Raw genomic sequence first — 54,792 nt, 5'->3', positions numbered from 1 at the left:
GCAGGACAATGAGGGGCAGCACGCATGCAGGCGATTGGCGAACGGCCTTAGCAGTTGGCGCCTTCTGACAATCGGTTCAGCATCGAACTACAATTTGCAGGCGTTGGCGCCGCCCCTCATCCGCCTGCCGGCACCTTCTCCCCGTATAGTGACGGGGAGAAGGGAGCGAACTTCGATCAGTCTTCGTTGGCCTTGACGTGGACGCCGAGCGTCTTGGTCAGGTCGGCCGGGTTGGACATGGCGCCGGCCATGATCAGCGCGAACGGCACCGCTGCCGGCGGCTCGGCCGAAATCTCGAGGCTCTTCGGATCGTCGAGGTACTTGCTCACCGCGGCCGTCACTTCGGCGGTCAGTTCGGGATTGTTGAGCTGCGCCATGCCGAACGGCACGATCGCCTTGGCCTGGTTGGCGATGTCCTTGCCCGACATGCCCTGCTGCTTGCCGACATATTCAAGCACCTTGCCGGTCAGCGAATCGTCGTCGAAGCGGATCGAGGCGCTGTTGAAGGAAAGCTGCTGCAAAAGGCCGAGCAGGGCCATGCCTTGCGCCGAATTGTCGGCGCCTTCGGGCTGCGCCGCCATCTTCTTCTGCATCTCCTGCAGCGACTTGACGAAGTCGACCGTGTAGCCGCCGAGGCCGAAGGTCATGCCGAGCGTGCCGGCATTCTCGACCGAGATATCGTATTTCGACAGGTCCATCTTGCCGTCGCTCGGCTGCCAGGTGCCGCCGATCTCGATATTGCCCGTTATGTTCTGGTAGCCGAGGGCCTCGATGGCTTCCTTAGATTTCGCATCGTCGACCAGGGTCAGGTCGGCGTTGAACTTTTCCGTCGTGGCGGAAAACTCCATCGCCTTGCCGTCGGCCGGCGGCGTGATCTGGACAGCAAGCCCATCCACCGAGAAGGCGGTCTTGTCGGCAACCTTGACCGTCAGGTTTTCGAGTTCGGCTGACTTGTAGATCATCATCGAGCCGAGCGGGCCTGTAGCGCCCTCAGCCGGGATGTTGGCGTCGTGGATGACGAAGGGGGTGAGGTTGAGCGTGACGCCGTCCTTGCTGTGCTCGAAGGCCGAAGTCGTGATGGTCGCGACATCGAAGCCGCCATTGGCTTCGGTCACGCCTTCGAGCTTGACGTCGCCGATCGGCAGCGCCTCCTTTTCGGCCGCCGGTTTGACCGACACGCCCTGCAGCACCATGCTGGAATTGTCGCCGGTAACGCCGGTCCAGGTGATATCGACGCCCTGGACGGCAAGTGCGGCCTTCAGTCGGTCGGCAACCGCCGTGTCTTGCGCAAAGGCGGCATTCAGCGGCAGCGTCAGCAAAAAGGTCGAAAAAGCAAGTTTCTTGAGTGTCGAACGTTGGATTGTCATCGCGAGTTCCCTGAGAGAGTCCTGAAAAAGTGTTTTCTCAATTCTACGCCATCACCATTCCGTGACGAACTGGACGGGAAAAAGGCGCTTTCCCGCAGAGTTGTCGAAAATCACGGCGAAAGGCAAATCGGAGCGGGAGCCTTCGCCCGATGCGGTGAATATGTCATGAAGGTCGGGCTCCCCTGCGTACCGTCTCCTGCCTTAGAGAGGGCGTGTAACAGATTGATGTTGGTTGGCAACAGCACTGCTACCGTTGCTGTTGCACAGGGACGGCAAGGGGGAACATGAAGTCCGTCACATCCATTGTCGGACCTTGAGCCGCCCTCGTAAGCTCAAAGGCTGCAAAGTGCGGATTTCCGCAGCCCCGCCTTGCCGCGAATCACCCGCTCGGCTAGTCCAGCCGCATGGGAAAAAGGATTTTGCCGCCTGAAAATGGCGGCGGTGACCACATCGAACCGGTCGATCTGAAGAAGGCGCTGGAAGAGCGCTATCTCGCCTATGCGCTCTCGACCATCATGCACCGGGCGCTGCCTGACGTGCGCGACGGGCTGAAGCCTGTGCACCGCCGCATCATGCATGCGATGCGGCTGCTCAGGCTCAACCCCGACCAGGGCTTTGCCAAATGCGCCCGCATCGTCGGCGACGTGATGGGCAAGTTCCATCCGCATGGCGACCAGTCGATCTACGACGCGCTGGTGCGCCTGGCGCAGGATTTCTCCATGCGCTATCCCCTCGTCGACGGGCAGGGCAATTTCGGCAATATCGACGGCGATAACGCCGCCGCCATGCGCTATACCGAGGCGCGCATGACCGAGGTGGCGAGCGATTTGCTTGCCGGCATCACCGAGGACGCCGTCGATTTCCGGCCAACCTACAATGAGGAGGACGAGGAGCCCGTAGTGCTTCCCGGCGCCTTCCCGAATCTGCTCGCCAACGGTTCCTCCGGCATTGCGGTCGGCATGGCCACGTCCATCCCGCCGCACAATGCCGCCGAGCTTTGCAACGCAGCGCTGCAGTTGATCGAGCAGCCGGACGCGCCGGTGACAAAGCTGATGGAGTTCGTCCAGGGGCCGGATTTTCCGACCGGCGGCATCATCGTCGACAGCCGCGCTTCCATCCTGGAGGCCTATGAGACCGGCCGCGGCGGTTTTCGCGTGCGCGCCAAATGGGGCCAGGAGGATCAGGGTAGGGGCACCTGGAGCATCGTCGTCACCGAAATCCCTTACGGCATCCAGAAGGCCAGGCTGATCGAGAAGATCGCCGAGCTGTTGATCGCGCGCAAATTGCCGCTGCTCGAGGATGTCAGAGACGAAAGCGCCGAGGACGTCCGCATTGTGCTCGTACCGAAGAGCCGTTCGGTCGATCCCGGCATTCTGATGGAATCGCTGTTCAAGCTGACCGAACTTGAAAGCCGGTTTCCCCTCAACATGAACGTTTTGTCGCGCGGCAAGGTGCCTAACGTCCTGTCGCTGAAGGGCGTGCTGAAGGAGTGGCTCGACCATCGGCGCGATGTGCTGATCCGCCGCTCGAAGCATCGGCTTGGCGAGATCGAGAAGCGGCTGGAAATCCTTGCCGGCTACCTGATCGCCTATCTCAACATCGACGAGGTCATCAGGATCATCCGCGAGGAGGATGAGCCCAAGCAGGTGATGATGGCCCGTTGGTCGCTCACCGACACCCAGGCCGAAGCCATCCTCAACATGCGGCTGCGGGCCCTGCGCAAGCTGGAAGAGTTCGAGATCCGCAAGGAGTTCGACGGTCTCACCACCGAGAAGAAGCAGATCGAGGCATTGCTCGCATCCGACGCCAAGCAATGGTCGACGATCAAATGGGAAGTGACGCAGGTTCGCGACAAGTTCGGCCCCGAGACCGAACTCGGCAAGCGCCGCACCCAGTTCGCCGACGCGCCGGAGCATGATCTGACCGACATTGCGCACGCCATGATCGAGCGCGAGCCGGTCACCGTGGTGGTCTCGGAAAAGGGCTGGCTGCGGGCGATGAAAGGCCATCTGGCCGACCATTCCACGCTCACCTTCAAGGAAGGCGACAGCCTCAAGCTCGCCTTCCATGCCCAGACCACCGACAAGATCCTGGTCTTCACCACCGGCGGAAAATTCTACACCATCGGCGCCGACCGGCTGCCGGGCGGCCGCGGCCATGGCGAACCGATCCGCATCATCGTCGACATGGACAACGACCAGGACATCGTCACCGCCTTCGTCCACGACCCGAAGCGCAAGCTGCTGCTCGTCTCCTACGATGCCAATGGTTTCGTCGTGCCGGAGGAGGAGGTCGTCGCCAACACCCGAAAGGGCAAGCAGGTGATGAACGTCAAGGCGCCCGACGAGGCCAAGGCCTGCGTCCCGGTGTCAGGCGATCATCTCGCAATTGTCGGCGAGAACCGCAAGATGCTGGTGTTTGCGCTCTCCGAAATTCCCGAGATGGGCCGCGGCAAGGGCGTTCGCCTGCAGAAATACAAGGATGGCGGTCTGCTCGACCTGAAACCCTTCACGCTGGCGAGCGGCCTGTCCTGGCAGGATTCCGCCGACCGCACCTTCGTCAGGTCGCGCGAGGAACTGGCGGAATGGATCGGCGCGAGAGCGTCGGCCGGACGGATGGTGCCGAAGGGGTTTCCGCGGACGGGGAAATTTGGTTGAAGCTGCTGATCTCCCCCCAAGTGGGGGAGATGGCCGGCAGGCCAGAGGGGGGCGCTGTCCCGCCAGCGCATCAAATGGTCATGGCTCGCCACTCGGTCGCAACTCTTGGGTCTTCAATGTCGGGTGCCAGGCTGGCGATCCTTCGCGCCCCCCTCTGTCCTGCCGGACATCTCCCCCACAAGGGGGAGATTGGCAGCTTCACCAACCATTTGGACTATCGTCACTATTGCGGCACTATAACAGTGCATAAACGCTGTGTAGGCCGGGGAGAATTGACCGTTTGAAGGAAGCGAAGATCCAGAAGCCGGAACGTCAGCAGCGCCTGTTCGGCCTGTCGACACCGTTGCGATCCGCCGTCATTCCGCCGCTGTCGGCGGCGCGCTGGCTGTTGGTGCTGATCGTTGCTGCCGGCGTCTATTTCTTCCACGGCTTCCTGTTTCCCGTGCTGGCAGCCCTCGTCATCGCTTTTGCCAGCTGGCCACTCTACCGCCGGCTGCTTGCCGGTGTCGGCGGCAACCGCACCGTCGCCGCGACGCTCGCCATCCTGTTCATCCTTGCCTTCCTGGTGGTGCCGATAGCGCTCGCCGGCACCTACGCCATCAACGAGGTCCGCGAATGGGTGGGCTGGGCGATCGAGACCAACAGGCACGGCGCGGTCACACCGCACTGGATCACCTCGCTGCCTGTCGTCGGCGAGTGGCTGAACGAACAGTGGATCGACAATTTCGGCCATCCCGGCGGCATCGGCGAGCTGATCCAGCTGGTCAGCGGCGCCAATATCGGCAGCATCTATCGCGGCGTGCTGGCTGCCGGCGGCAGCGCCTTCGGCCTGTTGCTGACGCTGCTGTTCATGATGATCGCGCTGTTCTTCGCCTACCGCGACGGCGAACACTTTGCCAGCCAGATCGACCGGCTCGGCGAACGCATCCTGCCGACACGCTGGGAGCGGATTTCGCGCGTGGTTCCGGCGACCATTTCCTCGACCGTTACCGGAATGACCGTGATCGCCATCGGCGAGGGGCTGGTGCTGGGCATCGCCTACTGGCTGGCCGGGGTGCCCTCGCCGGTGACGCTCGGCGCGCTCACCGGCGTGATGGCGCTGATCCCCGGTGGCGCGCCGCTGTCGTTTACGCTGGTATCGATCTACCTCGCCGCCAGCGGCTCGCCGATGGCGGGTCTGGCGCTGTTCATCTGGGGCGCGGTGGAACTGTTCATCGTCGACAAGACCTTGCGCCCGAAGCTGGTCGGCGGACCGATCAAATTGCCCTTCCTGCCCACCTTTTTCGGCCTGATCGGCGGCGTCAAGACGATGGGCTTTCTCGGCCTGTTCATCGGCCCCGTGCTGATGGCGCTGCTGGTGGCGATATGGCGCGAATGGCTGCGCGAGGTGGAACTGGCCGAAGACACCGTTCCCGACGCGGCGGCCGAGCTCGAAGGCGGGCCGCCGCAGATCGAGATTGTCGCCGGCCCGGCGAAGAAAAGTCAGGCTGGGTAAGCGACGGCGAGCGCTGCCCGGCGCTTGCGCCCTTCATGCAACTGCCACAGGGAATGGGCAACCAGCGTGACGATCAGGATCACGCCGCCGATCAAGCTGTTGCGCGACGGCGTCTCGGCAAAGATCATCCATATCCAGACCGGCGCCAGAACCGTTTCCAGGAGATAGAACATCGCCACTTCCGGGCCTGAAATGTATTTCGGCCCGTTGGCGAGGCAGAAGAAGGCGAACGGCATGATGACGGCGCCGTTGAAAACGATCCACCATGGCGCCTCCACCTGAAAACCGGTCTTGGAGACCATGAGCGCCGCCAGCCCGAACGGCAGCAGGACGCCGGTCAGCGCGGTGAATCCCATATCCCTGCCGCTGGCGCGTGAAACGGTGATGGCGCAGGCAATCGCCAAGGCCGAACACAGCGCCATCACATCGCCGAACAGATTTCCCGTGCCGACGGAATCGCCGACGATGATCGCGATGCCGACGATCATCAGCGCCATTGCCGCAAGCGTCAGCGGCTGCGGTCGCTCCTTCAGGAACAGCCACGACAGCAGCGCCGAGAACATGGTGGAGAAGGCCAGGATGAAAACCAGATTGGCGGTCGAGGTGTTGTAGACGGCGGTGATGAAGGCGATTGCGCCGAGCCCGTAGAGTGTGGCGACCACGAGCCCCGACCAGCCGGGTATCAGCTGCGGAGCATTCTTGCTGAACGAGCGCCAGATGGCCCATACGATCAGCCCCGCCACGAAGGTGCAGCCGGTGCGCAGCAAAAGGATCGTCCAGGCTTCGCCATGGGCGAGCCGGATCAGGGGAATGTCGATGGTCAGCGCCAGCCCGCCAAGCGCGGTGAGCAGAAGTCCTTTGGTGTGGGCATTGTGAGAGGACATGCAACGGCTTTCGCGATGATTTGAGCAGATGCCGGTCGGCGCAATCGCCCCGCCAACGGTCGGAAAGACCAGCATCGTCTCGGCTGAAAATGTTTAGATCAGGATCTGGTAAGAAGAAAAATCAGCGCGTGACCGCTTCGTGGGCGTAGCGTTCCCAGCCCTTCGGGCCGAGATGCTCCTGCGGCATGAAGCGCATTTTATAGTTCATCTTGCGCGAGCCGTTGACCCAGTAGCCGAGATAGACATGGGGCAAGCCCATGGCCCGGGCGCGGGCGATATGGTCGAGGATCATGAAGGTGCCGAGCGAACGGTCCTCGAACTCGGGATTGAAGTAGGAATAGACCATCGACAGGCCATCGGCCATCTTGTCGGTCAGCGCCACGGCGATCAGCTCGCCCTGGCCCTTGCCGGTGATGAATGTGTCGGGGCCGCGGCGCCGGTATTCGATCACCTTGGTGTCGACATGGGTATCCTCGACCATCATGGCGTAGTCGAGCACCGTCATGTCGGACATGCCGCCGCGGCGATGGCGAGCGTCGAGATAGCCGCGAAACAGCGAATACTGCTCGGTCGACGGCTGCGCGTCGTGCATGGCGCCGATCAGATCGGAATTGCGCTGGATCACCCGCTTCATGTTGCGGCTGGCGGTGAACTCCTGCGCCAGGATACGCACCGAGACGCAGGCGCGGCAGGTCTCGCAGGCGGGACGGTAAGCGATGTTCTGCGAGCGCCGGAAACCGCCTTGCGTCAACAGATCGTTCATCTCCGGCGCCTTGTCGCCGACCAGATGCGTGAACACCTTGCGTTCGAACTGGCCCTCGAGATACGGGCACGGCGATGGCGCGGTCAGGAAGAACTGCGGCGACTGGGTCGGATGGTGCGTCATCGAACCTTGGGAACACTCCTGCGAATCGCTCTACCTTTGGCTTGGCTGGCGAAAAATTCAACAGGATTGTGAAGGCGGGGTTGAACGGACCCCTTCACATTTGCGCACAAATGCCTGTTGGCGTCGGTTGGACGCCGGTTCAACGGTCGCTGCGGCTGACGACGGTGCCAAGCAGCAGGTCGTGCAGTGTGCGCTTGCGATCGGAAAACAGCGTCACCAGGAGGACGAGCGGCGTCAGGATGACCGTGCTCGCCCAGAACAGCACCGAATGGACAACGGCGGTGAGGCCGTCGATACGGCTGCCGTCGAGACGATCGAGCCGAATGCCCATCATCTTCATGCCTGATGTGGCCTGGTTGCGACCGCCCAGCGTGTTCCAGATGTAGAGAATGGCGACCGCCGGCACGAGGATGGAATACAGCGCCCAGCCAAGACCGAATGTCAAAAGGCCAAGCACGGCCACCAGGATCGCGAACGGAATGGTGAGCAGCGCCACGATGCAATAGTCGATGATGAAGGCCAGGATGCGCCGCGTGCGCACACCGTCATAGGCCCTGACGTCGTCGAGCCTGCTGGTGATGATTTCGCCGTCAAGTACGCGCGCGTTCATGTCATGTCCTCGTAACAGGCGCCACGCTAGGGTGCGCCGCCACTGAAATGGTGAAGACCGCGGGCGGAATCAAGATCGGTTCGTCCATCGGTCCGGGTCGGCAGTGTGGCGCGGTTGAGCCGATTGAATTTGGTGGACGGATGGCGTTAGCTTGCTGCGGCGCAACAAGACGCCGAGGGGACGGGGTTACATGGATTACGACATGCTGGTCATCGGCAGCGGCCCTTCCGGGCGCCGCGCCGCGGTGCAATCGGCAAAGCTCGGCAAATCGGTGCTGGTGGTCGACAGGGGCCGGCGCCTCGGCGGCGTCTCGGTGCACACCGGCACCATCCCGTCGAAGACGCTGCGCGAGACGGTGCTGAACCTGTCCGGCTGGCGCGAGCGGGGCTTTTACGGCCGCGGCTACCGGGTCAAGCAGGACATCTCCATCGCCGACCTGGTCGAGCGGCTGCACAAGACGCTCGACCACGAGGTCGAGGTGCTGCAGCACCAGTTTATGCGCAACGCCGTCAAAAGCGTCCGCGCCATGGCGAAATTCGTCGGCCCAAACAAGGTCAGCCTGACGGCAGACAATGGCGACTACTCGGAGGTTGGTTTCACCAATGCGCTGATCGCGGTCGGCACCAGGCCGCACCGGCCGCGCGACGTGCCTTTCGACAAGATCCGCGTCTTCGACAGCGATGAGATGCTGGAACTCGACCATCTGCCGCGCACGCTGACGGTGATCGGCGCCGGCGTCATCGGCGTTGAATATGCGACGATCTTTTCGGCGCTCGACGTGCCGGTGACGCTGGTGGAGCCGCGCAACACCATCCTCGATTTCGTCGACCGCGAGATCGTCGACGACTTCATCCACCAGATGCGCGACCGCGGCATGACCATTCGCCTCGGCAGTACGGTCAAGGAAATCGTCTCAAAACCCGACTATGCCGAAGTGACGCTCGCCGATGGCCGCACCATCCGCTCCGAGATCGTGCTTTACGCCGCCGGCCGCAGCGGCAATCTCGGCAGCCTCGGCCTCGACGTGGTCGGCATCGAGGCCGATTCCCGGGGCCGCATCAAGGTCGATCCGCAGACCTTCCAGACCAGTGCGCCCAACATCTATGCCACCGGCGACGTCATCGGTTTCCCCAGCCTTGCCTCGACATCGATGGAGCAAGGCAGGGTGGCCGCCTGCCACGCCTTCGGCGTGCAACTGCCACCGCCGCCGGAAACCTTCCCCTATGGCATCTACGCCGTGCCGGAAATCTCCACCGTTGGTCAGTCGGAGGAGCAGGTGCGCGAGAGCGGCGCTGCTTATGAAGTCGGTCTGGCGCGGTTCCGCGAAACCTCGCGCGGCCACATCATGGGCGTCAACTCCGGCTTTCTGAAGCTGCTGTTCTCGGTCGAAACGCGCCGCCTGCTCGGCGCCCACATCGTCGGCGAAGGCGCCACCGAACTGATCCATATCGGCCAGGCGGTGATCAACCTCGGCGGCACGGTTGATTTCTTCGTCAACAACACCTTCAACTATCCGACGCTGGCCGAAGCCTACAAGATCGCCGGGCTCGATGCTTGGAACCGGATGGGACAGGGCTAGGCGACGAGCATCTGCTCAGCTGTTCCGCCGGGCGCCGATGCGGTCTACCAAGGTCTCCTAGCCTGCCTGGCGTGCGGCCAATGCTGGTCCCGCAAGCCACTGCCGGACGATGGCGGCATCCGGGTCGCCGATTTCGTGACCTGAAGGCACGATGCGCGCATCGACCTCGGCGCCATGTTTGTTGAGCAGCGTCACCAGTGGCGGCGCAAACGGCCCGTAGGTCTCATCGGCGGCACCGGCGACAATCAGGACGCGCGTTCCGGTCAGATTGGTTGCCGGCGCATCGTCAAGCACGGGCATTGCTCTCAGCAACGCCGCTTTTCGGACGAGGCCGGAGTTGAGCAGCATCAGGCTGGAAACCAGATTGGCGCCGTTGGAATAGCCGAGGAAAGTCGCCCGGGCGAGGTCGAGCCCGTGGCGCTTTGCGGCCTCGCTTGCGAAGGCGGCAAAGTACGATGTTTCGGCACGGATGCTCGCCTGTTCGAAACTGGTCGGCGTGATCCGCTCGAACCAGCGGAAGCCGTCTTCTTGGCGGATGCGGCCACGCACCGCGACCAGCGTGGCGTTAGGGGCGATCTGCCTCGCAGTCGGGACCATCGTCGTTTCGTCGACACCCGATCCGTGCAGTAAAAACAGGCTCTCGCCGCCGGCATTCTCCGGCTTGAGGAGGCGGTAGGGAAAGGCCAGATCCTGGTGCAGAAAGGCGTTCTCGTCGCTATATCGATGCACGCTCATATCTCGTTGTTTTCACGGAGACATTGGTCCTTTGCCAGCTTCAAAACGGAATATTTTCACGCTCCGCCAAATGTGATTGCAACAGGCTCATTTCAGACCGTTTCTGCGCCGATATGCTCCCTGCGGGAGGAATCGAAGCGGTGTGCGCCGATGGTCGCATCCCGGCATGAACAACGCGAGCACCCTTGCTCTCCTTTGAGGCCTTTTGTCGATGACCCTGCCAGTTCCGCCCGATCGCGCCCCGCGTATCGCCGATCGCGACACGCGCATTGACGTGTTCCGTGCGCTCGCACTCCTGACCATCTATATCGACCACGTGCCGGGCACCGTCTTCGAAACGCTGACCTACAAGAATTTCGGATTCTCGGACGCGGCGGAAGCCTTCGTGCTGATTTCCGGCATGTCGGTCGCACTCGCCTATGGCAACAAGTTCCAGCCGGGCGGCCGGCTGCTGGCGATGTTGAAGATGTGGCGCCGGGCCGGCGTGCTTTACAGTGCCCACATCGTCACCACCATGGTTGTGATGGCGTTGTTCTGCGCCGCGGCGGTGTACGGCCGGCGGCCGGAACTGCTCAAGCTGATCAACATCGAGCCGCTGATGAAGAACACGCCGGAGGTCATGATCGGCATTGTCACGCTCGGCCACCAGCTTGGCTACAACAACATTTTGCCGGTCTATGCGGCGCTGCTGTTGATGGCGCCGCTTTTCCTGCTCTTCGTCAGCTACCGGCCGCTCCCGGCGCTGGTCTTTTCCGGCGCGCTGTGGCTTGCCGCCGGCCTCTGGCAGATCGCGCCGCCGAACTATCCCGAGCCCGGCTTCTGGTTCCTCAACCCGCTGTCCTGGCAATTCCTGTTCAACATCGGCCTTGCCGGCATGCTGCATGTCAGGCGCGGCGGCACAATTCCCGTCAATCGTTGGCTGGTGGGCGCCGCGGCGGCCTATGTCGCGGCAGCGGCGGTCTGGGTGCACAGCCCGCTCTGGGGCGAGATAACGTGGTTTAACCTGCCCGTGGTGATCGGCGGCTTCGACAAGACGTTCCTGTCGCTGCCGCGGCTCCTGCACATATTGGCGGTGAGCTATCTGATCGTCGCCCTGCCGGCTTTCTCGAACCTGTTCCGTCTCAGCCCGGATCATCCGCTAGCGCTGCTCGGCAAGCGCTCCTTGCCGGTGTTCCTCGCCGGCACGCTGATCGCCATGGCGGCGCAGGTGATGAAGCTGATCAATCCGGGCGGCTTTGCATATGACGCCTTGCTGATTTCGGCCGGCATCGCCATGCAATTCGTGCTCGCCTTCTATCTTGAGTGGCTGTCCGGCATCGGCTCGAGCAAAAAGCCGGTTCGCAAAGAAGCGCCAGCCGTTCACCAGACCTTCGGCATGCCCGCGATGCCAAGGCTAAGCCGATGATCCCACATCAGCCGCCTGGCTAGCAGGCGAGGGGCCGGACGACCCCCGCACCACGAGATCGACCGGCAGCAATTGCCGGTGCTGCGAGCCGTCATTTTCGAGGATCGCCTTGACGGCCAGGCGTCCCATCTCGGCGATCGGCTGGGCGACGGTGGTTAGTGGCGGCTCGGAGTCGGCGCCTTCCGGCACGCCGTCGAAGCCGACGATGGACACATCGCCCGGCACGGCAATGTTACGCTCGCGCAGCCAGTCGAGCGCATGCAGCGCAATCTTGTCCGACATGGCCAGGATTGCCGTCGGCGTCTGCGGCAGCGCGAAAATATGATCGAGGCCGGCCCGCACGCTCGCCTCGTCATTGAGGGTTTCGTAGATTGGCACTTGCGAGACGTCGATGCCGAAGCGGGAGAGCTCGCCGAAATAGCCACGCAGACGGTCGCGTGTGCCCGAGTAGAGGGATGTCGTCTCGACTTGCTCCTGCGTGACGGGACCAAAGCCAGCGTCGGCAGATTCCAGGGCGAGTACGGCAAAGCTGCGATGGCCGAACTCGGCCAGATGGCGCGCCGCCAGACCCGCGCCGGCGACGTTGTCGACGCCGATCGCAGCGACCGCCTCATTTTCCGAATCGAGATCAAGCGCCACGAAAGGCAGTTTGCGTTCGCGCGCCAGTTCGACCAGCCGCGACCCACCCTCGATGCAGAACACGATGAAGCCGTCGACCAGGGCGCTCTGGATGTTCCAGGCGAGCTGCTCGCTGTTGGCGGCCGAGACCAGCGAAATTCCGGCGCCGGTGGCGTCGCAGGCCTGCGAAATGCTGGCCATCATGACGCGGGCAAAGGGATCGTCGAAGAAATAGGACAATGGTTCTGCCGTTGCCACGCCGATGGCGTTGACCTTGCCGGCGCGCAGCAGCCGGCCCTTGGGATCCGGGCCGGCATAGCCCATCGCTTCCGCCGCCGCCTTGACCCGCTCGCGGACCTCTTCGCGCACGATTTCCGGGCGAGCGAACACGTTGGACGCGGTACCGTGCGAGACCCCGGCCGCCTTGGCGATGTCGGCAAGCCGCACTGGTCTCGTCTTGCCGGAGGTCAATGCCGTCATTTTCGTCTCCTGAACCGGAGCCTGTTTAGCACTTTCGTTGGATCGGTTCAAATTTTCCCTTGATCGGACGGCGGAGAGGGTCTATATTTGAATCGATCCAAGGGATTCATCAAGTACAACTTGGATCGATTCAAGAGGACGGTGCCATGCATCCCGTGAATTATCTGTTCGAAGACATCTACGGCAATGATTGGGGCATAGTCTCCGACGCCGCCACCCGCAGGCGCCGCGACAAGGTCGGGCCGTGGAGGCGTGACCTGCAATACCTTGTGAAACGCAAGCGCAGCTGATCGGCCAGACATTTTCGTGCCAGCTGATTGGATCGATTCAAGTTCTTGAAGAGGAACGACCATGCATCCCGTGAAGCATCTGTTCGAAGACATTTATCGCAATTACTGGGGTATCTCGCCTGCCACGGAGCAGCCGCAACGGCGGCGGCCGACCAAGCCTGCCAAGCGCAACCGCGACCTGCTGCCGGAAAGCCGGCAGGATTAAATCTGCGATATTTGGTGGGGCAGGGTTCTTGCCCCGTCAGGACCGTTGCCGCACGAGCGCCGAGGCCGCGATCACCAGCCAGCCCGCGATGAGCAAGGTGCCGCCGATCGGCGCCGACATCGGGAACAGCCGCGATCCCACGAAATCCCGTGCCAGCAGATCGCCGCAGAACAGAACAAGCCCGACGAGCAGCACCAGGCTGCCGATCCGCAAGATCCGGCTTGCGCCGGCGAGGCCGACGGCCAAAAACACCGGCGCATGCATGATCAGGAAGGATGCCGCCGTGCCGACGAAGGCGCCGCCGAGATGCGCTGATGCCGCCGACAGCGCCACGCCCGCCGCGCCGGCGAGGCCGCCGGCGAAAACGAGGATGCGCGCGCTGTTTGCTGGTGCTGACTCGGCTATGCTCATGTCTCGGGCTCCGTGATTGACGATAGGCGGCGCGACCTGTCTGTCAGGATTTTTCCGATATCGCCAGCATGTCGCGCGTGCGGCGCGCCTGGGCCAGCCAATTATACGCGGCACCGCCCGCCATCAGCACCGACGTGCCGAGAAACACCGCGCGCATGCCGAAATGGCCGCCGACGAAGCCGCCCAGCAGCGGCCCCGCGACCTGGCCGACATATTGCGCCGAGATTGCCAGGCCCAGCACATTGCCGCCGACCCCATCGGGAACATTGTGGCGGATGACGCTGGTGATGCAGGGCAACAGCCCGCCCAGCACCAGACCCATAAGGAACCGCAGCCCGACCAACTGCCAGCTCTCGGTGACGAAGGCCTGCGGTATCAACAGCAGCGCCGAAACGGCCAGCGATGCGACGATGACGTTCCAGTGGCCGATGCGGTCGGCGAGCTTACCCAGCCGTGACGCCGACAGGATGGCGCCCAGCGCCGCCGCCGACATGACGACACCGGAGACCAGCGTCACCCGGCTTGCGTCCGCGACCAGTTGCTGGACGTAGACGGTGATGATCGGCTCGATCGACATGTTGGCGAAGGTGAACAGCATGCCGGTTGCCAGCATCGCCACGACAGGGCGTTTGTCGGGGATCTGCGCCCAACCGCCCTTTGGTTTCTCCTTGGGTTGTGCCTGCATTGGCGGGCGAGGCATCTCCTTGATCAGGAACGTCGTCGCCAGCGCCGCCAGGAAAATGACGCCGCCCGCGATGAGGAAGGTGGCGCGAATACCGATCAATGGCGGCAGCGCGCCGCCAAGCAACGGGCCGACCAGGGAGCCTGCGGTGATGCCGGCCGACAGCACGCCGAGCGCCCAGCCGGAGCGCTTCTTCGGCGTCTGCATGGCGACAAGGATCGTCGAGCCTGAGGAATAACCGCCGGCAAAGCCGATCAGCAGGCGCAAAAGCACCAATTGCCAGACGGTCTGCACCATGCCGGTCAGCGACATGCAGATCGCCATGCCGAAACTGGCGCGCACCAGCATCACCTTGCGGCCGTAGCGGTCGCCGAGCCGCCCCCACAGCGGTGCGACAAGGGCGGCGGCAAGGAAGGTGGCGCCGAAGGCGATGCCGGACCATTGCACGATCGCCGCGTGGCCCACGGCGCCCAGCTGTTCGACATAGAGCGGCAGGAACGGCAGCAACAGCGTCATCGCCACAAGCGTGCTGAACGATCCGGCAAAGCACACGAGCAGGTTGCGCCGCCAATGAATGTTGTAGGTGGAAGGCGCTTCGGCGGCCTGCGCTGCACTGTCCTGCGGCATGTCCTATCCTGTCCGCTTGCTGCGGATACCATTTTGGGATACCAACTTGGTACCTCATGGACGCAAAGCCCGGCTGCTGTCAATCAGGCGCTCTCAATGTGATCGGCAAGACCAACGGGCAAGGCCGATCGCCAGCAATGGAAGCAACTATGTCGCAGATGCAGATCGTCGAAAAAGCGCTTCGCGAGATGATCCTTGGCCTTGAGGTCGGTCCTGGCGAGCGGCTGACGGAGCGCTGGATCGAGAGCCGCTTCGGCGCCTCGCGCACGCCGGTCAGGGCAGCCCTGCTGCGGCTGGAGACGGAAGGGCTGATCTGCCGCGACGGGCGCGGCTGGACCGTGTCGCCGATCAACCTTGCCGAACTGGAACAGATCGCGGTGTACCGCGAAGCGGTCGAGGTCGCGGCGGTCAGGCTGACTTCGGCGCTGGCCGACAGGAGCGCAGCCGATGTCATCGAGGCGATGCTGGACTCCTGCGACACTGCCACGCCGCGCGAGGAATGGCACCGCGTCGGCATGGATTTCCATATCGAACTGGCGCGGCTCTCCGGCAACGAGTTCCTGTTTCGGGCCGTGCGCGATGCCATGACGCGGCTGTCGCGGGCGCGCTGGCTGGAGGTGCGCGACGAGGCGGCCCTTGGCCGCGCCTGGAGCGAGCATCACGCCATTCTGGCAGCGGTGCGGGCCGGCGATGCCGATGCGGCGGCGGCGCGACTTTCCGCCCATATAGCCGGCAGCCGCGCCCGCCTGGTGACGTCGTTGCACAATGACCGGCGCGGCCTACGCGCCAGGGGTTTTGCCGTCGTCGCCGCTTGATACTGGTCACGAAAACGAAAGAACGCCGTCGCGATCCGCTTTCGGCCTCGCTTCGCGGACGCCGATGGCGTAAGAGGCGGCCATGGAAAACAACCGATTTGAAACACCCGTGACCGTTAAGTCGGGCACGGAGGGAAGCACTCAGCTCTTGCGTACGGTGCGCGAGGCTTCCGATTACCTGCTCAACAGCTGGCCCGGCAAGCGCAGCCCCAAGCACCGCGAAGCGCTGCAGGCCTGCCATGACGCGCTGGCCGGCGACAAGCCGGCGATGATTGCAAGACGCGCCTTCATCGCCGCCGCGCGCGAGGTGAACGTCTTCGTCAGCGACAAGGCCCCGGCCTGATCACATCGGCCTGATCACACCGGCATTTTGCCAGGATCCGGCCCGTTTCGCGGGCCGGTGATCCTGTCTTGCCTATTTTTCTGTCTCGGTGTCGGTTTTGGAACTTGCCTCGTTCTCAGGCTCGGCGCGCTCCTTGGCCGCGACCTTGGCGGCGAGCTTCTCCGCCTTCTTGGCGGCCTTCTGCCGGTCGCGCTCTTTGCGTTCCTGACCGTAATTCGGTGGTCGAGCCATATCGTTTCCTTTCGCTGTGCCTGATCCTGCCTAGAAGCATTGGCCGGCAAACACAACAGCGCCGCGAGGGCAGATGCCAGCGGTTCTGGACTTGCGTGATGGCGAACACAATGGTTTAGAAAAGGCTGCGGGACAGTTGCTGGAGCCGCCGCCGACCGATTTCGAATCAAAACGACCGATGGCCACGCTTCAAAGAAACGCACAGAAGCTGATCTACTATGCGCGCAACGCCATGCGCGACATCGCGCCGCCGGTTCTTTTCCGGCGCCGGCTCGGCCGGCTGCTCGATCAGGCCAGGCTTTCCGACGCATCGGTCCGCCAGCGGCTCAATTACTACAACACGCTGCGGGAGCCTTTTAGCCCCAGCCCCGAGGCCGTGCCGGTCAGCCGGCTGCCGTCGGACCGCAGCATGTACTATTACGATCTGAAGGAGTTCACCCGTTATTTCGACCCAGATCTGCGCATCGACCTGGAATTCGGCGACGTCATCGAAGTGCCGAAGATGCCGTCGATCGTCAAGGACCGGCCGATAGCGGGCGACAACGGCAACGGCGTCCTGTTCAAGCTGAACAAGTTCCGTCATTTCTACATGCCGGCCGACGATGTCGCCTTCGCCGACAAGCATCCGCTCGTCGTTTGGCGCGGCGAACTCAACAATCCGATCCGCACCTTGTTGCTGGATGCAGCCCGCAATCTGCCGTTCTGCGATGTCGGCACGCCGAGGGCGACAGCACTTGCGGAATACCGCAAGCCCTATCTCAGCATCGATCAGCAGCGCCGCTACCGCTACATCATCTCGCTCGAAGGCAATGATGTCGCGACCAATCTGAAATGGATCATGAGCTCGAACTCGCTCTGCCTGATGCCGCCGCCGACTTACGAGACCTGGTTCGCCGAGGGGCAACTCGAGCCCGATGTCCATTATGTGCCGCTGGCGCCCGACTTCAGCGATCTGGCCGAGCGGGTGCATCATCTCGAGCAGCATCCGGCCGAGGCCCAGCGCATCGTTGCGGCGGCCAACGCCTATTGCCGCAAATTCGCCGACGAGCGGGCCGAGCAGGCGATCTGCCTGCTCGTGCTCTACAAATATTTCGTGCTCAGCGGCCAGATCGAGCCCGATCCGCAGGTCTGGCGGTTTATCGCGGGCTAGCCGCTTCCGGCGCCCTTAAGTCAGATAACGCTGCGGTCCATAACCAGATCGGCCGGGCCGAAGCGGTCCTTCGCCGTAAACTGCTGGTGCCAGTAGGGATAGAGCACCGGCGGCCGGCTGACGGCATCGAGGCGCTGGCGTTCATCAAAGGACAGCGTCAGGCTTGCCGCGGCGAGATTGTCTTTCAACTGGGCCTCGTTGCGTGCGCCAATCACCAGCGAACTGACGGCCGGCCGGCCAAGCAGCCAGGCCAGCGCCACCTGGGCCGCCGAGACGCCGCGAGTGGCGCCGATGTCGACCAGCACGTCGACGATCCGCCACAGCCGGTCCTCGTCGCGGATCGGTGGTTCCGACCAGCCGCCGATCTGGCGCGCCGTCGGACTGTCGCGGCGGTATTTTCCCGACATCAGGCCGCCGGCGAGCGGGCTCCACACCAGCACGCCAAGGCCCTGGTCGACCGAGATCGGCAAGAGCTCATACTCGGCCTCGCGTGCTTCCAGCGTGTAGTGGATCTGCTGGGTGACGAAGCGCGGCTGGTGCTGGCTGTCGCTGATGCCGAGCGCCTTCATGACCTGCCAGCCGGAATAGTTGGAGCAGCCGACATAGCGGATCTTGCCCTGGGCAACCAGCGTGTCGAGCGCGGCGATGGTTTCCTCGAGCGGCGTCGCGCCATCCCATTCGTGCAGGAAATAGATGTCGATGACATCTGTCCTGAGGCGCTTCAGGCTCTTCTCGCATTCGCGGATCAGATGATGGCGCGACAGGCCCTCGTCATTGGGGCCCTTGCCGATCCGCATGCGCGCCTTGGAGGCGATCAGCACGTCGTTCTTGCGCTTGCCGCCGAGCGCCTCGCCGATGATCTCTTCCGACAATCCGTTCGAATAGACATTGGCGGTGTCGATGAGATTGATGCCGGCATCGATGCAAGTGTCGATGATGCGCGAGGCCTCCGCGAGATCGGAATTGCCGACGGCAGCGAACGGCCCGCTGCCGCCGAAGGTCATGGTTCCCAAGGTCAGCGTCGAAACTTTCAAGCCGGAACGGCCAAGCGTGCGGTATTCCATGTCAGATCCTCGTAGTTTTGGTGGGGAGGTGGTTTTAGCAGGAAAGGGCGGGGAAGCCCGAACGGGTCCGCCATTTGTAGGACAATTTGAGCGGCTTGTCGCCATGCCACGGCGATGGATCAGCCATGCCTCGCCGATTTGCAGCGATGATCGGCTGGCTGGCGGGTTGCAATAAAACCGTCATTGCCGGCCTATATCAAGTCGGCTCAGGGTTTCATGTCAGCCGGCAAGCGGAGCAGTGGAAATGACCGAGTTGAAGCAGAATTCTCCGGCCAGGGATTGGCTGGAAGCCGAACTCGCCGACATGCTCGACGAGGACTATGAGCTTGAAATGTCGGAGCCGGCGCTGTCGCTGGAGATCTCCAAGATCTACAAGAACGCGCATCCGCCGTCGATCGACCGCATGCAGTATTTCCGCGACCTGATCGGCTTGCAGTCGGAACTAATCAAGCTGCAGTCCTGGGTCGCCTACCACAAGAAGAAGCTGGTGGTGGTTTTCGAAGGACGCGATTCCGCCGGCAAGGGCGGCGTCATCAAGCGCATCACCCAGCGCCTCAACCCGCGCATCTGCCGCGTCGTGGCGCTGCCGGCGCCGACCGAGCGCGAAAAATCGCAGTGGTATTTCCAGCGCTACGTGCCGCATCTGCCGGCCGGCGGCGAGATCGTGCTGTTCGACCGCTCCTGGTACAACCGCTCCGGCGTCGAGCGGGTGATGGGCTTTGCCGAACCCGATCAGGTCGAAGAGTTCTTCCGCGACGTGCCGGAGTTCGAGCGCATGCTGGTCCGCTCCGGCGTCACGCTGGTCAAATACTGGTTCTCGATCACCGACGAGGAACAGCAGATGCGCTTCATGATGCGCATCCACGACCCGATGAAGCAGTGGAAGCTGTCGCCGATGGACCTGCAGTCGCGCGTGCGCTGGGAGCAGTACACCAAGGCCAAGGAAGAGACGTTTGCCCGCACCAACATCCCAGAGGCACCGTGGTACATCGTCGAAGGCAACGACAAGAAGCGGGCGCGGCTGAACTGCATCGACCATCTCCTCAAACAGCTGCCCTATGAGGACGTGCCGCACGAAGAAATCACGCTGCCCGAGCGGGTGTTCAACCCGGAGTACGAGCGCCAGGTCCTGCCGCGCGAGCTTTACGTGCCGGAGAAGTATTGAGCACTTTTCCTTCTCCCCGTTTCACGGGGAGAAGGTGCCGGAAGGGCGGATGAGGGGCAGCTCCGGCGACGAATTCACAGCCGTCGGACGCTGCTAACCTCCAAAGCAGCGCTGCCCCTCATTGCCTGCCGGGCATTTCTCCCCGTAGAACGGGGAGAAAGAAGCCTGCGCCTATCACTTCGCCACTACACCCGCTTGATCGTCACATGCGTGGCGAGCGCTGTCGCCACCTGCTCGGTGCACTGGTAACCCAGCTTCAGCATATCCAGCCCGGCAAACAGGCTCTCGCCCCTCCCGAGCAACACTGGCGACACCGCCAGATGCAACTCGTCGATGAGCTTCTCTTGCAGATATTGCCGGATGGTGGAAACGCCGCCGCCGACGCGGACATCCTTGCCGCCGGCCGCGGCCTTTGCTTGTTCGAGCGCGGCGTGGATGCCGCCGGTGACGAAGTGGAAAACGGTGCCGCCTTCCATCGCAATGGGGTCGCGCTTGTGATGGGTCAGCACGAAGGTCGGCACATGATAGGGCGGGTTGTCGCCCCACCAGCCTTTCCAGCTCTCGTCCGGCCATTCGCCGCGGATTGGGCCGAACATGTTGCGGCCGAGGATCCAGGCGCCGACATTGTGGAAGCTGCCGATGGTGAACCGGTCGTCCACATCGGTGGTGCCGCCATCCTTGCCGACCATCTCGTGGAAGGTGCGGGTGCCGGTCATCCATTTGTGCAGATCTTCGCCACCAACGCCGAGCGGATTTTGCAGGTCCTGGTCAGGACCGGCGCCGAAACCGTCGAGCGACAAGGTGAAGGCATTGACGCGCAGTTTGGACATGGAAGACTCCCTTTGGTGACCAGTTGTGATTTGCAATCAGTATTCAAACTGATTGCATTTTGCAACTAGTATTTTTAGAGGCAAGCGATCTGTGGAATGCGCAGGGACCTCAAGCCGCCACGCGCTTCGGCATCACCGCAAACGGGCTGAGCCCAAGCCAGATCTGCATCTTGCCGGCGACGTCGAGATCGCCGGTCAGGCTGATCTTGTCGCGTTCCTTGTGAACTGTCGTCAGCCCCATCCAGATCGAGGTCATGGTGCACAGATCGGTCGAGACGTAGAGATCGACGTCGAAGCCCGGATCGTACCAGCAAAGATCGACCTCGCCCTGCTTTTCGACGATCAGCCACCACGATCGTTTTGACGCCGGCAGGTCATGGTACAGGAATTGTATCACGGTGCGCCCGTCCGGCAGCGGACTGGGGTTCAGATTGCGCCGCATGTCCCACATCAGCAGCGACGGATCGAGGTTTTTGAGCGACAGCCTGGCCTCGACCCATTTCTGGCCCCAAAACCCCATCGCCTCGACAACCGGGCGCAAATCCCGGCCCGCCTCGGTCAGCCGGTATTCGAACACGCCCTTCTCGGTCGCGATCTCGGTCCGCTCGACGATGCCTCCCGCTTCGAGATCCCTAAGCCGTTGCGACAGAAGGGTTGGCGACATTTTCGGCACGCCGCGGCGCAAATCGTTGAAGCGGGTCGATCCCGCCACCAGTTCGCGCAACAGCACCATGGTCCAGCGTGTGCACAACAGCTCCGCCGCCATGGAGAGCGGGCAGAATTGCTTGTAACCGGCTTGTGTCATGTGGTGAGCTCCAAAAGATGTTACCGGACCTTATTCAGAAAACCTGAGTTCAGCCAGTACAGAAGCTGTACTGGCACCCCCGGTACAGTTCTGTGACTGGAGCGGTCCGGCGCCGCCATGCGAGGCAGCGGTCACGTCACCGGGCAGTCCGGTGCCGATCCATGAGGAGTTGGACAATGACCGCTTACGTGATCGCAGACATCAAGGTGAAGGACGACAAATGGGTGCCGGCCTATGCCGCTTCGGTGCATGACCTCGTCCACAAGCATGGCGGCAAGTATCTCGCCCGCAGCGGCAATGTGAAGACGCTGGAGGGCAAGCCGCTCGACACCAGCCTGATCGCCATCATGGCGTTTCCGTCGGCAAAGGCAGCCGAGGCCTTCACCAACGATCCGCAATACGCCCCGTTTGTGGCGGAGCGCCGGAAGGGCAGCGACAGCCGCTTCCAGCTGATCGACGATACCGATCTCGCCGGAACGATTCCTTATTTGCCAAAGGCGTGAGGAAAAGCCGGAACCCGGAGCATCCAGGTTCCGGCTAACCCTTCAGCATCTGCGCCACTTCCGGCGCGAAGTAAGTCAGGATGCCGTCACAGCCGGCGCGCTTGAAGGCGAGCAGGCTCTCCAGCATCGCCTTTTCGCCGTCGATCCAGCCATTGGCGGCCGCCGCCTTGATCATCGAATATTCGCCCGAAACCTGGTAGGCGAAGGTCGGCATTTGGAACTCATCCTTCAGCCGCCGGATAATGTCGAGATAGGGCAGGCCAGGCTTGACCATCAGCATGTCGGCGCCCTCGGCGAGGTCCTGCTCGGCCTCGCGCACTGCTTCGTCGGAATTGGCGTGGTCGAGATAATAAGTCTTTTTGTCGCCCTTGAGCAGGCCGGCGGTGCCGACCGCCTCGCGGTAGGGGCCATAGAAGGCGGAGGCGAATTTCGTCGCATAGGACATGATCGCCACATCCGAAAAACCGTTGGCGTCGAGTGCGTCGCGAATGGCGCCGATGCGGCCGTCCATCATGTCGGACGGCGCGATGATGTCGGCGCCGGCCGCGGCCTGGATGACGGCCGCGGCGGTCACCTGTTCCACCGTCTCGTCATTGACGATGATGCCGTCGCGCAAGATGCCGTCATGGCCGTGCGAGGTGAACGGATCGAGCGCGGCATCGGTGATGATGCCGATCTCCGGCACCGCGTCCTTGATGGCGCGGGTGGCGCGGTTGATGATGTTTTCCGGGTCGAGGATGTGCGATCCCGTCAGGTCGCGCAGGCTGAGTTCAACATTGGGGAAGGTGGCGATCGCCGGAATGCCGAGCTTAGCGGCCCGCTCGGCCTCCTTGACGGCGAGGTCCAGCGACAGGCGGAAGACGCCGGGCATGGCGGCGATCGGCTCACGCGTGTTCTTGCCGTCGATGACGAAGATCGGCCAGATCAGATCGTTCACCGTAAGCCGGTTTTCCTGCACCAGGCGGCGCGACCAGTCGGCCTTGCGCATGCGCCGCAAGCGGCGGCTGCCGGTGATCTCGTCGACGCTGCGCGCACCGGCGGGCTTTGCCGGTGCGAATTTGTTGCTCGTCGCGGGGGTGAATTTGTTCATCGCAAAAACTCCGGGTCGGGGCGGCTTTTACCACGAGGCCTTGCCGCTGACCAATGCGACACGATTGTGCCAGTCGATAACGCGCTGCTTACGGCTTCGGCGGCCACGCCAGTTCTGGGCCGGTTTTGAAGAACGACACATTGTTGGTGAAGGTGCTCTCCGGGGCGAGCCGGATCAGGCGCCCGTCCGGATGGCCGATGTCGGCGACATTGTCGATGAACCAGCGGTTCCAGGTCGCCTCCGGGCCGAGATATTTGTGCAGCAGCCGTTTGAAGCGGTTCGGCGCCATCGCTTCTATGGTGGCGACGCCGCGCAGGCCGAGATGCAGCAGGATGCCGGCCTCATTGTCGAAATGGACGATCTCCACGGCGCAGCGCGGGTCACGTTCGAGGTGTTTGACAGCACTTGCGCCGGTCGAGCCGAGTAGCCAGATCGCAGCGTCCTCCCAGATGAACCACATCGGCGCGTTGCGCGGCGCGCCGTCAGCGGTCACGGTCGCCAGATTGGCCATCAGCGGGCGGCTGAGAACATCATCCGGGTCGAACTTTTTCGGCATCTCCCAGCCATGGCTCGGCGCTGCGGTTTCAAGCGTCATGCGTTTGTCCCTGCATCAGAAGAAAGGCTGTTTTGCCCGGCAATTTTGCGCGCATTTCTGTCGGGGGCAAAGCACGGTCGCGTTGCCTTGCGAAAATCCAAACCGCGCCCGCCGGTTGACGCACCCATGCGCCACCTTTAGCACTTCAGTCCCGCAGGCGCGGGGAGGGATTCTCTGACGATGGACTTTGGCGGCGGCGACGAGATCCGCTTCGAACGGTTGGGCAAGGCAGGCGTCGTCACGCTGACGCGGCCGCAGGCGCTCAATGCGCTGACACATCGCATGATCAAGGCGCTGGACAAGGCGCTCGACGCTTTTGAACGCGACGCCGGCATCGATGTCGTCGTCGTCAAGGCCGAGGGCAGGGCGTTTTGCGCCGGCGGCGACATCATGCACGTCTACGAGGCCCGCGCCGGAAAGCCGCCGGTCGAGTTCTTCGCCGACGAATACCGGCTTAACGCCCGCATTAACAGTTACAAAAAGCCCTACGTCGCGCTGATCGACGGGATCGTGATGGGCGGCGGCGTCGGCATCTCGTTCCACGGCTCGCAGCGCGTGCTGACCGAGAACGCCCAGTTCGCCATGCCCGAAGTCGGCATCGGTTTCTTCCCCGATGTCGGCGGCAGCCATCTTCTGCCTGACCTTGGCGGCAGTTTCGGCATGTATCTGGCGCTGACCGGCAACCGCATCCGCTATGGCGATGCGCTGTGGTCTGGCCTGGCCACCCACACCATAAAGGCCGCCGACCAATCCGCCTTTCTCGATCGGCTCTGCGCCAATGGCGATCCGGAATCGGTGCTGCGCGGCTTCTTCGTGCCGGCCCGGCGCGAAACCGCCCAGCCGGTGCTGGAAGCCATCGCCCGGCATTTTTCCCAACCCTCGCTCGCCGAAATCCTCAAGAGCCTGGAGCGGGCGGCAGGCGCCGACGAGTTTGCCGCCAAGACGCTGGCCACCATCCGCACCCGCTCGCCGACCAGCCTCAATGTCGCGTGGCGCCAGATCAGCGCCGGGCTGACGCTGTCGATGGAAGCCTGCATGAAGATGGAGTTCCGCATCCTCAACCGCATGCTGGCCGGGCACGACTTCTATGAAGGCATCCGCGCCGTCCTCGTCGACAAGGGTTCGACGCCGCAGTGGCGGCCGGCAAGCCTGGCCGAGGTCGACGCTGCTTCGGTGGACGCCTATTTCGCGCCGCTCGAACGGGAGCTCGAACTGTGAGCGAGGTCACGTCGCGGCGCATCGTGCTGCAGCCCTCGGGCGTCGAGATCATCTTCGCCTGGTTCCAGCGCGTCATAGCTGGCTATTGCCTGCTGTTCGGCATCCTGTACTGGATCCGGCTGATCGGTTTTTATCCCGGCCCGCTGTGGCGCTTCGACCTGATGCCGGTGCACTGGCAGGTCGTGGCGGTGATGCTGGCCGTGTTCTTCCCCTTCGCCGCCGCCGGCCTGTGGATGCTGGCGTCGTGGGGCCCGGTGATCTGGTTCATCTGTGCTGTCACCGAGACCATAATGTATGCCGGCTTCCCCGATCTCTACGGCCACCGGCCGCTGATCGTCTTCTCGCATGCCGCGGTCGCGCTGCTCTACATCGCCTTCCGCGTCGTCATCTGGATGCGCAAGCGCCCTGCGCGCGCCTGAAACGCCGCCCCGCAGCCATTGGCTAAATCTTTAGGTTAATTATCCTTGCTCGGGTGACCGTTCGTTAAGCGTCTTGCGAAACCTATTACCGGTAAGCTCTTGTTAGCCCTAGCGTTTAAGTCGAATTTTATGAGTATTCGATAGTGTCGCAATCAAGGTGAAAAACAAAAAATCACCAGGGCGACAAACGAGAGGCAAAGACAATGATCAATTCGCGTCCGGCGGCGAAGACCGCCAACGTATCCGACGATCGCCGCGAGGCTATCCGTTCGCTTTACATGGAATCGCTGCAGCTGGTCGAGCGTCTGCATCGCCGTCTGCTTGACGTGATCAAGGACGAGTTCGACCGCAATGGCCGTTCCGACATCAATGCCATCCAGGCGCTGCTTCTGTTCAACATCGGCAACTCCGAGCTGACCGCCGGCGAGCTGCGCTCGCGTGGCTACTATCTCGGCTCGAACGTCTCCTACAATCTGAAGAAGCTGGTCGATCTCGGCTTCATCAACCACCAGCGCTCGCGCATCGACCGCCGTTCGGTCCGCGTTTCGCTGACGCCGAAGGGCAATGAAGTGGCGGAAGTCGTCGCCGGTCTCTATGAGCGCCATGTCGGCTCGATCGAACAGGTCGGCGGCATCAACAGCGAAGAGTTCAAGCAGATGAACCGCGCGCTGCAGCGCCTCGACCGCTTCTGGAACGACACCATCGCCTACCGGATGTAATCAGCGGGCCATTGAATAGCAGTTGCGCCGGAAGAAGCGCGGCCGGAGGCAAGTCTCAGTCAACAGGCCGGTGCCGAAAAGCACCGGCCTTTTCTTTTTCGAGCCGCCTGCGCTTCCAATTCGGCGCAAAGCCACGTTGCCGCCATATTCGCGGTGGAAGCGAGGGCTGTGGGTATGCGGCGGCGAAAGCTGTTCGCGCGCCTGTAAGGTCGCATCGCCGTCCGCTTTTGACGGCCAGGTGACGCAGGTCATGGTTGGCTAATTGTTAACAGTGCCAACTTTAGAGTGCGGGCGATATCGCCCAACATCGAGCACGTAGCCGAACGCTGCAACAGCCAAACGCTACAAGCCAAACACGACAAGAATGTCTGGAACGTCCATGAGAACCAGCCGCCGCTTTTTCCTTTCCGGAGCTTCCGCGCTCGCCGTTGCCATGGTTGCCAATGCCGCCAGCGCGCAGGATGTGATCGACGATATCCTGAAGTCTTCGAACCGTGGCAATTGGGACGACCAGTTCGACGCCCGCGCCTCCGAAGGCGGCAAGGTCGCCTCGACGCTGCCGATCTTCAGCCTGCAGACGGTCGCCTTCACCGAACAGGCGGTGGCGCAGTATCAGAACATCGTCGCCCAGGGCGGCTGGGGCGAGGTGCCAGCGACCAAGAAGCTGCAGCTTGGCGTCGACGATCCGGACGTGGTGCCGCTGCGCAAGCGGCTGATGGTTTCGGGCGACCTGGCGCAGAGCGCCGGCATTTCGACGTCGTTCGATTCCTACGTCGACGCCGCGGTCAAGCGCTTCCAGGCGCGCCATGGCCTGCCGGCCGACGGCGCCATGGGCAAATACACCTATGCCGCGATGAACGTTTCGGCGCAGATCCGCCTCGGTCAGCTGCAGACCAATCTGGAGCGCCTGCGCGAAAAGGCCGGCACGCTGGGCAGCCGTTATGTGCTGGTCGATATCCCGGCGGCACAGATCGAGGCGGTCGAGAACGATCGCGTCGTGCTGCGCCACACCGCAATCGTCGGCAAGATCGACCGCCAGACCCCGGTGGTCAATTCCAAGATCAACGAGATCATCGTCAATCCTTACTGGAACGCGCCGGTCTCGATCGTGCGCAAGGACATCATTCCGCTGATGCGGAAGAACCCCGACTATCTCAAGGACAGCCATATCCGCCTGTTTGCGCCGGATGGCAGCGAAGTCGATCCGATGACTGTCGATTGGTCGACGGATGATGCCGCAAAATACCGCTTCCGCCAGGATCCGGGTTCCGGCAACGCCATGGCTTCGGTCAAGATCAACTTCCCCAGCCCCGACGGCGTCTACATGCACGATACGCCGCAGCAAAGCCTGTTCGGCAAGATGATGCGCTTCGATTCCTCGGGCTGCGTGCGTGTCCAGAACGTGCGCGACCTCGTCACATGGATCCTGCGCGACACACCCGGCTGGGACCGCCAGCATTTCGAGGCGACCATCAAGACCGGCGAGAACACGCCGGTGCAGGTCGTCAACCCGGTTCCGGTCCACTTCCTCTATGTGTCGGCCTGGTCGACGGGTCCGGGCGTCGTGCAGTTCCGCGACGACGTCTACGCGCTCGATGGCGCCAGCGAACTGCAGATCACCTCTTCGCTCTAAGCTGCTGATCTCCTTCAGGAAAGGCCACCGCAAGGTGGCCTTTTCCGTTCGACATCCCAACAGAAGAAGACTGGTGGCCGCCAGCCATGCAGGCCATGAACACTGCCGGACGTTGCGCCGCAGGCCCATCTGGACGGACTAACGGCAATTGCGCATGGTCCTCAAAACAGCCGGAATCGCGCCATGCAGGTCGCAATCTTCATCCTCGCCGTGCTGGTCTTCGTCGCTCTTTCCGGCGCACTGGTGCGGTTGGTTCGGGTGCCGCTGCCGGTGCTGCAGATTGCCATCGGCGCCGCGCTCGCCTGGCCGGTGAAAGGCATCCATGTCGAGATCGACCCCGAACTCTTCCTGCTGGTGTTCATTCCGCCGCTTTTGTTCGGCGATGCCTATGGAGCGCCAAAACGCGAGCTGATCGCGCTGCGCGGACCGATCCTCGATCTGGCCATCGGGCTGGTCTTCTTTACCATTGTCGGCTTCGGTTATGCCTTGCACTGGTTGGTGCCGAGCATCCCGCTGGTCGTCGCCTTCGCGCTCGCCGCCGTGCTGTCCCCGACCGACGCCGTGGCGGTGTCCTCGATCGTCGACAGAAGCCTGGTGCCGGCGCGGCTGATGCATATTCTGGAAGGCGAGGCGCTGCTCAACGACGCCTCGGGCCTGGTCATGTTCCGCTTCGCCGTCGCCGCCGCCGTGACCGGCAGCTTTTCCTTCGCCGATGCATCGCTGTCCTTCGTCTATGCCGTCGCCATCGGCATCCTGGCCGGCATCGCCGCGTTGTTCATCGCCGCCAGGCTGCTGCAGCTTCTGAATCGCATCGGCGGCGTTCCGGCCGAGGCGCAGGTTCTGGTCATGGTCCTGCTGCCCTTCATTGCCTATCTCGTCGCCGAACATCTGCATGCCTCAGGCATTCTGGCGGCGGTCACCGCCGGGCTTTTGACCGGCGGCTCCGGCGTCTTCCGCTTCCTCGGCGTCTCGGCGCGCATGCAGACGATCTCGCTGTGGACGACCTTGTCCTTCGTCTACAATGGCGCGCTGTTCATCGTGCTCGGCATGCAGCTTCCCGAAATCATTCGCCGCGTGCCGCCCGAACTGACTGGCCATTACCCGATCATCCAGCCGGTCGCGACGGTGATTGCGCTGACGCTGTGCCTGATCGCGCTGCGCTTCCTCTGGATCTGGGTCGGCGACATCGCGGCAGGCCTCAAGGCAAAATGGGGAAAGCGCAAGGCCGAGCCGTTCGGGATGCGTGTGCGGCTTGCCGGCTCGGTGGCGGGCGTGCGCGGCGCGATCACGCTGGCCGGCATCCTGTCGCTCCCGCTCGCCATGCCGGACGGCTCGCCTTTTCCCGCGCGCGACCTGGTGATCTTCCTCGCCGCCGGCGTCATCATCTGTTCGCTCGCCATCGCCAGCGTGGCGCTGCCGAAGATAGCGCGCGGGCTGGTCGAGCCGGGCGAGGATGGCAGCGCCATCGAGGAGCGTCTCGCCCGCATCGGCGCCGCCAAGGCGGCCATCGCCCGCGTCGAAAGCATGGCGGGCGCCAGCGACGACGACCAGGGCGAGGTGCCCGGCGCCAGGCTTGCCGCCGCCGAAAACATCGTCGCCGGCTACCGGCGCCGGATCGCCACCTCGGACGAGGCCGACGACGCCCGGGCAGAGGCCCGCGAAGCCGGGCGGCTGGAGCTCGAAATGCGGCTTGCCGGCATCGAGGCCGAGCGCATCGCCGTGCGCGACATGTTAAGCAGCGGCGCGATCAACGACCATACGGCGCGGGCGCTGTTTACCGAGATCACGCTCACCGAAGCCTTGCTGCAGGGGCGGCAGGAGCGAAAATAGCGGTACAGGGCCGCTCTGGCGCAATCCGGCCAGCAAATTTCGCGCTGCAAACGTGGCGAGGCGAAAACAACTGTGTTAATGGCGCGGCAATGCATGTCGCCCGGAACCGTGCAGCGGTTTCGGGGCAACGATATGCATAGATAAATGCCCCGAACCGAAGGATTTCAGGCCATGGCAACTGCAGCGGCAGCGTCGAACAAATTCGAATCCTTCTTCGAAACCACGCTGGAAGATGCCGATCCGGAGATCTTCGGCTCCATCCGCAACGAGCTTGGCCGCCAGCGCCATGAGATCGAGCTGATCGCCTCGGAAAACATCGTTTCGCGCGCCGTGCTCGAGGCGCAGGGCTCGATTATGACCAACAAATACGCCGAGGGTTACCCGGGCAAGCGCTATTATGGCGGCTGCCAGTTCGTCGACGTCGCCGAGGAACTCGCCATCGAGCGCGCCAAAAAGCTGTTCGGCTGCAACTTCGCCAATGTCCAGCCGAATTCCGGCAGCCAGATGAACCAGGCGGTCTTCCTGGCGCTGCTGCAGCCCGGCGACACCTTCATGGGCCTCGACCTGAATTCCGGCGGCCACCTGACGCACGGCTCGCCCGTCAATATGAGCGGCAAGTGGTTCAAAGTCGTTTCCTACGGCGTGCGCAAGGACGACCATCTGCTCGACATGGACGCGATCGAAAAGACCGCACATGAGACCAAGCCAAAGCTGATCCTGGCCGGCGGCACCGCCTATTCGCGCATCTGGGACTGGAAGCGTTTTCGCGAGATCGCGGATGCGGTCGGCGCCTATCTGATGGTCGACATGGCCCATATTGCCGGCCTGGTTGCCGGCGGCGTGCATCCGTCACCGCTGCCGCACGCCCATGTCGTGACCACGACCACGCACAAATCGTTGCGAGGCCCGCGCGGCGGCATGATCCTGTGCAATGACGAGGACATCGCCAAGAAGATGAATTCGGCGGTTTTCCCCGGCCTGCAGGGCGGGCCGCTGATGCATGTCATCGCCGCCAAGGCTGTCGCCTTCGGCGAGGCGCTGAAGCCGAGCTTCAAGCTCTATGCCGAGAGCGTCGTCGCCAACGCCAAGGCGCTGGCGTCGAGCCTCAAGGAAACCGGCCTCGACATCGTGTCCGGCGGCACCGACAACCATCTGATGCTGGTCGATCTCAGGCCCAAGAACGCCACCGGCAAGCGCGCCGAGGCAGCGCTCGGCCGCGCCAACATCACCTGCAACAAGAACGGCATCCCGTTCGATCCGGAAAAGCCTTTCGTCACCTCTGGCGTGCGTCTGGGCACGCCGGCCGGCACCACGCGCGGCTTCGGCCAGGCCGAGTTCCGCGAGATCGGCAAGCTGATCGCCGAAGTGCTGGACGGGCTGAAGGTCGCCAATTCCGACGAAGGCAATGCGGCGGTCGAGGCGGCGGTGAAGGCAAAGGTCGTGGCGCTGACCGATCGTTTCCCGCTCTATCCCTATCTCGGTTGACCACCAGCGGCGCTTCGTCTTTTATCCCGCGCTCTGCGCCGCTTGCTGTCCGGGCGGCGCGGCCTGTTGGAGATTTGACGATGCGCATGTTCCATCCTGCCGTTCTGGCCTCCCTCGGCTCGCTTGCCGCTGTCGCCGTGTCGGGCGCGATCGCCCAGGAGCAGACGCAGCCGAGCACGGATATCCCCGCCACAAACACCTTTGGCAGGTGGACCACCATCATCGATGCGCTCGATACCGGCCAGGATTCCCGCAAGACCTGCGCTGCCTCCACGGCCTTTGTCGATGGCGGCGGCAATGCCGGCACGCTGACGCTTTCGATCTCGACCGGCGACGCGCTGCCGCCCGATGCCTATCCCGCGATCATGTTCACGATCGCCAACAAGGAGCTGCCGACCGGCAAGAAGATCGCCGCGACCTTCGGTGACCCCGGCGTCAAGGTTTCCGCGACCGTCTATTCCAATGATGCCGGCCGCCCGAGCTGGACCGTCGACAACCAGGCCAAGACCAGTCTCGCTTTGTTGCGGGCCATGCGCCAGGTCATCTCGCTCGACGTGACGTTCGGCAAGCAAGCCGTGGCCAGCATCCCTATGGACGGCTTCACCAAGGCCTACCGCAACCTCGGAACGTCCTGCGGCTTCCCGACCAAGGACGTCGCGCCCTGACATATCTGGCGCGGCTGGCAATTTTCCTCCCGCCTCGCTATCTCTGAGGGCGCGAGCGGCCGTTGCCGAACCTTTGCCGTCCCGGCAAAAACCTCTAAGCCTATCGTTCCGCCAGAATCGCCAACCTGAAGGCTCTCCATGCGCTGTCCCTATTGCCAGTCCGAAGATACGCAGGTGAAGGATTCGCGCCCCGCCGAGGATGGCGCGGCGATCCGCCGGCGGCGCGTCTGTCCCGATTGCGGTGGCCGTTTCACCACTTTCGAGCGCGTCCAGTTGCGCGACCTCGTGGTGGTGAAGAAGTCCGGCAGAAAGGTGCCGTTCGACCGCGACAAGCTCTTGCGTTCGGTGGAGATCGCGGTGCGCAAGCGCAATGTCGATCCCGAGCGCATCGACCGCGCCGTCACCGGCATCGTGCGCCAGCTCGAAAGCTCCGGCGAGACTGAAATCGCCTCGGGCGAGGTCGGCCGGCTCGTCATGGAAGCGCTGAAGTCGCTCGACGACGTCGCCTATGTCCGCTTCGCCTCGGTCTATCGCAATTTCCGTGAGGCCAAGGACTTCCATGACGTGCTGGGTGAGCTCAAAGGTGACGAACTCAAAGGCGACGAGCTGAAGAGCGAAGAGGACGCCGGCTGAGCATGGCAAGCCAAACGTCAGGGAAGGCCGATCAGCAGGCCCTCGATCGCCGCTTCATGGCCGCGGCGCTGAGGCTCTCGCGCAGAAATGCCGGCCGCACCTCGACCAACCCTTCCGTCGGCACCATAATCGTTCGCGACGATGGCGCCGGCCCGATGATCGTCGGCACAGGGGTCACCGCTGTTGGCGGCCGGCCGCATGCCGAGACCGAGGCGCTGACTGAAGCCGGCGAGTTGGCGCGCGGCGCCACCGCCTATGTCACGCTGGAGCCCTGCGCCCACCATGGCCGCACCCCGCCTTGCGCCAACGCGCTGGTCAATGCCGGAGTGGCGCGGGTCGTCGGCGCCGCCAGCGATCCCGATCCGCGCGTCTCCGGCAAAGGCTATGCCATCCTGCGCGCCGCCGGCATCGAAGTGGTCGAAAAGGTGCTGGTCGAGGAAGCCGCCGAGCAGATGGCCGGCTATTTGATTCGATCTATGAAAAAGCGTCCGGAAGTGACTCTGAAGCTTGCGCTTTCCAGCGACGGCAAGATCGGCAGGCATGGCGCCGGCCAGGTCGCGATCACCGGCGATATCGCCCGCCGCGAAGTCTATCTGATGCGCGCCGAAGCCGATGGCATACTGGTCGGCATCGGCACGGCACTGGAGGATGATCCCGCGCTCACCGTGCGGCTGCCGGGGCTGGAGAACCGCTCGCCGGCGCGCATCGTGCTCGATTGCCAGATCAGGCTGCCCGAAGCCTCGAAGCTGGTCTCCGGCATCGACCGGGTGCCGCTCTATATCACCGCGAGCCTGGAGGCTGATCCGCTACGGCGGTCGGTGCTGGAGCGTGCCGGCGTGCGCTTCATCGGCACCGAAACCCATGAAGGCGGCATTGCCTTGCCGGAACTGCTCGAGGATCTCGGCGCGCTCGGCATGGCCAGCGTTCTGGTCGAAGGCGGCGCCAAGGTGGCCAGCGCCTTCCTCGCCGAAGGACTGGTCGACCGCATCGTGCTGTTCCAGGGACCGGAAGCGATCGGCGAGGGCGGCATTGCATCGCCCATCGACGCCAACCATATCCCGGCAGGCTTCCGCAAATTGCGCGAGATGCGCTTCGGGGAAGACAGCTATGCCGAATGGGTGAGAGATATCTGAAATGTTCACTGGAATTGTCACCGATATCGGCACCGTCGCGGCCGTCAAGCCGCTGAGCGAAGGCGTCGGCCTGCGCATCGACACCGCCTATGACCCCGCGACGATCGCCATCGGTGCCTCGATCTCCTGCGGCGGCGTCTGCCTGACGGTGACGGCGCTGCCAGATGGCGGCTCGAACGCCCGCTGGTTCGAGGTCGAAGCCTGGGAAGAGGCACTGAGGCTGACCACGGCGTCGGGCTGGAAATCAGGCACCAAGGTCAATCTCGAGCGGGCACTGAAGATCGGCGACGAACTCGGCGGCCACATCGTGTCGGGTCATGTCGACGGCATGGCCGAAATCGCCGAGCGGAAGGATGAAGGCGATGCCGTTCGCTTCACGCTGGAGGCGCCGCGCGAACTGGCAAAATTCATTGCCCCAAAAGGCTCCGTCGCACTCGACGGCACCTCGCTTACCGTCAACAAGGTCGAAGGCGCCCGTTTCGATGTGCTGTTGATCCACCATTCGCTGACCGTGACGACTTGGGGCGAGCGCAAGGTGGGCGACAAGGTCAACCTGGAGATCGACACCATGGCCCGCTACGCCGCGCGACTGGTCGAGGCGGTGAAAGAGGGGCTTTGAGCCCCCCTGGGAAATTAGACCGGGCCTGAGCGTCGGACAAAGCTTGCGAATGTGACCGCTTCGGCCTAAGTCACCGGCTACCCCCGGAGACATTCATGGCAGGCACATCCCAACACGGCAAAGCGTTCATTCGCCCGAAGAAGAAGGCCCACCTTCTGATTATCGAGGCGCGCTTTCATGACGATCTTGCCGACGCGCTACTCGACGGCGCGACGAGCGCGCTCGACGAAGCCGGCGCGACCTATGACGTCGTCACCGTTCCCGGTTCGCTGGAAGTTCCAGCAGTGATCACTTTTGCGCTCGACGGCATGGGCGAGGGCGGCAAGGACTATGATGGTTTTGTCGCGCTCGGCACCATCATTCGTGGCGACACTTATCATTTCGACATCGTCGCCAATGAATCGAGCCGCGCGCTGATGGATCTCTCGGTGCAGGAAGCGATTGCGATCGGCAACGGCATCCTGACCACCGAGAACGACGCGCAGGCCTGGACGCGCGCCAAGCGCTCGGAGGGCGACAAGGGCGGCTTTGCCGCGCGCGCGGCGCTGACCATGATCGCGCTCAAGGAGAAGCTGGGAGCGCAATCGTGAGCGAACCCGCTTCGCCCGGCCAGCCCGCGATACGCCACGCCAACAAGCGTGGCGCCGCCCGTCTGGCCGCCGTGCAGGCGCTTTACCAGATGGACGTGGCCGGCAGCGGCGTCTTCGAGATCACCGCCGAATACGAGGCGTTCCGGCTCGGCAAGGAAGTCGACGGCGCGCTTTATCGCGAGGCCGACGCGCAGTGGTTCCGCGCAATCCTGGCCGGCGTCGTCGAGAACCAGACGACCATCGATCCGATCATACGCCAGGCGCTGACGGAAGACTGGCCGCTGTCCAGACTCGATTCGACATTGCGCGCCATCCTGCGCGCCGGCGTCTACGAACTGATGAAGCGCGACGACGTGCCGGTGGCCGTCATCGTTTCGGAATATGTCGACATCGCCAAGGCCTTCTACGAGGAAGACGAGCCGAAGCTGACCAACGCCGTGCTCGACCGTGTGTCGCGCCGGGTGCGGGGCGAGGGGCGCGGCAAGGACGCATTGTGACCGGCACCGTCGCCGGCGCAGCAAGGGAAGCGCGCCGCACGGCGATCATTCTGGCGACGTCGCAGGCGATTATCGGTTCGGCCGCGCCGATTGCCATTTCCATGGGCGGGCTGGCCGGGCAATATCTGCTTGGCCCCGATAAGTCGCTGGCAACGGCGCCAATCACCGGCTTCAACATCGGCGTGGCGCTCGGCGCGTTGCCGGCCGCGGCCATCATCCGCTGGCTCGGCCAGCGCGGCGGCTTCATGACCGGCACCATCGTCACCGCGCTTGGCGGCGTCATCTCCACGCTGGCACTGTTCCACGCCAGCTTCTGGCTGTTCGTTTTCGCCCTGCTGGTGATCGGCGTCGGCGGCGCCTTCGTCCAGCAGTTCCGCTTCGCCGCCGCCGATAATGCTCCGCCCGAATTCAAGGCGCGCGCCATTTCCTTCGTGCTGGCCGGCGGCGTCATCACCGCGATTCTCGGGCCGCAGATCGTCATCTTCACCCGCGAATTGCTGGCGCCGGTGATGTTTGCCGGCTCGTTCGTGGCCATTCCGGTTCTGGCGGCGGCCGGCGCCATCATCCTGTCATTCCTGCGCATCCCGGCCAAGGCTCCCGGCCACGCGGAAGTCGCGTCAAGCGACGCCCGGCCGCTGTCCGAGATCGTCACCCGGCCGCGTTTCGTCGCGGCACTGTTTTGCGCCGTCGGCAGCTATGCGCTGATGAGTTTCGTCATGACCGGCGCGCCGCTGGCCATGGTCGGCTGCGGCCTGTCGACGGACGACGCCACGCTCGGCATTTCCTGGCATGTGATGGCGATGTTTGCGCCGAGCTTCTTCACCGGATCGCTGATCCATCGCTTCGGCGCCGAACGCATCGTCGCAACCGGCCTGGTCCTGCTCATCGGCTGCGCCGCGGTGGCATTGTCCGGCCTGCATTTGTGGCAGTTCTGGACGGCGCTGATCCTGCTTGGCCTCGGCTGGAATTTCGCCTTCATCGGCGCCACCTCCATGGTCGCCGACAGCTACCATCCGTCCGAAAAGAGCAAGGTGCAGGGCTTCCACGACTTCGTCCTGTTCGGCTCCGTCGCCTTCGCCTCGCTAATGTCGGGCGCCATCTACAATGCCTGGGGCTGGGAGATGCTGAACTGGCTGGTTTTCCCGGTCGTCGCCCTGTGTTTCGTCGCCCTTGGCGCGCTCAAACTGACCGGATCGCGCAAAGCCCGCGCCTGATCCGGTTCTATCTTTGGCTTGGCACGACCTGTCAGCATGGCGCCGACCGAATCGCGGCGACCGCATAAAATTATTGCTTCTGTACCCATTGTTATGAAACCGTGTGCCCCGACGGGGCGTTGAAGCCATGCTCATATGCGGCCACCGCATTTCGGTCCAAAGCAAGGGGTTTTCACAATGTTTTCAGTCAAGATTCTGGCCGGCGCGGCGTTGGCGCTCGGCATCACGGCCGCCTCCGCCAATGCCCAGGTGGTCGTCTCCTCGAAGATCGACACCGAGGGCGGCGTGCTCGGCAACATCATCCAGCTTGTGCTCAACGCCAACAACATCAAGACCACCGACCGCATCCAGCTCGGCGGCACGCCGGTGGTACGCAAGGCGATCACCGCCGGCGAGATCGACATCTATCCCGAGTACACCGGCAATGCCGCTTTCTTCTTCGAGAAGGCCGACGATCCGGTCTGGAAGGATGCCGCCAAGGCCTATGAGACCGCCAAGAAGCTCGACTATGACGCCAACAAGATCGTCTGGCTGTCGCCGTCACCGGCCAACAACACCTGGGCGATCGCGCTGCGCAAGGAGGTTGCCGAGACCAACAAGCTGGCGACCCTTACCGACTTCGGCAAATACGTCGCCGGCGGCGGCACGGTGGTTTTGGCGGCGTCGGCTGAGTTCGTCAATTCGGCGGCAGCCCTGCCGGCGTTCCAGACCACTTACGGCTTCACGCTGAAGCCGGAGCAGTTGATCACGCTTTCGGGCGGCGACACCGCCGCGACAATCGGTGCTGCCGCCAACCAGACCAACGGCGCCAACGCCGCCATGGTCTACGGCACCGACGGCGGCATCGCGCCGTCCGGCCTGGTCGTGCTCGCCGACGACAAGGGCGTGCAGCCGGTCTACCAGCCGGCGCCGATCATCCGCGAAGCGGTGCTGAAAGAGCATCCGGAGATCGAGACGCTGTTGAAGCCGGTGTTCGCCAAGCTCGACCTCGTCACGCTGCAGGAACTCAACGGCCGCGTCCAGGTCGGCGGCGAGCCGGTCAAGGGTGTCGCCGAGGACTTTTTGAAGAAGAACGGGTTTTTGAAGTAGTCAGCGCATATTTGATCGTGACGCTGGTGCGAGACACCCCTCTCTGGAAGCTGCTGATCTCCCCCCTTGCGGGGGAGATGTCCGGCAGGACAGAGGGGGGTGCTGTCCCACCGACCTCACAACCGGTAGCAGGTGCGTGCCTCGACAGGGTTGCTTCCGAACAGGCCGACGCTCGAAAGCTGACGATCCTTCACACCCCCCTCTGGCCTGCCGGCCATCTCCCCCGCAAGGGGGGAGATCGGACTTCGCGTCGGCTTGCGCCGATCACCAGCGTAGTCTGCGCAACGTGGAAAATCGCTCCTCATGAGGGGCATCCATGACCCTGCGTTTCGACAAGCTCGGCATGGTTATCGCGGCGATCGTTGCCTATGCGGAGTTTCTGGCTCCGTTCGCCACCTTCCGCGCCAATCGTATCGTTCCCGGTCAGGCGCGCTCGATCCTGGAGGCGCTGCCGGCCACAGTCGGGCCGCTACTGCTGGCGATCGTCGTCGTGGCCGCAATTGTTGCCTTGCTGAAAACCCCGCTTGTCCTGCGCCTGGCCGCAAGCGTCGTGGCGCTCGCCGCCCTTGCCATCCTGATCGGTGTCGCCGGCACCTTCCTGATGCCGGCCGGCAACACCTTCGCCCGCATCTCGCCGGCTTCCGGGTTCTGGCTGTTGATCTTTGCCTTCACATTGTTGCTCGCCGACGTGCTGACCAGGCTCAACCTGTCGCCAGCGGCCCGCGTCGGCGTGCTCGTCGTCGCGGCGCTGGCCATCGGCTTGTTGCTGATATCGGGGCAGTGGGATAGCCTGTCGATCCTCAAGGAATATGCAAACCGCGCCGATAGTTTCTGGGCCGAAGGCTCCAAGCACATCACACTGGCGCTGGGGTCGCTGGCGGCGGCGGTGATCGTCGGCCTGCCGCTCGGCATTCTATGCCATCGCGTCGAACGGTTGCGCGCCGGTGTGCTCAACGTGCTCAACATCGTCCAGACCATACCCTCGATCGCGCTGTTCGGCCTGCTGATCGCGCCGCTCGGCTGGGTCGCCACCCATGTTCCGGGTGCCGCAGCGCTCGGTATCAGAGGCATCGGCACCGCGCCCGCCTTCGTTGCCTTGTTCCTCTATTCGCTGCTGCCGGTGGTGGCCAACACCGTGGTCGGGCTTGCCGGCGTACCCCGCGCGGCCAATGATGCAGCGCGCGGCATGGGCATGACCGATGGCCAGCGCCTGTTCGGCGTCGAGTTTCCGTTGGCCTTTCCGGTGATCCTCACCGGCATCCGCATCGTGCTGGTGCAGAACATCGGCCTGGCCACCATCGCAGCACTCATCGGCGGCGGCGGCTTCGGTGTGTTTGTGTTTCAGGGCGTTGGCCAGACGGCGATGGACCTGGTGCTGCTGGGCGCCGTGCCGACGGTGGCGCTGGCTTTTGCCGCGGCCATCATCCTCGACGCAGTAATCGAGATGACCGCCACCAGGCGCAGGGTTGAAACGGCATGATCGAGATCGAAGGCATTACCAAGCGCTATGACGCGACGACCGTGGTCAACGACGTGTCCATGGTCGTCGAGCCGCGCACGGTTTGCGTCATTGTCGGTACCTCCGGTTCCGGCAAGACGACGCTGCTGCGAATGATCAACCGGCTGGTCGAGCCGACCGCCGGCGTCATCAAGCTCGACGGCAACGACAACCGCTCGCTGCCCGGCTACGAACTGCGCCGCAGCATCGGCTACGCCATCCAGGGCCACGGCCTGTTCCCGCACCGCACCGTTGCGCAGAACATCGCCACCGTGCCGGTCCTGCTGGGCTGGGACAAGGACCGCATCAAGGCCCGCGTCGATGAGTTGATGACACTCTACCAGCTCGACCCCGAGGCTTATGGCCCGCGCTACCCGCACGAACTGTCCGGCGGGCAACAGCAGCGTGTCGGCGTCGCCCGCGCGCTCGCCGCCGAGCCCAATGTGCTTCTGATGGACGAGCCGTTCGGCGCACTCGACCCGATCATCCGCACCAAGGCGCAGGAGGACCTGCTGGCAATCCAGAAGCGCTTCGGTACCACCATCATCCTCGTCACCCACGACATGGAGGAGGCGGTCCACATGGGCGACAAGATCGCCGTCATGGATGCCGGAAAGCTGGTGCAATACGCCAAGCCGGAAGAGATCCTGGCGCGGCCGGCGAACGCCTTCGTCGAAACCCTGGTCGGCGCCAGCGAAAAGCCGTTCCGGCTCTTGTCGCTCGGCCGCGTGCGCGAGGCCGTGGAAAAGGGGTCTGCCGAAGGCGAGGCGATCCCAGGCGACGCCAGCCAGCGCGACGCGCTGGCCGAGCTTCTGTGGTCGGGCCGGCCCGCGCTGCCGGTCAAGGGCGAAGACGGCAAGCCGCTCGGCCGCGTCACCGTCGACGGGCTGGTGAAGCGCGCGGCGAGGCCGGCATGAAAGGGGCCGGTCTAAAAGCCTGGCTGCCTTCGCTGCTCAGGCTTGCACTGGTGGTGCTTCTCATAGCCTTCGTCACCAATCCCGGCTGGTTCGAGCCGCTGTTGAAGCCGCTGACCGAAAACAATGCGCCGGCGATCTACAATCAGGGCAGCCTGCTGACGCTGACCCTGCTGCATCTCAGGACCGTGCTGATCGCTACCGTCGCCGCAACCATCGTTGCCGTGGCGCTTGCCATCCTGGTGACCAGGCCGGCGGGCGCCGAATTCCTGCCGCTGTCGCGCAGCTTGGTGAACATCGGCCAGACCTTTCCGCCGGTGGCGGTGCTGGCGCTGGCGGTGCCCGCCGTCGGTTTCGGCGAGAAGCCGACGCTGATTGCGCTGTTTCTCTACGGCCTGCTGCCGATCTTCGAGAACGCGCTGACCGGCCTCACGACACTGCCCGGCAACATCATGGAGGCCGCGCGCGGCGCCGGCATGACGGGCTGGCAAAGGCTGATCAAGGTCGAATTGCCGCTGAGCGCGCCGATCATTCTGGGCGGCATAAGGCTGTCGGTGGTGATCAGCCTGGCCACGGCGACGATCGGTTCGACGGTTGCCGCCAAGACGCTGGGCGAGGTGATCATCGCCGGCCTGCTGTCCAACAATCTCGCCTTCGTCCTGCAAGGCGGCCTGATCGTCGCGGCGCTGGCGGTGCTGATCTATGACGGACTGTCCGCCATCGAGCGCTATACGGCGCGCAAGATGGGGCAGGAGACTGGCGACTGACCTTCGCTGGACTGCGGGCAAAGCATTGACTGACGCAGCGTCATTTCAACCGATCTAATAGCAAGGCATCGGCCACGGGAATGTTCTGGCCTAAACCTTTTGGCTGAAAGCGGGGCAAAAACCGAACAATATCTTGACGTTCCGAGCCCTGTTTCGCATACACCGCTGCGAAGGACGGATTCCGCCTAGGCTTATCCGCTCCCCGCACCAACGGCCCAGGGAGGGGTTCTTTTGGGCCATCAATCGAGGAAAATTCGGCAATGACCATCATTTCTGCCGTCATCGCCTGCGGCTTGCTTTCAATCCTTTACGCCATCTGGGCGACACGATCGGTTCTTGCAGCCGATCAGGGCAACGCACGCATGCAGGAAATCTCCGCCGCCATCCGCGAAGGCGCGCAAGCCTATCTGGCGCGCCAGTACACCACCATCGCCATCGTCGGCGTGGTCGTGCTTGTGCTCGCCTGGTGGCTGCTCTCGATCACCGCCGCGGTCGGCTTCCTGATCGGCGCCGTGCTCTCTGGCGCCGCCGGTTTCATCGGCATGCACGTCTCGGTGCGCGCCAATGTGCGCACCGCGCAGGCGGCGTCCAACAGCCTCGCCGCCGGTCTCGACATCGCCTTCAAGTCGGGCGCCATCACCGGTATGCTGGTGGCTGGCCTCGCGCTGCTCGGCGTGTCGATTTACTACTATATTCTGACCGGCCCGATGGGCCTGCAGCCCAATGACCGCATCGTCATCGATGCGCTGGTTTCGCTCGGCTTCGGCGCTTCGCTGATCTCGATCTTCGCCCGTCTGGGCGGCGGCATCTTCACCAAGGGCGCCGACGTCGGCGGCGATCTCGTAGGCAAGGTCGAAGCCGGTATTCCCGAAGACGATCCGCGCAACCCGGCCACCATCGCCGACAATGTCGGCGATAATGTCGGCGACTGCGCCGGCATGGCCGCCGACCTCTTCGAGACCTATGCGGTGACCGTCGTTGCCACCATGGTTCTGGCCGCCATCTTCTTCGGCGGAACCGCCGCTCTGGGTGCGGCGATGCTCTATCCGCTCGCGATCTGCGGTGCCTGCATCCTGACCTCGATCGTCGGCACCTTCTTCGTCAAGCTCGGTTCCAACGGCTCGATCATGGGCGCCCTCTACAAAGGCCTGATCGTCACCGGCCTGCTGTCGATCGTCGGTCTCGGCGTCGCTACCTCGGCAACCGTCGGCTGGGGCGAGGTCGGCACCGTCGCCGGCATGACAATCATCGGCAAGAACCTGTTCATCTGCGGCCTGATCGGTCTCGTTGTGACCGGTCTCATCGTGGTGATCACCGAATACTATACCGGCACCAACAAGCGCCCGGTGAACTCCATCGCCCAGGCCTCGGTGACCGGTCACGGCACCAACGTCATCCAGGGACTTGCGGTGTCGCTCGAATCGACCGCACTGCCGGCAATCGTCATCGTCGGCGGCATCATCTCGACCTACCAGCTCGCCGGCCTGTTCGGGACGGCGATCGCGGTCACCACCATGCTCGGCCTGGCCGGCATGATCGTCGCCCTCGACGCCTTCGGCCCGGTCACCGACAATGCCGGCGGCATTGCCGAAATGGCCGGCCTGCCCAAGGAAGTGCGCCACTCCACCGACGCGCTCGACGCGGTCGGCAACACCACCAAGGCGGTGACCAAGGGCTATGCCATCGGTTCGGCCGGCCTCGGCGCGCTGGTGCTGTTTGCGGCCTATTCGAACGATTTGAAGTTCTTTGCCGCCAATGGCGACAAATATCCGTACTTCCAGGGCATGGGCGATGTCTCCTTCGACCTCTCCAATCCCTACGTCGTCGCCGGCCTGATCTTCGGCGGTCTGATCCCGTATCTGTTCGGCGGCATCGCCATGACGGCCGTCGGCCGTGCGGCCGGCGCCATCGTCGAGGAAGTGCGCAAGCAGTTCCGCGAGGATCCGGGCATCATGGCCGGCACCTCCAAGCCAAACTATGCCCGCGCCGTCGACCTTCTGACCAAGGCGGCGATCCGCGAAATGATCATCCCCTCGCTGCTGCCGGTGCTGGCGCCGCTCGTCGTCTATTTCGGCGTGCAGCTGATCTCGGGCTCCAAGGCGTCCGCCTTTGCGGCGCTCGGCGCCTCGTTGCTCGGCGTCATCGTCAACGGCCTGTTCGTCGCCATCTCGATGACTTCGGGCGGCGGCGCCTGGGACAATGCCAAGAAGTCGTTCGAGGACGGTTTTGTCGACAAGGACGGCGTCAAGCACCTCAAGGGGTCCGAAGCGCACAAGGCTTCGGTCACCGGCGACACGGTTGGCGATCCCTACAAGGACACCGCCGGCCCGGCGGTCAACCCGGCAATCAAGATCACCAACATCGTGGCGCTTCTGCTGCTGGCCGTGCTCGCGCACGGCTAAGGCAACGCCACTGCTTCAGGAACAAACCCGCGGGAGCGATCCCGCGGGTTTTTGTTTGAGATTTACGCTGGTGGCAGTCAACCCTCATCCGGCTCGGTCCCCACATCGCCGCGCTTGCTGTAGCGATCCAGCAATTCTCTCACGCCAGGTTCGCGCTCAGGCATCGGCGCCAGGCCACGCAGGCGCCGCAGCTTGGCAAGGAAGGCGCCTCGCTTATACTTGCGGCGGAAGGCGCGGGCGCGGGGATGGATGCCAAGAGCCGCCATCAGCCTGCGCCTGAGATAACTCGATGCCGCCAGGCGAATGGGTTCGCCCGCGCAGCCAAGGATTTTCACGCGCAAGGCGTCCGGCGTCTGCATGGCATCCAGAAGATCCTTCTGTTCCTGCGCATTGTCGCCGAGATAGGAACCCTTGCGTATGCCGGAATGCAACTTGATCACCGTGAGGTGCGGCATCGTCGCGATCACCGCGCCCTTTCGCCATGCCCGAAACAGCCAGTCCTGCGAGCTTTCGCAAAAGCACTGGCTGGCGGGTCGCCAAGGTCCGAGCAGGCTGAACGAAGCGCGGCGAAACATGTGTGCCGAGCCAAATCCTTCCGTCGTGACGGGGTCGTAATAACCATCCTTGCCGATCCCGAAGATCGAATTGACAGGATTGCCGGCCGCCGACGGCGGCTGGATGACGGCACCGCGCGCCAGCACCACGTCGGCGCCCGAGGCGTCGATCCAGCCGGTCATCGCCGCCAAATGGTCGGGAAACCACAGATCGTCGTGGTTGAGCAAGGCGACGAAGCGGCCACGCGCCCTGGCAAAGCCGATATTGTTGGGACCGGACTGTTCGCCGAAATTGACAGGAAGATCGATGTAGACGATGCGGGCATCGTCAAATTCAGCGACAACGGCCGCCGTATCCGGCCTGCAATCGTCGCCGATGACCAAGGCTTCCCAGCCTTGCAACGTCTGGCGCATGACGCTGGTCAATGCCTGCCGCAGTGCTGCCGGCCGGTTGTGCGTCGCGATCACGATCGAGACCAGCGGTTCGCCGCCGGCCTGATCGCGCTGCGCCGATGCTTCCACGCTACACCAGTCTGTAGGGAATGTGGTCGGTGTCTGGCGGCAGGCGCCAATGGTCGGGCTGATCGTAGGCATAGGCCTTGTCGACGAGGTTGAGCAGCACCGCCGTCTCCGCTCCGAGCGAAACAACACCGTGCCATATTCCGGGTGGAATGATGACGACCGCCGGGCGCAACGGGCCGATAATCTTGTGCCAGACGGCGCCGAAGGTCGGCGAGGCCTTGCGTCCGTCAAACAGCGAAATGCGGACGCTGCCGACGCAGCAGAACAGCCGGTCGGTGGTCACCGCGTGTGCATGCCAGCCAGTCACCGCGCCGGGATACAAGGTCCGTTGGAAGACCTGGCCGACCGGCTCCGAATCGAGCTCCCACTCCTCGCGAAAGATCTCGGTCAGATAGCCGGTGGAGGTTGCGACCGGCCTGATCTCCTTGACCCTCACGCCATCGATCGCCACCGGCTCGATGGGTATCCAGTCAGGCGTGACCACCTGGCCGTCAGCCGTTCCGGTCGCCATCCAGCCTGTCGGTTTTGTCCGGTTTTTGTCCTGCACGGATGCTCCCCCAATTCAGCGTGATGCGCGATTGGCCAGCACGGTCTGATACGAATTTGACCGGTCGCTGGCAAGTACGCGTCAAGGTTTGCTGATGGGTTTCGACCTCACGGCACTTGATGTTTCCGACGCATCGGAGGGCCGCATTGCCCAAAACGTCGTTCCGTTCTGCCCAAGCCCGGACCGTCCGCCTGCTTTAATACCCCGGCCATTGGCCAGGACATTGCGATCGACGCGGTGTCCGCCGCCCTTGCGGCGATTTTGGCCAGGGAAACGACATTTCGGCAGGGAAAAGAAATGGACATTTTTTTGATGACGGCTTCGCTTGCGCTGGCTGGAATTATTGCCGGCATCTACGTCTCGGGCGTAATCCACGATTTTCGCATCGATGATCTTACCGCCGGCCAGTACATGGCCATGCATCAGATGCGCGACCGGACGTTTACCCGGGTGATGCCGTTAGTCAGGCTGACGACGCTGGTGCTGATCGCGGCGATGGCGATGTTTGCGGTCGATGCCGGCCTGCCGCGCATCCTGACCATCGTCGCCGCGGCGCTGGTGGTGATCGACATTGGCTTCACCGTCAGCCGTCAGGTGCCGCTCAACAAACAGGTGCAGAGCTGGACGCCGGTGACCATCCCCGATGATTGGGCTCAGACGCGCGACAGCTGGGCGGCCAACCACAATCTGCGCCTTGTGCTTGGACTGGCCGAATACGCCTGCCTGTTTGCCGCGGTCATCCTGACGCTCAGCCGGTGATTCAGTTTTCGCGGAACGCCGCGGCATGGGTCGGCACTTCTGCCGGCCGCCGCCGTTGAAAACAGGAGTATTGCCATGCTGCACCACGCTTCATTCAACGCCCGCGATCCGCAGGCCGTCGCCAGCGTCCTTCCCGAAATGCTGGTCGCCACTGCGGTTCGTGCGCCGTCGCCGCCATTCCCGCAGGGCGCATGGTTTGTCTGCCTCGGCGACGATTTCGGCTCGCTGATCGAAATCCTGCCGTGCGGCACGGTTCTGGACCAGCAAGCGCCGCTCGGCATCGGCTTCGACCCGAACATGCGCCTGCTCCGGCTCGCATGTGCTGCTCAGCACGCCCAATTCGACCGAAACCATCCAGGGCATTGCCGCCCGCATGGGCTGGCATAGCGGGCTGATCGATGCCCGCCTGTTCAAGGTGCTCAAGGTCTGGGTCGAGGACGAAACCCTGGTCGAATTCCTGACGCCCGAGATCGCACCGCTATACCGCGCGACATTCGCCTGGGGCGGCATGGCGACACTCGACGCCAAGCTGCGCGAGCTGGAGAGCCAGATGGCGGCAGCGCTTGCCGCCAAGACCGCAAACCAGTCGGGCCGCAAGGATGAGCAAATGGCCGATACGATGTGATGAGAGCTCCTAGACGGCCGCCGAGGTCAACCGTCGCCGGTGTTGTCGCCGGCTTCCGCCTTCAGCCAGTTGATGAACGATCTGGCAGGCTCCCAGGCGGAGATGGACGGGTGCACGACGACGTAGTGGTTCCAGTTCGTCGGTATGTCCGTCGTCAGGAGGCGGACGAGCCTGCCGGTGCGCAAATCGCTCTCGACCAGCGACTTCCTCGCGATGGCGACGCCCAGACCGCTCGCCGCCGCTTCGACCGCCAGCAAGGTGCCGTTCAGATTCATGCCGTCGCCAACCGTATCCAGCGGCAGATTGTTTCTCTCGAACCAGTGGCGCCAATTGGCGCCGCTCTCGTCATTTTCGGCCGTCGTGTCGAGGATGCGGAACAGTCGCAGCACATCGTGCTGGTCTCTGACCGGGCCGTTGGCGACGAGATAGTCGGGACTGACGACAGGAAAGATCGCATCCGCCATCAGCCATTCGGTCTCGACGGCCGGATAGTGTCCGCCGCCGAAGCGCAATGCGATGTCGACTGTTCGCTGCGAAAGGTCGACGACTGCAAGATCCGCATTGATGTCGATCTCTGTTTCGGGATGCTTTTTGCGAAACCTGTGCAGGCGCGGGGCCAGCCAGCGTACGGCATGCGAAGGAATGGCAGTGACCCTCAGCCTCGTGCGCTCGTTGCGCGCGACACTCGCGACCGTGCTCTGGATTTCCAGCAATGCGCGTCGCACGCCCGCGGACAATCTTTCGCCTTCAAGCGTTAGTTCGACGCGGCGGACATGGCGGGTGAACAGAAGCACGCCGAGATCGGCTTCGAGATCGGCGATGCGGTGGCTGAGCGCGCTTGGCGTAACATTCAGCTCATCGCCGGCGCGCTTGAAGCTGCCCAGCCGGGCAATGACCTCGAAAGCACGAATGGATTCCAGTTGTGGAAGCCGTCTTGTCATTTGCCGTTACCCGATCCTGCCCATGGGTTCCTTAGCATGAATGAACAAAGCTCATCCATAGCTTCGTAAATAGTCTTTTGTCCAAGTGCGCAAATCATTGTAGCCATCCACTGCCCCCGATTGCCGCCGTCGGATGAGAGGCCGTTCATGGAACGAGCCTCGACTACGAACGACAGTGAAATGAAGACAATCGCTTGGGAGTACCCCATGACTATTCGACCCCCCGAGTTTGCGCATGCGCGCTTTTCGACCGCCATGTGGCCGCGAGTGGAATGGCGAAACGTCTATTGCGACCTGTTGCGCCGGATGGTGACCGACATGGATTTTAACGTCACGGAGGAAAAGCTCTCCGTCAACGCAACCATCCTGCGGCTGCCGGGCGTCGGCATCGCCGATTCGAGGACCACCGCCTTCCGCACCATCCGTTCTCGCGCCATGGCCACGGGGACCGATGATTACATTTTCTTCATGTGTCTCGAGGGCGCTGCCACCTTCTCGCATCTCGGCCGCGAGGCCAGCATCGAGGCCGGCCAGGCAATCCTTCTGTCCTCCTCTGATCCGCATGTGATCGAGCGGGCGATGTCGCATCATCTCTTCATCACCATCCCCAAGGCAGCGCTCGGGCCCATGGCTGCGAATGCGGATGCCGCCCTGATGACGCCGATGTCATGCGTGGGCGAAAAGTTCTTGCTGCTGACCAGCTATGTCCGTCTGCTGATGCAGGAGCCGAACCTGGCCGCGTCCGAATTGCGCTGGCTTGCCGCCAAGCACATACAGGACCTTGTCGCGGTCGTGGTCGGGGCAACGCAGGACGCCACCGAGGTCGCCGCAGGCCGCGGCATACGCGCCGCGCGGCTGCGCGCCATCAAAGCCGATATCGAAAGCAATCTGGCTTCCGGCGATGTCGGGTCCGACGCGCTGGCCGGGCGCCACCGCGTCAGCGCGCGCTATATCAGAAAGCTGTTCGAGGGTGAGGGTACCTCGCTGTCGCAGTTCGTGCTTGGCCGGCGGCTGGCGCTGGTTTGCAGCAAGCTATCCGACCTGCGCCTGGCACACCGCACCATCGGCGCCATCGCCTTCGACGCCGGCTTCGGCGATCTCTCGACCTTCAACCACGCCTTCCGCCGGCATTTCGGCATGACGCCTTCGGAAGCGCGGCAGAGTGCGGCTGTGCACCGCGCCTCGCTGGAGCCCGGTGGCCGAACAGGCCACGCGCGGCAAAGCGCGACGGGTGTTGCGGCCGCATGACCTCAAAACAAAAGCCCGCAGGATCGCTCCCGCGGGCTTTTGGTCGCCTGAGATGGTGTCGCTTCGGGGGAAGCAAAAATCTGAGGAAGGCGGTCGCTTCTTAGGCGCCGCCGCCAGGAATGGGGGGCGCCAGCTTGCTGGCGCCTTTGATGATCTGGCTGAGGAAGTTCTGGTCCTTGCCGCCGGTCGGCGTGGTGCGCGAGATGAAGTCGAAAATCTTGCCGTCCTTCAGACCGTAATTGGCGATCTGGGTGACGCGCCCGTCCTCGCCAAAATAGACCGCGAGCACTTTCTGGTCGACCAGGCGCGGCTTGTCGAAAGCGACATAGCGCTTGCGCGTTTGCGAAATGTAATAGAACGCCTCATTGTCGAAGGTGGCTTTCGTCGATGGCGTGCCGAGCGCCAGAAGCACCTGTTCGCGGCTGGAGCCCACCGGCACTGAATCGACCGCCTGCTGGTCGATAACATAGCCCTGCGTCAGCGTCTCGCTAGGGTTAAGGTCGCCGAACATCTTGGACGAATTGCAGCCCGACAGCGCGGAAGCCACCAGCACCAGCGAAACCGCGGCGGTGGCCCCGGGCAGAAAAGTCGACTTGAATTTCAGCGCGCGCAACAACAACTCCATTAGCTGGCCGCAACTTGCGCTGGGCGGCAAAACCGGTAAACCAGCTTGCTTGCCGATGCAACAAGGCCCATTCAAACAATCGGTCCCCAGGAGACCACCCTCAATGTTCCAGCGCCTTTTTGGCCGCGAACGCAACGCCAGCCGCGCTATCACCGAGGCGCTTTACGCACAAATCGTGGCGGCGGCGCGGCAGATCGTGTTTTATTCCCACTGGAATGTGCCGGATACGCCGCTCGGCCGTTTCGAGATGCTTTCGCTGCATATGTTCCTGTTTCAGCACCGGCTGCGCGGCGAAGAGGGCGTCGCGCAAGAGGTCGCGCAGGTGCTGATCGACGAGTTCTTTCTCGATGTCGAGCATTCGCTGCGGGAACTGGGCATTGGCGATGTCGGCGTGCCCAAGCGCATGAAGAGGCTGGCCAAAATGTTCTACGGCCGTACCGCCGCCTATGACGACGCGCTGGGACGCAGCGACCCCGACGCGCTTGCTGCCGCCCTGGCGCGCAATGTCAGGCCCGATGCCGGCGCCTGGCCGCAAGCCTTGCCGCTGGCGTCCTATGTAATCGATGCAGCAAGGCAGCTTGAAGCACAGCCGTCCGAATCGATCGTTTCCGGTGCCGTGGCGTTTCCGGTCGCGAAAGCGGAGTGAGGAGGGAGACCAAGATGAAACATCTGGACACGCCTAGCCCGGTCTCATTCGCGGCCAATGTCGGCCGCCTGCCGCACAAAGGTTTGCAGGTGGTGATCGACGCCGACGCCGCGCAGCGCGCAACGCTTGCGCGCGAGCACGAGCTGCTTTCGGTCGAAAACTACCGTGCTGAGCTTTTGGTGGCGCCGTGGAAGCGCAATGGCGTCAAGGTCAGCGGCCGCGTCGAGGCTGATATCACCCAGGCCTGCATCGTCACCCTTGAGCCGGTCGCGGCCCATATCGACGAAGAGGTCGAGGCGCTGTTCCTGCCCGAACAATCCAAACTCGGACGGCAAGGTTTCGAAGGCGGTGGCGAAATCCTGCTCGACGCCGAAGGGCCGGACAGCCCGGAAACTTTCTCCGGCGACACGATCGACGTCGGCGCGCTCGCCGAACAGTTCTTCGGGCTGGCGATCGATCCCTATCCGCGCAAGGCAGGCGCCTCGCTCGATGCCGCCGGCCCGAACGAGCCCGTCGAGAATGAATTCCAGCAAAAGCTGCGATCCTTGCTTGGAAAATCCTAAAACACGAAGCGATCGGAGAAAAGCCGGTTGTGCGGCAGCCCAAAACCGCTATTTTCGCCGAACCTTCGCGAGCCCCTGAATTTCGCGAGTTTCGTATTTCTTTCGAGGGCCATGTGCCCTGGCCCAAGCTAGTGAGATAAAGACCGCGTGATCAGGATTTCCATCGATGCCATGGGTGGCGATCACGGGCCAAACGTGGTCATCCCGGCACTCATGACGGTCGCCGTCAGGCGTCCCGACATCCGCTTCGTCATATATGGGCGCGAGGAATTGGTGCGCCCCGAACTCGCCAAATTCCCCAAACTGGCCGAGGTCAGCGAGTTCCACCATTGTGAAGTCGCGGTCAGGATGGACGACAAGCCGAGCCAGGCGCTGCGCCACGGCCGCTGGAAGTCGTCGATGTGGAAGGCTGTCGAAGCAGTCAAGAGTGGCAGCGCGCAGGCCTGCATTTCGGCCGGCAATACCGGCGCGCTGATGGCGATGTCGAAATTCTGCCTGCGCACGATGGCGACCATCGACCGTCCGGCGATCGCGGCGATCTGGCCCACGATGCGCGGCGAGAGCGTGGTGCTGGATGTCGGCGCCACCATCGGCGCCGATGCGCACCAGCTGATCGACTTTGCCATTCTCGGCACCGGCATGGCGCGCTCGGTGTTCGGCATCGACCGGCCGAAAGTCGGCCTGCTCAATGTCGGCGTCGAGGAGATCAAGGGACAGGAAGAGGTCAAGGAAGCCGGGCGCATGCTGCGCGAGGCCAACATGGCCTCGATGAATTATCATGGCTTCGTCGAGGGTGACGACATCGGCAAGGGCACGGTCGACGTGGTCGTCACCGAGGGCTTTGCCGGCAACATCGCGCTCAAGACGGCAGAAGGCACTGTGCGCCAGATCTCAGGCTATCTGCGCGCCGCGATGAACCGCACGCTGATGGCCAGAATCGGCTATGTCTTCGCCAAGGGCGCTTTTGACCGCCTGCGCGAAAAGCTCGATCCGGGCCGCTCCAATGGCGGTGTTTTCCTGGGTCTGAACGGCATCGTGGTAAAGAGCCATGGCGGCGCCGATTCGGACGGTTTCGCGGCGGCCATCGAGCTTGGCTACGACATGGTGCGCAACAATCTGATCGACCGCATAGAGGCCGATCTCGACCTGTTCCATGCGCGCAACCCGCATGCCCAGGCAAGCAGGAAATCCGACGCCACCGTCGACGAAAAGGAATAGGAAAGAGCTTTGATCAGATCAGTCGTGCGCGGCACCGGTGCTGCGCTGCCCCGCCGCATCATGAAGAATGCCGATTTCGAAGGCATGGTCGAGACCTCGGACGAGTGGATCGCCCAGCGCACCGGCATCCGCCAGCGTCATATCTCCGCCGATGACGAGACGACGGCGTCGCTGGGCGAGGCGGCGGCGCGCGCAGCGCTCGACAATGCTGGTCTTACGCCTGCCGACATCGACCTGATCGTGCTGGCGACCTCGACGCCCAACAACACCTTTCCGGCGACCGCCGTCGAGATCCAGAACCGGCTCGGCATGCATCACGGCTTTGCCTTCGACCTGCAGGCGGTGTGCTCGGGCTTCGTCTATGCGGTGACCACCGCCGACCTCTACATCAGAGGCGGCCTCGCCAAGCGCGTGCTGGTGATCGGCGCGGAGACCTTTTCCCGCATCCTCGACTGGAGCGACCGCTCGACCTGCGTCTTGTTCGGCGACGGCGCCGGCGCGCTGGTGCTGGAAGCGGATGAGGGCACTGGCGGCATTGCCGACCGTGGCGTGCTGGCGATGAGCCTGCGCTCCGACGGCGCCCACAAGGACAAGCTTTTCGTCGATGGCGGTCCCTCGACCACCGGCACCGTCGGCCATCTCAGGATGGAAGGCCGCGAGGTGTTCAAGCACGCCGTCGGCATGATCACCGACGTCATCGAGGCGACGTTTTCGCAGGCCGGCATAACCGCCGACGACCTCGACTGGTTCGTGCCGCATCAGGCCAATAAACGCATTATTGACGCTTCGGCCAAGAAGCTCGGGATTGCTGAGCAAAAGGTGGTGGTCACCGTCGATTTGCACGGTAACACCTCCGCTGCTTCCGTGCCGCTGGCGCTTTCGGTGGCCGTCGCCGACGGTCGCATCAAGAAGGGTGATCTCGTGCTCCTGGAAGCGATGGGCGGCGGCTTCACCTGGGGCGCGGTTCTCGTTCGCTGGTAAGTGCCGAACGGTCCGGTTTCGGTCCTTGACCTTGCCGGATCAATTACTTAGGCTCTGCCTTTACCTGTATCGATTTATGTTTTTTGAACTGATGGGACGGTCGCATGGGGGGAAAGACACTTACGCGCGCCGACCTTGCCGAAGCTGTTTACCGTAAGGTCGGCTTGTCACGCACTGAATCGGCAGAACTCGTCGAAGCGGTGCTGGACGAAATCTGTGAAGCCATCGTACGCGGCGAGACGGTGAAGCTGTCGTCCTTCGCCACCTTCCACGTCCGTTCCAAGAACGAACGCATCGGCCGCAATCCCAAGACCGGCGAGGAAGTGCCGATCCTGCCGCGCCGGGTGATGACCTTCAAGTCGTCGAACGTGCTGAAAAGCCGTATCCTGCGCTCGCACCAGAACAGCAAGGCCAAGGGCGGCAAATAGGTTCTGCCGCAGGCTTCGGTTGAAAACGCCGGGCCGTTTTGACGCCGGGCTTGAATATTGTTTCATAAACCGCTGAAATGATACCCGATTCGGCAGACTGGGCCGGATCGCCGTCCAGCGTGAGGATTTCGCCCATGGACAAGAGCCCCGACGCTTTCCGCACCATCAGCGAGGTCGCGGAGGATCTCGATCTGCCGCAGCACGTGCTGCGCTTCTGGGAAACCCGTTTCAACCAGATCAAGCCGATGAAGCGCGGCGGCGGCCGCCGCTACTACCGGCCACAGGATGTCGAACTGATCAAGGGCATCCGCCACATGCTCTACGACCAGGGTTACACGATCAAGGGCGTGCAGAAACTGCTGCGCGAGAACGGCAACCATTTCCTGGTCGCCATCGGCAATGGCGACATGGCTGCCGTCGAAGCGATCTCGCAGCGCAGGCAGGCCGATCAGGTGCCGCTGACGCCAGCCGCCCAGCCGCGCGGCATGGATGACGAGATGCTGGTCGGCCAGCCCAAGGTAAAACCCAGCCGCCGCTTTTTCGGCCTGGGCAAGACCGAGGAGGAAGGTCCGGTCCAGCCCGGCGCATCGAAACTGTCGCGCGACAACCGGGCCTTGCTGCAGGAGGCGCTGTTTGACCTCCTGGAGTGCAAGCGCCTGCTCGACCAGGTGCGCTAACCTTTCCGCTGCCTCGGGCAAGCAGACCGGAACCGGTTCTGCGGCCATGCGTTTGGCCTTCTCTCAAAAAGAAGGAAAACAATCATGGCATCGCTTTCGACCCTCTCCGATCTCGATCTCGAAAAGCAGGTCGCGACCCTTTCCAAAGAGCTCGCCGCCTTGCGCAAAGTCGTGGCCAAACGCGGCGGTGCTTACTACGAGGACGGGCGCGATGCCGCTTCGGACTATTATGGGCAGCTTGCCGACCTTGTCAGCGATGCGCTGCCGGCGATCAGGAAGCAGGGCAGGGCGATCGAAAAGACGGCGCGCGATCGTCCGGCAACAGCCGCTGCTGTTGGGTTGGTCGTGGTCGGCCTTCTCGCCAGCTTGTTGCTCAGCCGGCGCTAAAACAATTCACGAAAACAAAAAGAAAATGGCGGCCGTCCCGCGGACGACCGCCATTTCCCTGATCTGCGGCCGATTACTTGGCGAGCTTGATCTTGGCCTGCGGTGAAACCTGCGCGGTCTGGCTGCACTTGCCATAGACAGTGCCATTCTTGTCCGTGGCGTCGGTATAGGTGCCTTTGCACTCGATCGAGAGCACCAGGCAATGACCGGAGCCCTTGCAAACCGCGCCGCCGTCGCCCGTGGGATGCGTGCCGTTGGCGAAAGCCGAGGTCGGAACGGAAGCCGAACCGAAGGCCGAGACGATGAGGGCCGCGGCGAGCGTGATGCGCTTGAAGTTGGTCATTTGAGCATTTCCTTCTCTGGATCGAGGATCGCCACCATGGCGTCCTTCTGTGTTGGGATCGCCTTCTCGGCGTCCATGCCGGTTAGTGCGGCCTCCAAAGCAAAGGTTCATGCGTGGTTCGAATTTTCTTCGCGTTTTTTCGCGACGTCGATTTTTAGCCTTCGCCAACGGACGGCGCCTGGCGGGGCCGGCATCGATCATGCATTTTCGCGTGAAGGCCGCTGAGGTAGCGGCGCGGCATCCCATGCGAAGGTCACACCGTGGCGTGCCCAAATGGCCGGCCAAGACCTAGTCCGCGCCCGGCTCTTGTCAGGTAGCGGCAGCAGTCATTGCCGCCACTTGGCACCGCGCTTTCTGCCACTCCCGGCTGCGACTATAACGCCAGTCCAAAGGTACCGGCGGAGGAGACGGGCGTGGTCGCAAATTACATCGACGAGTTCATCATGTTCTGCGCTGGGCTGTGGATGACAGGCGTTGGTTTTGGGCTGCTCCAAAGTCCTTTTCAGGCCCAGAAAGGTCAGCAGCCATGGTGGCTGCAGGTCGCGAAGCATTTCAAATGGATGGGACCGCTTTTGATTTTGATCGCAATAGTGCTCGCGTTCGCGGCGCCGTCCTAGCGGGTTCCGACAGCATTGAGAGACCCGTGGTGTCCTGCAACTGGCAACCGCTGTGTTGTCGGCCTTGCGCCTGATACGTTCGTTGGGGTGCGCTGTGGTTGCTCGCGTTCTGGCGCATCGGCGCCATCGAATCCTGCCTTCAGCTTTTCCACGTGTCGCCTGGCAAAACCAACGGGAAGGCGGCCTTGGCGAGGACTCCAGGGCCAGCCTTCCCGTTGGGCAAGTCGGCCGTGTCAGGCCTTCTTGGCCTCCACCTTCTTGTGG

At 63.2% G+C, this 54,792-nt stretch carries 60 protein-coding genes; 41 read left to right on the top strand and 19 right to left on the bottom strand.

Features of this window, described 5'->3' with window-relative positions; translation table 11 throughout:
- Window positions 1–176 precede the first annotated feature (176 nt).
- Window positions 177–1,367, bottom strand: a complete 1,191-nt coding sequence (locus tag NKJ64_RS26510; RefSeq protein ID WP_023734156.1) for an aq_1923 C-terminal domain — start codon at window positions 1,365–1,367, stop codon at window positions 177–179.
- Between the two features lie 404 nt (window positions 1,368–1,771).
- Between NKJ64_RS26510 and parC the strand changes: the two genes are divergently transcribed.
- Together parC and NKJ64_RS26500 are read left to right on the top strand one after the other, a co-directional pair.
- Window positions 1,772–4,024 (top strand): DNA topoisomerase IV subunit A, encoded by a 2,253-nt coding sequence (gene parC / locus NKJ64_RS26505; protein WP_023694915.1) that lies wholly within the window; start codon window positions 1,772–1,774, stop codon window positions 4,022–4,024.
- A gap of 280 nt (window positions 4,025–4,304) precedes the next feature.
- Entirely contained in the window at window positions 4,305–5,519 is a 1,215-nt protein-coding gene (locus NKJ64_RS26500) for an AI-2E family transporter (protein WP_023682419.1), read from the top strand.
- Here the strand turns inward: NKJ64_RS26500 and NKJ64_RS26495 are convergent.
- From NKJ64_RS26495 to NKJ64_RS26485, 3 genes are all read right to left on the bottom strand, one after another.
- Complete coding sequence (locus NKJ64_RS26495) at window positions 5,507–6,403, bottom strand: DMT family transporter (protein WP_023829426.1); 897 nt, start codon at window positions 6,401–6,403, stop codon at window positions 5,507–5,509. The two genes, NKJ64_RS26500 and NKJ64_RS26495, sit on opposite strands and share 13 nt — an antisense overlap.
- A gap of 121 nt (window positions 6,404–6,524) precedes the next feature.
- On the bottom strand, window positions 6,525–7,289 hold the full coding sequence (locus NKJ64_RS26490; RefSeq protein WP_023829427.1) for an arginyltransferase: 765 nt from the start codon (window positions 7,287–7,289) through the stop codon (window positions 6,525–6,527).
- Between the two features lie 139 nt (window positions 7,290–7,428).
- Window positions 7,429–7,899, bottom strand: a complete 471-nt coding sequence (locus NKJ64_RS26485) for an RDD family protein (protein WP_023673020.1) — start codon at window positions 7,897–7,899, stop codon at window positions 7,429–7,431.
- A gap of 190 nt (window positions 7,900–8,089) precedes the next feature.
- Between NKJ64_RS26485 and sthA the strand changes: the two genes are divergently transcribed.
- Window positions 8,090–9,478, top strand: a complete 1,389-nt coding sequence (sthA, locus tag NKJ64_RS26480) for a Si-specific NAD(P)(+) transhydrogenase (protein ID WP_023682415.1) — start codon at window positions 8,090–8,092, stop codon at window positions 9,476–9,478.
- 57 nt (window positions 9,479–9,535) lie between these two features.
- Here the strand turns inward: sthA and NKJ64_RS26475 are convergent, their stop codons facing one another.
- Window positions 9,536–10,207 carry an alpha/beta hydrolase gene (locus NKJ64_RS26475; protein WP_245270327.1) on the bottom strand — a complete coding sequence of 224 codons (672 nt, stop codon included), beginning with the start codon at window positions 10,205–10,207 and terminating at the stop codon, window positions 9,536–9,538.
- 217 nt (window positions 10,208–10,424) lie between these two features.
- Between NKJ64_RS26475 and NKJ64_RS26470 the strand changes: the two genes are divergently transcribed.
- Window positions 10,425–11,618, top strand: a complete 1,194-nt coding sequence (locus NKJ64_RS26470) for an OpgC family protein (protein WP_023826083.1) — start codon at window positions 10,425–10,427, stop codon at window positions 11,616–11,618.
- Here NKJ64_RS26470 and NKJ64_RS26465 read toward each other — a convergent pair.
- Window positions 11,607–12,716, bottom strand: coding sequence for a LacI family DNA-binding transcriptional regulator (locus NKJ64_RS26465; RefSeq protein ID WP_023743624.1), 1,110 nt, complete (start codon window positions 12,714–12,716; stop codon window positions 11,607–11,609). The genes NKJ64_RS26470 and NKJ64_RS26465 overlap by 12 nt on opposite strands.
- Window positions 12,717–12,862: 146 nt before the next feature.
- Here NKJ64_RS26465 and NKJ64_RS26460 point away from each other — a divergent pair, with 146 nt between their 5' ends.
- Together NKJ64_RS26460 and NKJ64_RS26455 are read left to right on the top strand one after the other, a co-directional pair.
- Window positions 12,863–13,006: a hypothetical protein gene (locus tag NKJ64_RS26460; protein WP_023673015.1), complete on the top strand. Its 144-nt coding sequence runs from the start codon at window positions 12,863–12,865 to the stop codon at window positions 13,004–13,006.
- 61 nt (window positions 13,007–13,067) lie between these two features.
- Window positions 13,068–13,211 carry a hypothetical protein gene (locus tag NKJ64_RS26455; RefSeq protein WP_023697463.1) on the top strand — a complete coding sequence of 48 codons (144 nt, stop codon included), beginning with the start codon at window positions 13,068–13,070 and terminating at the stop codon, window positions 13,209–13,211.
- Window positions 13,212–13,247: 36 nt separating this feature from the next.
- Here the strand turns inward: NKJ64_RS26455 and NKJ64_RS26450 are convergent, their stop codons facing one another.
- Together NKJ64_RS26450 and NKJ64_RS26445 are read right to left on the bottom strand one after the other, a co-directional pair.
- On the bottom strand, window positions 13,248–13,622 hold the full coding sequence (locus NKJ64_RS26450) for a DUF423 domain-containing protein (RefSeq protein WP_023826081.1): 375 nt from the start codon (window positions 13,620–13,622) through the stop codon (window positions 13,248–13,250).
- A 43-nt stretch (window positions 13,623–13,665) separates the two neighbouring features.
- The gene (locus NKJ64_RS26445) at window positions 13,666–14,931 is read right to left on the bottom strand and encodes a multidrug efflux MFS transporter (protein ID WP_023682410.1); all 1,266 of its coding nucleotides are present in this window, start codon (window positions 14,929–14,931) and stop codon (window positions 13,666–13,668) included.
- A gap of 149 nt (window positions 14,932–15,080) precedes the next feature.
- On the opposite strand from NKJ64_RS26445, the gene NKJ64_RS26440 reads away from it, so the two are divergent.
- Window positions 15,081–15,746 (top strand): GntR family transcriptional regulator, encoded by a 666-nt coding sequence (locus NKJ64_RS26440; RefSeq protein WP_023689520.1) that lies wholly within the window; start codon window positions 15,081–15,083, stop codon window positions 15,744–15,746.
- Between the two features lie 82 nt (window positions 15,747–15,828).
- Complete coding sequence (locus tag NKJ64_RS26435) at window positions 15,829–16,089, top strand: DUF982 domain-containing protein (protein ID WP_023682408.1); 261 nt, start codon at window positions 15,829–15,831, stop codon at window positions 16,087–16,089.
- 72 nt (window positions 16,090–16,161) lie between these two features.
- Here NKJ64_RS26435 and NKJ64_RS26430 read toward each other — a convergent pair whose 3' ends face one another.
- A complete protein-coding gene (locus NKJ64_RS26430; RefSeq protein WP_023673009.1) occupies window positions 16,162–16,320 on the bottom strand; it encodes a hypothetical protein in 159 nt (52 codons plus the stop codon).
- A 178-nt stretch (window positions 16,321–16,498) separates the two neighbouring features.
- Between NKJ64_RS26430 and NKJ64_RS26425 the strand changes: the two genes are divergently transcribed.
- Window positions 16,499–17,470, top strand: a complete 972-nt coding sequence (locus tag NKJ64_RS26425; RefSeq protein ID WP_023682407.1) for a glycosyl transferase family 90 — start codon at window positions 16,499–16,501, stop codon at window positions 17,468–17,470.
- A gap of 20 nt (window positions 17,471–17,490) precedes the next feature.
- Here the strand turns inward: NKJ64_RS26425 and NKJ64_RS26420 are convergent, their stop codons facing one another.
- Window positions 17,491–18,534 (bottom strand): aldo/keto reductase, encoded by a 1,044-nt coding sequence (locus NKJ64_RS26420; protein WP_023715391.1) that lies wholly within the window; start codon window positions 18,532–18,534, stop codon window positions 17,491–17,493.
- A 244-nt stretch (window positions 18,535–18,778) separates the two neighbouring features.
- Here NKJ64_RS26420 and ppk2 point away from each other — a divergent pair, with 244 nt between their 5' ends.
- A complete protein-coding gene (ppk2, locus tag NKJ64_RS26415) occupies window positions 18,779–19,699 on the top strand; it encodes a polyphosphate kinase 2 (protein WP_023682405.1) in 921 nt (306 codons plus the stop codon).
- A gap of 185 nt (window positions 19,700–19,884) precedes the next feature.
- Here the strand turns inward: ppk2 and NKJ64_RS26410 are convergent, their stop codons facing one another.
- Both NKJ64_RS26410 and NKJ64_RS26405 read right to left on the bottom strand, forming a co-directional pair.
- Entirely contained in the window at window positions 19,885–20,529 is a 645-nt protein-coding gene (locus NKJ64_RS26410; RefSeq protein ID WP_023682404.1) for a dihydrofolate reductase family protein, read from the bottom strand.
- Window positions 20,530–20,638: 109 nt separating this feature from the next.
- Complete coding sequence (locus NKJ64_RS26405; protein ID WP_023697455.1) at window positions 20,639–21,334, bottom strand: winged helix-turn-helix transcriptional regulator; 696 nt, start codon at window positions 21,332–21,334, stop codon at window positions 20,639–20,641.
- Between the two features lie 176 nt (window positions 21,335–21,510).
- Between NKJ64_RS26405 and NKJ64_RS26400 the strand changes: the two genes are divergently transcribed.
- A complete protein-coding gene (locus NKJ64_RS26400; protein WP_023673003.1) occupies window positions 21,511–21,837 on the top strand; it encodes a DUF1330 domain-containing protein in 327 nt (108 codons plus the stop codon).
- Window positions 21,838–21,871: 34 nt separating this feature from the next.
- On the opposite strand, the gene hemB is transcribed toward NKJ64_RS26400, so the two are convergent.
- The gene (hemB, locus tag NKJ64_RS26395) at window positions 21,872–22,927 is read right to left on the bottom strand and encodes a porphobilinogen synthase (RefSeq protein ID WP_352463586.1); all 1,056 of its coding nucleotides are present in this window, start codon (window positions 22,925–22,927) and stop codon (window positions 21,872–21,874) included.
- Between the two features lie 88 nt (window positions 22,928–23,015).
- Window positions 23,016–23,522 carry a pyridoxamine 5'-phosphate oxidase family protein gene (locus tag NKJ64_RS26390; protein WP_023750458.1) on the bottom strand — a complete coding sequence of 169 codons (507 nt, stop codon included), beginning with the start codon at window positions 23,520–23,522 and terminating at the stop codon, window positions 23,016–23,018.
- A 180-nt stretch (window positions 23,523–23,702) separates the two neighbouring features.
- Here NKJ64_RS26390 and NKJ64_RS26385 point away from each other — a divergent pair, with 180 nt between their 5' ends.
- The 18 genes from NKJ64_RS26385 (at window position 23,703) to NKJ64_RS26300 (ending at window position 42,847) form a co-directional block, all read left to right on the top strand.
- A complete protein-coding gene (locus tag NKJ64_RS26385) occupies window positions 23,703–24,740 on the top strand; it encodes an enoyl-CoA hydratase/isomerase family protein (protein WP_023727515.1) in 1,038 nt (345 codons plus the stop codon).
- Window positions 24,737–25,159, top strand: coding sequence for a DUF6163 family protein (locus NKJ64_RS26380; RefSeq protein ID WP_023682398.1), 423 nt, complete (start codon window positions 24,737–24,739; stop codon window positions 25,157–25,159). The genes NKJ64_RS26385 and NKJ64_RS26380 overlap by 4 nt, the downstream gene beginning before the upstream one ends.
- 203 nt (window positions 25,160–25,362) lie before the next feature.
- Window positions 25,363–25,878 carry a transcriptional regulator LdtR gene (gene ldtR / locus NKJ64_RS26375; RefSeq protein ID WP_023672997.1) on the top strand — a complete coding sequence of 172 codons (516 nt, stop codon included), beginning with the start codon at window positions 25,363–25,365 and terminating at the stop codon, window positions 25,876–25,878.
- Between the two features lie 379 nt (window positions 25,879–26,257).
- On the top strand, window positions 26,258–27,511 hold the full coding sequence (locus NKJ64_RS26370; protein ID WP_023682396.1) for a L,D-transpeptidase family protein: 1,254 nt from the start codon (window positions 26,258–26,260) through the stop codon (window positions 27,509–27,511).
- Between the two features lie 183 nt (window positions 27,512–27,694).
- Window positions 27,695–29,341, top strand: a complete 1,647-nt coding sequence (locus NKJ64_RS26365) for a Na+/H+ antiporter (RefSeq protein WP_023752010.1) — start codon at window positions 27,695–27,697, stop codon at window positions 29,339–29,341.
- Window positions 29,342–29,512: 171 nt separating this feature from the next.
- Window positions 29,513–30,826 carry a serine hydroxymethyltransferase gene (gene glyA, locus NKJ64_RS26360; RefSeq protein WP_023730851.1) on the top strand — a complete coding sequence of 438 codons (1,314 nt, stop codon included), beginning with the start codon at window positions 29,513–29,515 and terminating at the stop codon, window positions 30,824–30,826.
- A gap of 80 nt (window positions 30,827–30,906) precedes the next feature.
- Window positions 30,907–31,491 carry an invasion associated locus B family protein gene (locus NKJ64_RS26355; RefSeq protein ID WP_023743620.1) on the top strand — a complete coding sequence of 195 codons (585 nt, stop codon included), beginning with the start codon at window positions 30,907–30,909 and terminating at the stop codon, window positions 31,489–31,491.
- A 138-nt stretch (window positions 31,492–31,629) separates the two neighbouring features.
- The gene (gene nrdR, locus NKJ64_RS26350; protein WP_023669351.1) at window positions 31,630–32,124 is read left to right on the top strand and encodes a transcriptional regulator NrdR; all 495 of its coding nucleotides are present in this window, start codon (window positions 31,630–31,632) and stop codon (window positions 32,122–32,124) included.
- A gap of 2 nt (window positions 32,125–32,126) precedes the next feature.
- Complete coding sequence (gene ribD, locus NKJ64_RS26345) at window positions 32,127–33,257, top strand: bifunctional diaminohydroxyphosphoribosylaminopyrimidine deaminase/5-amino-6-(5-phosphoribosylamino)uracil reductase RibD (RefSeq protein ID WP_352463585.1); 1,131 nt, start codon at window positions 32,127–32,129, stop codon at window positions 33,255–33,257.
- Window position 33,258: 1 nt separating this feature from the next.
- Window positions 33,259–33,876 carry a riboflavin synthase gene (locus tag NKJ64_RS26340; protein ID WP_023727518.1) on the top strand — a complete coding sequence of 206 codons (618 nt, stop codon included), beginning with the start codon at window positions 33,259–33,261 and terminating at the stop codon, window positions 33,874–33,876.
- A 95-nt stretch (window positions 33,877–33,971) separates the two neighbouring features.
- Window positions 33,972–34,466 carry a 6,7-dimethyl-8-ribityllumazine synthase gene (gene ribH, locus NKJ64_RS26335; RefSeq protein WP_023727519.1) on the top strand — a complete coding sequence of 165 codons (495 nt, stop codon included), beginning with the start codon at window positions 33,972–33,974 and terminating at the stop codon, window positions 34,464–34,466.
- Entirely contained in the window at window positions 34,463–34,963 is a 501-nt protein-coding gene (gene nusB, locus NKJ64_RS26330) for a transcription antitermination factor NusB (RefSeq protein WP_023682390.1), read from the top strand. The genes ribH and nusB overlap by 4 nt, the downstream gene beginning before the upstream one ends.
- Window positions 34,960–36,177, top strand: coding sequence for an MFS transporter (locus tag NKJ64_RS26325; RefSeq protein WP_023727520.1), 1,218 nt, complete (start codon window positions 34,960–34,962; stop codon window positions 36,175–36,177). The genes nusB and NKJ64_RS26325 overlap by 4 nt, the downstream gene beginning before the upstream one ends.
- A 177-nt stretch (window positions 36,178–36,354) precedes the next feature.
- Window positions 36,355–37,266, top strand: coding sequence for a glycine betaine ABC transporter substrate-binding protein OsmF (gene osmF / locus NKJ64_RS26320; protein ID WP_023689505.1), 912 nt, complete (start codon window positions 36,355–36,357; stop codon window positions 37,264–37,266).
- Window positions 37,267–37,582: 316 nt separating this feature from the next.
- Window positions 37,583–38,746 carry an ABC transporter permease gene (locus NKJ64_RS26315; protein ID WP_352463584.1) on the top strand — a complete coding sequence of 388 codons (1,164 nt, stop codon included), beginning with the start codon at window positions 37,583–37,585 and terminating at the stop codon, window positions 38,744–38,746.
- Window positions 38,743–39,681: an ABC transporter ATP-binding protein gene (locus NKJ64_RS26310; protein WP_023697448.1), complete on the top strand. Its 939-nt coding sequence runs from the start codon at window positions 38,743–38,745 to the stop codon at window positions 39,679–39,681. The genes NKJ64_RS26315 and NKJ64_RS26310 overlap by 4 nt, the downstream gene beginning before the upstream one ends.
- Window positions 39,678–40,445 (top strand): ABC transporter permease, encoded by a 768-nt coding sequence (locus NKJ64_RS26305; protein WP_023693265.1) that lies wholly within the window; start codon window positions 39,678–39,680, stop codon window positions 40,443–40,445. Before NKJ64_RS26310 ends, NKJ64_RS26305 begins: the two co-directional genes overlap by 4 nt.
- 260 nt (window positions 40,446–40,705) lie before the next feature.
- Window positions 40,706–42,847 (top strand): sodium-translocating pyrophosphatase, encoded by a 2,142-nt coding sequence (locus tag NKJ64_RS26300; protein WP_023689501.1) that lies wholly within the window; start codon window positions 40,706–40,708, stop codon window positions 42,845–42,847.
- Between the two features lie 77 nt (window positions 42,848–42,924).
- Here the strand turns inward: NKJ64_RS26300 and NKJ64_RS26295 are convergent, their stop codons facing one another.
- Both NKJ64_RS26295 and NKJ64_RS26290 read right to left on the bottom strand, forming a co-directional pair.
- The gene (locus tag NKJ64_RS26295; RefSeq protein WP_023697447.1) at window positions 42,925–43,923 is read right to left on the bottom strand and encodes a glycosyltransferase family 2 protein; all 999 of its coding nucleotides are present in this window, start codon (window positions 43,921–43,923) and stop codon (window positions 42,925–42,927) included.
- 1 nt (window position 43,924) lies between these two features.
- Entirely contained in the window at window positions 43,925–44,470 is a 546-nt protein-coding gene (locus tag NKJ64_RS26290; protein ID WP_352463583.1) for a dTDP-4-dehydrorhamnose 3,5-epimerase family protein, read from the bottom strand.
- A gap of 297 nt (window positions 44,471–44,767) precedes the next feature.
- Here NKJ64_RS26290 and NKJ64_RS26285 point away from each other — a divergent pair, with 297 nt between their 5' ends.
- The 3 genes from NKJ64_RS26285 (at window position 44,768) to NKJ64_RS26275 (ending at window position 45,854) form a co-directional block, all read left to right on the top strand.
- Entirely contained in the window at window positions 44,768–45,229 is a 462-nt protein-coding gene (locus NKJ64_RS26285; protein WP_023697445.1) for an anthrone oxygenase family protein, read from the top strand.
- A 75-nt stretch (window positions 45,230–45,304) separates the two neighbouring features.
- Window positions 45,305–45,616 (top strand): hypothetical protein, encoded by a 312-nt coding sequence (locus NKJ64_RS26280; RefSeq protein WP_023697444.1) that lies wholly within the window; start codon window positions 45,305–45,307, stop codon window positions 45,614–45,616.
- Window positions 45,603–45,854 carry a hypothetical protein gene (locus NKJ64_RS26275; RefSeq protein WP_352463582.1) on the top strand — a complete coding sequence of 84 codons (252 nt, stop codon included), beginning with the start codon at window positions 45,603–45,605 and terminating at the stop codon, window positions 45,852–45,854. The genes NKJ64_RS26280 and NKJ64_RS26275 overlap by 14 nt, the downstream gene beginning before the upstream one ends.
- Before the next feature lie 26 nt (window positions 45,855–45,880).
- On the opposite strand, the gene NKJ64_RS26270 is transcribed toward NKJ64_RS26275, so the two are convergent.
- Window positions 45,881–46,795: a LysR substrate-binding domain-containing protein gene (locus NKJ64_RS26270; protein ID WP_050485769.1), complete on the bottom strand. Its 915-nt coding sequence runs from the start codon at window positions 46,793–46,795 to the stop codon at window positions 45,881–45,883.
- 207 nt (window positions 46,796–47,002) lie between these two features.
- Between NKJ64_RS26270 and NKJ64_RS26265 the strand changes: the two genes are divergently transcribed.
- On the top strand, window positions 47,003–48,043 hold the full coding sequence (locus NKJ64_RS26265) for a helix-turn-helix domain-containing protein (RefSeq protein WP_197031307.1): 1,041 nt from the start codon (window positions 47,003–47,005) through the stop codon (window positions 48,041–48,043).
- Window positions 48,044–48,143: 100 nt separating this feature from the next.
- Here the strand turns inward: NKJ64_RS26265 and NKJ64_RS26260 are convergent, their stop codons facing one another.
- The gene (locus NKJ64_RS26260; RefSeq protein ID WP_023669368.1) at window positions 48,144–48,656 is read right to left on the bottom strand and encodes an outer membrane protein assembly factor BamE; all 513 of its coding nucleotides are present in this window, start codon (window positions 48,654–48,656) and stop codon (window positions 48,144–48,146) included.
- A 115-nt stretch (window positions 48,657–48,771) separates the two neighbouring features.
- Here NKJ64_RS26260 and NKJ64_RS26255 point away from each other — a divergent pair, with 115 nt between their 5' ends.
- The 7 genes from NKJ64_RS26255 (at window position 48,772) to NKJ64_RS26225 (ending at window position 53,568) form a co-directional block, all read left to right on the top strand.
- Window positions 48,772–49,314: a ubiquinol-cytochrome C chaperone family protein gene (locus NKJ64_RS26255; protein ID WP_352463581.1), complete on the top strand. Its 543-nt coding sequence runs from the start codon at window positions 48,772–48,774 to the stop codon at window positions 49,312–49,314.
- A 14-nt stretch (window positions 49,315–49,328) separates the two neighbouring features.
- A complete protein-coding gene (locus tag NKJ64_RS26250) occupies window positions 49,329–49,877 on the top strand; it encodes a YceD family protein (RefSeq protein ID WP_023693270.1) in 549 nt (182 codons plus the stop codon).
- A gap of 147 nt (window positions 49,878–50,024) precedes the next feature.
- Window positions 50,025–51,095, top strand: coding sequence for a phosphate acyltransferase PlsX (gene plsX / locus NKJ64_RS26245; RefSeq protein WP_023700539.1), 1,071 nt, complete (start codon window positions 50,025–50,027; stop codon window positions 51,093–51,095).
- Between the two features lie 9 nt (window positions 51,096–51,104).
- Window positions 51,105–52,076, top strand: coding sequence for a beta-ketoacyl-ACP synthase III (locus NKJ64_RS26240; RefSeq protein ID WP_023669373.1), 972 nt, complete (start codon window positions 51,105–51,107; stop codon window positions 52,074–52,076).
- Between the two features lie 104 nt (window positions 52,077–52,180).
- Window positions 52,181–52,504 (top strand): integration host factor subunit alpha, encoded by a 324-nt coding sequence (locus NKJ64_RS26235; protein WP_006201891.1) that lies wholly within the window; start codon window positions 52,181–52,183, stop codon window positions 52,502–52,504.
- A gap of 134 nt (window positions 52,505–52,638) precedes the next feature.
- Window positions 52,639–53,181 (top strand): MerR family transcriptional regulator, encoded by a 543-nt coding sequence (locus NKJ64_RS26230; protein ID WP_023669374.1) that lies wholly within the window; start codon window positions 52,639–52,641, stop codon window positions 53,179–53,181.
- A gap of 84 nt (window positions 53,182–53,265) precedes the next feature.
- Window positions 53,266–53,568: a hypothetical protein gene (locus NKJ64_RS26225; RefSeq protein WP_023705060.1), complete on the top strand. Its 303-nt coding sequence runs from the start codon at window positions 53,266–53,268 to the stop codon at window positions 53,566–53,568.
- 73 nt (window positions 53,569–53,641) lie between these two features.
- Here NKJ64_RS26225 and NKJ64_RS26220 read toward each other — a convergent pair whose 3' ends face one another.
- Entirely contained in the window at window positions 53,642–53,911 is a 270-nt protein-coding gene (locus tag NKJ64_RS26220) for a hypothetical protein (protein WP_023669376.1), read from the bottom strand.
- A 413-nt stretch (window positions 53,912–54,324) separates the two neighbouring features.
- Between NKJ64_RS26220 and NKJ64_RS26215 the strand changes: the two genes are divergently transcribed.
- Complete coding sequence (locus NKJ64_RS26215) at window positions 54,325–54,528, top strand: hypothetical protein (RefSeq protein WP_023669377.1); 204 nt, start codon at window positions 54,325–54,327, stop codon at window positions 54,526–54,528.
- The last annotated feature ends 264 nt before the right edge of the window (window positions 54,529–54,792 follow it).

It is taken from the genome of Mesorhizobium sp. M0062 (assembly GCF_040323125.1).
Taxonomy (GTDB): domain Bacteria; phylum Pseudomonadota; class Alphaproteobacteria; order Rhizobiales; family Rhizobiaceae; genus Mesorhizobium.
This window is presented reverse-complemented; position numbering and strand designations above follow the sequence as displayed.

Bases quoted from the DNA above. Each gene is read 5' to 3' on its own strand.
- NKJ64_RS26230 (WP_023669374.1), top strand. From the start codon at position 52,639: ATGGACAAGAGCCCCGACGCTTTCCGCACCATCAGCGAGGTCGCGGAG.
- NKJ64_RS26470 (WP_023826083.1), top strand. From the start codon at position 10,425: ATGACCCTGCCAGTTCCGCCCGATCGCGCCCCGCGTATCGCCGATCGC.
- parC (WP_023694915.1), top strand. From the start codon at position 1,772: ATGGGAAAAAGGATTTTGCCGCCTGAAAATGGCGGCGGTGACCACATC.
- NKJ64_RS26435 (WP_023682408.1), top strand. From the start codon at position 15,829: ATGGAAAACAACCGATTTGAAACACCCGTGACCGTTAAGTCGGGCACG.
- NKJ64_RS26315 (WP_352463584.1), top strand. From the start codon at position 37,583: ATGACCCTGCGTTTCGACAAGCTCGGCATGGTTATCGCGGCGATCGTT.
- NKJ64_RS26310 (WP_023697448.1), top strand. From the start codon at position 38,743: ATGATCGAGATCGAAGGCATTACCAAGCGCTATGACGCGACGACCGTG.
- NKJ64_RS26305 (WP_023693265.1), top strand. From the start codon at position 39,678: ATGAAAGGGGCCGGTCTAAAAGCCTGGCTGCCTTCGCTGCTCAGGCTT.
- NKJ64_RS26270 (WP_050485769.1), bottom strand. From the start codon at position 46,795: ATGACAAGACGGCTTCCACAACTGGAATCCATTCGTGCTTTCGAGGTC.
- NKJ64_RS26285 (WP_023697445.1), top strand. From the start codon at position 44,768: ATGGACATTTTTTTGATGACGGCTTCGCTTGCGCTGGCTGGAATTATT.
- NKJ64_RS26220 (WP_023669376.1), bottom strand. From the start codon at position 53,911: ATGACCAACTTCAAGCGCATCACGCTCGCCGCGGCCCTCATCGTCTCG.
- NKJ64_RS26235 (WP_006201891.1), top strand. From the start codon at position 52,181: ATGGGGGGAAAGACACTTACGCGCGCCGACCTTGCCGAAGCTGTTTAC.
- NKJ64_RS26275 (WP_352463582.1), top strand. From the start codon at position 45,603: ATGGGCTGGCATAGCGGGCTGATCGATGCCCGCCTGTTCAAGGTGCTC.
- ribD (WP_352463585.1), top strand. From the start codon at position 32,127: ATGGCAAGCCAAACGTCAGGGAAGGCCGATCAGCAGGCCCTCGATCGC.
- NKJ64_RS26265 (WP_197031307.1), top strand. From the start codon at position 47,003: ATGACTATTCGACCCCCCGAGTTTGCGCATGCGCGCTTTTCGACCGCC.
- ldtR (WP_023672997.1), top strand. From the start codon at position 25,363: ATGATCAATTCGCGTCCGGCGGCGAAGACCGCCAACGTATCCGACGAT.
- NKJ64_RS26255 (WP_352463581.1), top strand. From the start codon at position 48,772: ATGTTCCAGCGCCTTTTTGGCCGCGAACGCAACGCCAGCCGCGCTATC.
- nrdR (WP_023669351.1), top strand. From the start codon at position 31,630: ATGCGCTGTCCCTATTGCCAGTCCGAAGATACGCAGGTGAAGGATTCG.
- ribH (WP_023727519.1), top strand. From the start codon at position 33,972: ATGGCAGGCACATCCCAACACGGCAAAGCGTTCATTCGCCCGAAGAAG.
- osmF (WP_023689505.1), top strand. From the start codon at position 36,355: ATGTTTTCAGTCAAGATTCTGGCCGGCGCGGCGTTGGCGCTCGGCATC.
- NKJ64_RS26370 (WP_023682396.1), top strand. From the start codon at position 26,258: ATGAGAACCAGCCGCCGCTTTTTCCTTTCCGGAGCTTCCGCGCTCGCC.
- NKJ64_RS26400 (WP_023673003.1), top strand. From the start codon at position 21,511: ATGACCGCTTACGTGATCGCAGACATCAAGGTGAAGGACGACAAATGG.
- NKJ64_RS26225 (WP_023705060.1), top strand. From the start codon at position 53,266: ATGGCATCGCTTTCGACCCTCTCCGATCTCGATCTCGAAAAGCAGGTC.
- NKJ64_RS26340 (WP_023727518.1), top strand. From the start codon at position 33,259: ATGTTCACTGGAATTGTCACCGATATCGGCACCGTCGCGGCCGTCAAG.
- NKJ64_RS26460 (WP_023673015.1), top strand. From the start codon at position 12,863: ATGCATCCCGTGAATTATCTGTTCGAAGACATCTACGGCAATGATTGG.
- NKJ64_RS26385 (WP_023727515.1), top strand. From the start codon at position 23,703: ATGGACTTTGGCGGCGGCGACGAGATCCGCTTCGAACGGTTGGGCAAG.
- glyA (WP_023730851.1), top strand. From the start codon at position 29,513: ATGGCAACTGCAGCGGCAGCGTCGAACAAATTCGAATCCTTCTTCGAA.
- sthA (WP_023682415.1), top strand. From the start codon at position 8,090: ATGGATTACGACATGCTGGTCATCGGCAGCGGCCCTTCCGGGCGCCGC.
- NKJ64_RS26450 (WP_023826081.1), bottom strand. From the start codon at position 13,622: ATGAGCATAGCCGAGTCAGCACCAGCAAACAGCGCGCGCATCCTCGTT.
- NKJ64_RS26425 (WP_023682407.1), top strand. From the start codon at position 16,499: ATGGCCACGCTTCAAAGAAACGCACAGAAGCTGATCTACTATGCGCGC.
- ppk2 (WP_023682405.1), top strand. From the start codon at position 18,779: ATGACCGAGTTGAAGCAGAATTCTCCGGCCAGGGATTGGCTGGAAGCC.
- NKJ64_RS26420 (WP_023715391.1), bottom strand. From the start codon at position 18,534: ATGGAATACCGCACGCTTGGCCGTTCCGGCTTGAAAGTTTCGACGCTG.
- NKJ64_RS26445 (WP_023682410.1), bottom strand. From the start codon at position 14,931: ATGCCGCAGGACAGTGCAGCGCAGGCCGCCGAAGCGCCTTCCACCTAC.
- NKJ64_RS26250 (WP_023693270.1), top strand. From the start codon at position 49,329: ATGAAACATCTGGACACGCCTAGCCCGGTCTCATTCGCGGCCAATGTC.
- NKJ64_RS26410 (WP_023682404.1), bottom strand. From the start codon at position 20,529: ATGTCCAAACTGCGCGTCAATGCCTTCACCTTGTCGCTCGACGGTTTC.
- NKJ64_RS26430 (WP_023673009.1), bottom strand. From the start codon at position 16,320: ATGGCTCGACCACCGAATTACGGTCAGGAACGCAAAGAGCGCGACCGG.
- NKJ64_RS26280 (WP_023697444.1), top strand. From the start codon at position 45,305: ATGCTGCACCACGCTTCATTCAACGCCCGCGATCCGCAGGCCGTCGCC.
- NKJ64_RS26355 (WP_023743620.1), top strand. From the start codon at position 30,907: ATGCGCATGTTCCATCCTGCCGTTCTGGCCTCCCTCGGCTCGCTTGCC.
- NKJ64_RS26485 (WP_023673020.1), bottom strand. From the start codon at position 7,899: ATGAACGCGCGCGTACTTGACGGCGAAATCATCACCAGCAGGCTCGAC.
- NKJ64_RS26365 (WP_023752010.1), top strand. From the start codon at position 27,695: ATGCAGGTCGCAATCTTCATCCTCGCCGTGCTGGTCTTCGTCGCTCTT.
- NKJ64_RS26490 (WP_023829427.1), bottom strand. From the start codon at position 7,289: ATGACGCACCATCCGACCCAGTCGCCGCAGTTCTTCCTGACCGCGCCA.
- NKJ64_RS26300 (WP_023689501.1), top strand. From the start codon at position 40,706: ATGACCATCATTTCTGCCGTCATCGCCTGCGGCTTGCTTTCAATCCTT.
- hemB (WP_352463586.1), bottom strand. From the start codon at position 22,927: ATGAACAAATTCACCCCCGCGACGAGCAACAAATTCGCACCGGCAAAG.
- NKJ64_RS26465 (WP_023743624.1), bottom strand. From the start codon at position 12,716: ATGACGGCATTGACCTCCGGCAAGACGAGACCAGTGCGGCTTGCCGAC.
- NKJ64_RS26495 (WP_023829426.1), bottom strand. From the start codon at position 6,403: ATGTCCTCTCACAATGCCCACACCAAAGGACTTCTGCTCACCGCGCTT.
- NKJ64_RS26440 (WP_023689520.1), top strand. From the start codon at position 15,081: ATGTCGCAGATGCAGATCGTCGAAAAAGCGCTTCGCGAGATGATCCTT.
- NKJ64_RS26455 (WP_023697463.1), top strand. From the start codon at position 13,068: ATGCATCCCGTGAAGCATCTGTTCGAAGACATTTATCGCAATTACTGG.
- NKJ64_RS26510 (WP_023734156.1), bottom strand. From the start codon at position 1,367: ATGACAATCCAACGTTCGACACTCAAGAAACTTGCTTTTTCGACCTTT.
- NKJ64_RS26390 (WP_023750458.1), bottom strand. From the start codon at position 23,522: ATGACGCTTGAAACCGCAGCGCCGAGCCATGGCTGGGAGATGCCGAAA.
- NKJ64_RS26405 (WP_023697455.1), bottom strand. From the start codon at position 21,334: ATGACACAAGCCGGTTACAAGCAATTCTGCCCGCTCTCCATGGCGGCG.